Source organism: Paenibacillus germinis (assembly GCF_013141785.1).
GTDB lineage: Bacteria > Bacillota > Bacilli > Paenibacillales > NBRC-103111 > Paenibacillus_E > Paenibacillus_E phytorum.
The window spans coordinates 1-56893 of sequence record NZ_WHOC01000144.1 but is presented as its reverse complement, the minus strand read 5'-3'; the positions used below and the strand labels follow the sequence as shown (position 1 = coordinate 56893).

At 44.4% G+C, this 56893-nt stretch carries 60 protein-coding genes and 4 pseudogenes (1 of these 64 cut by a window edge); 39 read left to right on the top strand and 25 right to left on the bottom strand.

From position 1 onward, the window contains the following. The 3 genes from GC102_RS26885 to GC102_RS26875 all read left to right on the top strand — a co-directional run. Window positions 1–409 carry the 3' portion of an ABC transporter ATP-binding protein gene (locus GC102_RS26885; RefSeq protein WP_171692266.1) on the top strand. 1376 nt of this gene lie to the left of the window's left edge, so only the last 409 of its 1785 coding nucleotides appear in the window; its start codon lies off the left edge, out of view; it ends in the stop codon at window positions 407–409. A gap of 392 nt (window positions 410–801) precedes the next feature. Next, window positions 802–1101, top strand: coding sequence for an iron-sulfur cluster assembly accessory protein (locus GC102_RS26880; protein ID WP_171692265.1), 300 nt, complete (start codon window positions 802–804; stop codon window positions 1099–1101). A 140-nt stretch (window positions 1102–1241) separates the two neighbouring features. Next, complete coding sequence (locus GC102_RS26875; protein WP_171692264.1) at window positions 1242–1550, top strand: hypothetical protein; 309 nt, start codon at window positions 1242–1244, stop codon at window positions 1548–1550. Between the two features lie 79 nt (window positions 1551–1629). Here GC102_RS26875 and GC102_RS26870 read toward each other — a convergent pair whose 3' ends face one another. Next, the gene (locus tag GC102_RS26870) at window positions 1630–2079 is read right to left on the bottom strand and encodes a DUF2798 domain-containing protein (protein ID WP_171692263.1); all 450 of its coding nucleotides are present in this window, start codon (window positions 2077–2079) and stop codon (window positions 1630–1632) included. Between GC102_RS26870 and GC102_RS26865 the strand changes: the two genes are divergently transcribed. Then, a complete protein-coding gene (locus GC102_RS26865; protein WP_171692262.1) occupies window positions 2065–2373 on the top strand; it encodes a hypothetical protein in 309 nt (102 codons plus the stop codon). The two genes, GC102_RS26870 and GC102_RS26865, sit on opposite strands and share 15 nt — an antisense overlap. Window positions 2374–2480: 107 nt before the next feature. Here GC102_RS26865 and GC102_RS26860 read toward each other — a convergent pair whose 3' ends face one another. After that, complete coding sequence (locus GC102_RS26860; protein WP_171692261.1) at window positions 2481–3206, bottom strand: MBL fold metallo-hydrolase; 726 nt, start codon at window positions 3204–3206, stop codon at window positions 2481–2483. Window positions 3207–3349: 143 nt separating this feature from the next. Between GC102_RS26860 and GC102_RS26855 the strand changes: the two genes are divergently transcribed. The 4 genes from GC102_RS26855 (at window position 3350) to GC102_RS26840 (ending at window position 6579) form a co-directional block, all read left to right on the top strand. Next, complete coding sequence (locus GC102_RS26855; protein ID WP_171692260.1) at window positions 3350–3943, top strand: TetR/AcrR family transcriptional regulator; 594 nt, start codon at window positions 3350–3352, stop codon at window positions 3941–3943. 99 nt (window positions 3944–4042) lie between these two features. Further along, a complete protein-coding gene (gene csaA / locus GC102_RS26850) occupies window positions 4043–4372 on the top strand; it encodes a chaperone CsaA (protein WP_171692259.1) in 330 nt (109 codons plus the stop codon). 48 nt (window positions 4373–4420) lie between these two features. Beyond that, complete coding sequence (locus GC102_RS26845) at window positions 4421–5815, top strand: phospholipase D-like domain-containing protein (RefSeq protein WP_171692258.1); 1395 nt, start codon at window positions 4421–4423, stop codon at window positions 5813–5815. Window positions 5816–6069: 254 nt separating this feature from the next. After that, a complete protein-coding gene (locus GC102_RS26840) occupies window positions 6070–6579 on the top strand; it encodes a hypothetical protein (RefSeq protein ID WP_171692257.1) in 510 nt (169 codons plus the stop codon). 79 nt (window positions 6580–6658) lie between these two features. Here the strand turns inward: GC102_RS26840 and GC102_RS26835 are convergent, their stop codons facing one another. After that, window positions 6659–7438, bottom strand: coding sequence for a helix-turn-helix domain-containing protein (locus GC102_RS26835; RefSeq protein WP_171692256.1), 780 nt, complete (start codon window positions 7436–7438; stop codon window positions 6659–6661). A 197-nt stretch (window positions 7439–7635) separates the two neighbouring features. Here GC102_RS26835 and GC102_RS26830 point away from each other — a divergent pair, with 197 nt between their 5' ends. From GC102_RS26830 to GC102_RS26820, 3 genes are all read left to right on the top strand, one after another. Beyond that, on the top strand, window positions 7636–9117 hold the full coding sequence (locus tag GC102_RS26830; protein WP_171692255.1) for an alpha-N-arabinofuranosidase: 1482 nt from the start codon (window positions 7636–7638) through the stop codon (window positions 9115–9117). After that, a complete protein-coding gene (locus GC102_RS26825; RefSeq protein ID WP_171692254.1) occupies window positions 9114–9368 on the top strand; it encodes a DUF6171 family protein in 255 nt (84 codons plus the stop codon). The genes GC102_RS26830 and GC102_RS26825 overlap by 4 nt, the downstream gene beginning before the upstream one ends. Window positions 9369–9503: 135 nt before the next feature. Next, on the top strand, window positions 9504–9986 hold the full coding sequence (locus GC102_RS26820) for a CcdC protein domain-containing protein (protein ID WP_171692253.1): 483 nt from the start codon (window positions 9504–9506) through the stop codon (window positions 9984–9986). Window positions 9987–9991: 5 nt separating this feature from the next. Here GC102_RS26820 and GC102_RS26815 read toward each other — a convergent pair whose 3' ends face one another. Beyond that, window positions 9992–10504 carry a CBO0543 family protein gene (locus GC102_RS26815; protein WP_171692252.1) on the bottom strand — a complete coding sequence of 171 codons (513 nt, stop codon included), beginning with the start codon at window positions 10502–10504 and terminating at the stop codon, window positions 9992–9994. 138 nt (window positions 10505–10642) lie between these two features. Beyond that, window positions 10643–11215 (bottom strand): CcdC protein domain-containing protein, encoded by a 573-nt coding sequence (locus GC102_RS26810; protein ID WP_171692251.1) that lies wholly within the window; start codon window positions 11213–11215, stop codon window positions 10643–10645. A 160-nt stretch (window positions 11216–11375) separates the two neighbouring features. Here GC102_RS26810 and GC102_RS26805 point away from each other — a divergent pair, with 160 nt between their 5' ends. From GC102_RS26805 to GC102_RS26785, 5 genes are all read left to right on the top strand, one after another. Beyond that, the gene (locus GC102_RS26805; RefSeq protein ID WP_171692250.1) at window positions 11376–11672 is read left to right on the top strand and encodes a hypothetical protein; all 297 of its coding nucleotides are present in this window, start codon (window positions 11376–11378) and stop codon (window positions 11670–11672) included. Further along, window positions 11666–12301, top strand: a complete 636-nt coding sequence (locus GC102_RS26800) for an HAD hydrolase-like protein (RefSeq protein WP_171692249.1) — start codon at window positions 11666–11668, stop codon at window positions 12299–12301. The genes GC102_RS26805 and GC102_RS26800 overlap by 7 nt, the downstream gene beginning before the upstream one ends. A gap of 158 nt (window positions 12302–12459) precedes the next feature. After that, window positions 12460–12930 carry a signal peptidase II gene (gene lspA / locus GC102_RS26795; protein WP_171692248.1) on the top strand — a complete coding sequence of 157 codons (471 nt, stop codon included), beginning with the start codon at window positions 12460–12462 and terminating at the stop codon, window positions 12928–12930. Window positions 12931–13034: 104 nt separating this feature from the next. Then, entirely contained in the window at window positions 13035–13370 is a 336-nt protein-coding gene (locus GC102_RS26790; protein WP_171692247.1) for a hypothetical protein, read from the top strand. Window positions 13371–13496: 126 nt separating this feature from the next. Beyond that, complete coding sequence (locus GC102_RS26785) at window positions 13497–13889, top strand: DUF2512 family protein (protein ID WP_171692246.1); 393 nt, start codon at window positions 13497–13499, stop codon at window positions 13887–13889. Between the two features lie 95 nt (window positions 13890–13984). Here the strand turns inward: GC102_RS26785 and GC102_RS26780 are convergent, their stop codons facing one another. Next, window positions 13985–14179, bottom strand: a complete 195-nt coding sequence (locus tag GC102_RS26780; RefSeq protein ID WP_171692245.1) for a YgaP family membrane protein — start codon at window positions 14177–14179, stop codon at window positions 13985–13987. Between the two features lie 218 nt (window positions 14180–14397). Here GC102_RS26780 and GC102_RS26775 point away from each other — a divergent pair, with 218 nt between their 5' ends. Beyond that, a complete protein-coding gene (locus GC102_RS26775) occupies window positions 14398–14874 on the top strand; it encodes a ferritin-like domain-containing protein (protein ID WP_171692244.1) in 477 nt (158 codons plus the stop codon). Window positions 14875–15009: 135 nt separating this feature from the next. Here GC102_RS26775 and GC102_RS26770 read toward each other — a convergent pair whose 3' ends face one another. Both GC102_RS26770 and GC102_RS26765 read right to left on the bottom strand, forming a co-directional pair. Beyond that, entirely contained in the window at window positions 15010–15993 is a 984-nt protein-coding gene (locus GC102_RS26770) for a DUF3231 family protein (RefSeq protein WP_171692287.1), read from the bottom strand. A 200-nt stretch (window positions 15994–16193) separates the two neighbouring features. Next, a complete protein-coding gene (locus GC102_RS26765; RefSeq protein WP_171692243.1) occupies window positions 16194–18341 on the bottom strand; it encodes a DNA topoisomerase III in 2148 nt (715 codons plus the stop codon). 203 nt (window positions 18342–18544) lie between these two features. On the opposite strand from GC102_RS26765, the gene GC102_RS26760 reads away from it, so the two are divergent. The 7 genes from GC102_RS26760 to GC102_RS40395 all read left to right on the top strand — a co-directional run bounded on the left by GC102_RS26760 (window position 18545) and on the right by GC102_RS40395 (window position 25283). After that, window positions 18545–18895 carry a hypothetical protein gene (locus GC102_RS26760; RefSeq protein WP_171692242.1) on the top strand — a complete coding sequence of 117 codons (351 nt, stop codon included), beginning with the start codon at window positions 18545–18547 and terminating at the stop codon, window positions 18893–18895. 14 nt (window positions 18896–18909) lie between these two features. Then, window positions 18910–20025, top strand: a complete 1116-nt coding sequence (locus GC102_RS40400; protein ID WP_312883383.1) for a sensor domain-containing diguanylate cyclase — start codon at window positions 18910–18912, stop codon at window positions 20023–20025. Window positions 20026–20133: 108 nt separating this feature from the next. Next, complete coding sequence (locus tag GC102_RS26750; RefSeq protein ID WP_171692240.1) at window positions 20134–21189, top strand: DUF7847 domain-containing protein; 1056 nt, start codon at window positions 20134–20136, stop codon at window positions 21187–21189. Beyond that, window positions 21182–21835: a DUF4129 domain-containing protein gene (locus GC102_RS26745; protein WP_171692239.1), complete on the top strand. Its 654-nt coding sequence runs from the start codon at window positions 21182–21184 to the stop codon at window positions 21833–21835. The genes GC102_RS26750 and GC102_RS26745 overlap by 8 nt, the downstream gene beginning before the upstream one ends. After that, window positions 21819–23033, top strand: a complete 1215-nt coding sequence (locus tag GC102_RS26740) for a DUF4350 domain-containing protein (RefSeq protein WP_171692238.1) — start codon at window positions 21819–21821, stop codon at window positions 23031–23033. The genes GC102_RS26745 and GC102_RS26740 overlap by 17 nt, the downstream gene beginning before the upstream one ends. 5 nt (window positions 23034–23038) lie before the next feature. Then, window positions 23039–23959 (top strand): AAA family ATPase, encoded by a 921-nt coding sequence (locus GC102_RS26735; RefSeq protein WP_171692237.1) that lies wholly within the window; start codon window positions 23039–23041, stop codon window positions 23957–23959. Then, on the top strand, window positions 23910–25283 hold the full coding sequence (locus GC102_RS40395) for a DUF58 domain-containing protein (RefSeq protein ID WP_171692236.1): 1374 nt from the start codon (window positions 23910–23912) through the stop codon (window positions 25281–25283). Before GC102_RS26735 ends, GC102_RS40395 begins: the two co-directional genes overlap by 50 nt. Here the strand turns inward: GC102_RS40395 and GC102_RS26725 are convergent. Further along, window positions 25278–26249, bottom strand: coding sequence for a stage II sporulation protein M (locus GC102_RS26725; protein ID WP_171692235.1), 972 nt, complete (start codon window positions 26247–26249; stop codon window positions 25278–25280). The two genes, GC102_RS40395 and GC102_RS26725, sit on opposite strands and share 6 nt — an antisense overlap. Window positions 26250–26341: 92 nt before the next feature. Between GC102_RS26725 and GC102_RS26720 the strand changes: the two genes are divergently transcribed. The 3 genes from GC102_RS26720 (at window position 26342) to GC102_RS40390 (ending at window position 30457) form a co-directional block, all read left to right on the top strand. Beyond that, on the top strand, window positions 26342–27139 hold the full coding sequence (locus GC102_RS26720; protein ID WP_171692234.1) for an RDD family protein: 798 nt from the start codon (window positions 26342–26344) through the stop codon (window positions 27137–27139). 14 nt (window positions 27140–27153) lie between these two features. Then, complete coding sequence (locus tag GC102_RS26715) at window positions 27154–27834, top strand: NAD(P)H-binding protein (protein ID WP_171692233.1); 681 nt, start codon at window positions 27154–27156, stop codon at window positions 27832–27834. 286 nt (window positions 27835–28120) lie between these two features. After that, window positions 28121–30457: a helix-turn-helix domain-containing protein gene (locus GC102_RS40390; protein WP_171692232.1), complete on the top strand. Its 2337-nt coding sequence runs from the start codon at window positions 28121–28123 to the stop codon at window positions 30455–30457. Window positions 30458–30516: 59 nt separating this feature from the next. Here GC102_RS40390 and GC102_RS26705 read toward each other — a convergent pair whose 3' ends face one another. The 3 genes from GC102_RS26705 to GC102_RS26695 form a co-directional block, all read right to left on the bottom strand. Further along, on the bottom strand, window positions 30517–32070 hold the full coding sequence (locus GC102_RS26705) for an extracellular solute-binding protein (protein WP_246321139.1): 1554 nt from the start codon (window positions 32068–32070) through the stop codon (window positions 30517–30519). A 60-nt stretch (window positions 32071–32130) separates the two neighbouring features. Continuing rightward, complete coding sequence (locus GC102_RS26700) at window positions 32131–33006, bottom strand: carbohydrate ABC transporter permease (protein WP_171692231.1); 876 nt, start codon at window positions 33004–33006, stop codon at window positions 32131–32133. 84 nt (window positions 33007–33090) lie between these two features. Next, a complete protein-coding gene (locus GC102_RS26695) occupies window positions 33091–34062 on the bottom strand; it encodes an ABC transporter permease (protein ID WP_171692230.1) in 972 nt (323 codons plus the stop codon). 420 nt (window positions 34063–34482) lie between these two features. Between GC102_RS26695 and GC102_RS26690 the strand changes: the two genes are divergently transcribed. Further along, the gene (locus GC102_RS26690; RefSeq protein ID WP_216628174.1) at window positions 34483–35085 is read left to right on the top strand and encodes a DUF2167 domain-containing protein; all 603 of its coding nucleotides are present in this window, start codon (window positions 34483–34485) and stop codon (window positions 35083–35085) included. 479 nt (window positions 35086–35564) lie between these two features. Then, window positions 35565–35858, top strand: a complete 294-nt coding sequence (locus GC102_RS26685; RefSeq protein ID WP_171692229.1) for a Dabb family protein — start codon at window positions 35565–35567, stop codon at window positions 35856–35858. Between the two features lie 119 nt (window positions 35859–35977). On the opposite strand, the gene GC102_RS26680 is transcribed toward GC102_RS26685, so the two are convergent. Further along, window positions 35978–36832 (bottom strand): helix-turn-helix transcriptional regulator, encoded by an 855-nt coding sequence (locus GC102_RS26680; RefSeq protein ID WP_171692228.1) that lies wholly within the window; start codon window positions 36830–36832, stop codon window positions 35978–35980. Window positions 36833–36978: 146 nt separating this feature from the next. On the opposite strand from GC102_RS26680, the gene GC102_RS26675 reads away from it, so the two are divergent. Beyond that, window positions 36979–38277, top strand: coding sequence for an alpha-glucosidase/alpha-galactosidase (locus GC102_RS26675; RefSeq protein ID WP_171692227.1), 1299 nt, complete (start codon window positions 36979–36981; stop codon window positions 38275–38277). 60 nt (window positions 38278–38337) lie between these two features. Here GC102_RS26675 and GC102_RS26670 read toward each other — a convergent pair whose 3' ends face one another. From GC102_RS26670 to GC102_RS26645, 6 genes are all read right to left on the bottom strand, one after another. Continuing rightward, entirely contained in the window at window positions 38338–38655 is a 318-nt protein-coding gene (locus tag GC102_RS26670; protein WP_171692226.1) for a dehydrogenase, read from the bottom strand. 95 nt (window positions 38656–38750) lie between these two features. Further along, the gene (locus GC102_RS26665; protein WP_171692225.1) at window positions 38751–40976 is read right to left on the bottom strand and encodes an MMPL family transporter; all 2226 of its coding nucleotides are present in this window, start codon (window positions 40974–40976) and stop codon (window positions 38751–38753) included. Between the two features lie 71 nt (window positions 40977–41047). Beyond that, window positions 41048–42427, bottom strand: a complete 1380-nt coding sequence (locus GC102_RS26660) for a sensor histidine kinase (protein WP_171692224.1) — start codon at window positions 42425–42427, stop codon at window positions 41048–41050. Then, window positions 42424–43104, bottom strand: coding sequence for a response regulator transcription factor (locus GC102_RS26655; protein ID WP_171692223.1), 681 nt, complete (start codon window positions 43102–43104; stop codon window positions 42424–42426). Before GC102_RS26655 ends, GC102_RS26660 begins: the two co-directional genes overlap by 4 nt. A gap of 143 nt (window positions 43105–43247) precedes the next feature. Next, window positions 43248–43610, bottom strand: coding sequence for a cupredoxin domain-containing protein (locus GC102_RS26650; protein ID WP_376769411.1), 363 nt, complete (start codon window positions 43608–43610; stop codon window positions 43248–43250). Between the two features lie 194 nt (window positions 43611–43804). Next, window positions 43805–44281 (bottom strand): HPP family protein, encoded by a 477-nt coding sequence (locus GC102_RS26645; RefSeq protein WP_171692221.1) that lies wholly within the window; start codon window positions 44279–44281, stop codon window positions 43805–43807. A 119-nt stretch (window positions 44282–44400) separates the two neighbouring features. On the opposite strand from GC102_RS26645, the gene GC102_RS26640 reads away from it, so the two are divergent. The 5 genes from GC102_RS26640 to GC102_RS26620 all read left to right on the top strand — a co-directional run bounded on the left by GC102_RS26640 (window position 44401) and on the right by GC102_RS26620 (window position 47815). After that, entirely contained in the window at window positions 44401–45312 is a 912-nt protein-coding gene (locus tag GC102_RS26640) for a LysR family transcriptional regulator (protein ID WP_171692220.1), read from the top strand. A 71-nt stretch (window positions 45313–45383) separates the two neighbouring features. Then, complete coding sequence (gene uptA / locus GC102_RS26635; RefSeq protein ID WP_171692219.1) at window positions 45384–45983, top strand: undecaprenyl phosphate transporter UptA; 600 nt, start codon at window positions 45384–45386, stop codon at window positions 45981–45983. Between the two features lie 77 nt (window positions 45984–46060). Then, the gene (locus GC102_RS26630) at window positions 46061–46627 is read left to right on the top strand and encodes a thioredoxin family protein (protein ID WP_171692218.1); all 567 of its coding nucleotides are present in this window, start codon (window positions 46061–46063) and stop codon (window positions 46625–46627) included. A gap of 11 nt (window positions 46628–46638) precedes the next feature. Then, a complete protein-coding gene (locus GC102_RS26625) occupies window positions 46639–47262 on the top strand; it encodes an MBL fold metallo-hydrolase (protein WP_171692217.1) in 624 nt (207 codons plus the stop codon). A 250-nt stretch (window positions 47263–47512) separates the two neighbouring features. After that, window positions 47513–47815 carry a hypothetical protein gene (locus tag GC102_RS26620; RefSeq protein WP_171692216.1) on the top strand — a complete coding sequence of 101 codons (303 nt, stop codon included), beginning with the start codon at window positions 47513–47515 and terminating at the stop codon, window positions 47813–47815. Window positions 47816–47900: 85 nt separating this feature from the next. Here GC102_RS26620 and GC102_RS40385 read toward each other — a convergent pair whose 3' ends face one another. From GC102_RS40385 to GC102_RS39670, 3 genes and pseudogenes are all read right to left on the bottom strand, one after another. Next, complete coding sequence (locus GC102_RS40385; protein ID WP_376769410.1) at window positions 47901–48365, bottom strand: discoidin domain-containing protein; 465 nt, start codon at window positions 48363–48365, stop codon at window positions 47901–47903. Beyond that, a pseudogene (locus GC102_RS40735) lies at window positions 48351–48551 on the bottom strand (fibronectin type III domain-containing protein); the annotation flags it as partial. The pseudogene GC102_RS40735 and the gene GC102_RS40385, both read right to left, overlap by 15 nt. A gap of 18 nt (window positions 48552–48569) precedes the next feature. Continuing rightward, a pseudogene (locus tag GC102_RS39670) lies at window positions 48570–49745 on the bottom strand (family 8 glycosyl hydrolase); the annotation flags it as partial. 1496 nt (window positions 49746–51241) lie between these two features. Here GC102_RS39670 and GC102_RS26610 point away from each other — a divergent pair. Then, window positions 51242–51557 (top strand): annotated as a pseudogene (locus GC102_RS26610) (thioredoxin family protein). Window positions 51558–51943: 386 nt separating this feature from the next. Here the strand turns inward: GC102_RS26610 and GC102_RS26605 are convergent. After that, the gene (locus tag GC102_RS26605; RefSeq protein ID WP_171692215.1) at window positions 51944–52846 is read right to left on the bottom strand and encodes a LysR family transcriptional regulator; all 903 of its coding nucleotides are present in this window, start codon (window positions 52844–52846) and stop codon (window positions 51944–51946) included. 143 nt (window positions 52847–52989) lie between these two features. Between GC102_RS26605 and GC102_RS26600 the strand changes: the two genes are divergently transcribed. Together GC102_RS26600 and GC102_RS26595 are read left to right on the top strand one after the other, a co-directional pair. Beyond that, window positions 52990–53649, top strand: coding sequence for an HD-GYP domain-containing protein (locus GC102_RS26600; RefSeq protein WP_171692214.1), 660 nt, complete (start codon window positions 52990–52992; stop codon window positions 53647–53649). Further along, window positions 53646–54005: a TetR family transcriptional regulator C-terminal domain-containing protein gene (locus GC102_RS26595; RefSeq protein WP_171692283.1), complete on the top strand. Its 360-nt coding sequence runs from the start codon at window positions 53646–53648 to the stop codon at window positions 54003–54005. The genes GC102_RS26600 and GC102_RS26595 overlap by 4 nt, the downstream gene beginning before the upstream one ends. Window positions 54006–54139: 134 nt before the next feature. Here GC102_RS26595 and GC102_RS26590 read toward each other — a convergent pair whose 3' ends face one another. Together GC102_RS26590 and GC102_RS26585 are read right to left on the bottom strand one after the other, a co-directional pair. After that, complete coding sequence (locus GC102_RS26590; protein WP_171692213.1) at window positions 54140–54841, bottom strand: Crp/Fnr family transcriptional regulator; 702 nt, start codon at window positions 54839–54841, stop codon at window positions 54140–54142. 60 nt (window positions 54842–54901) lie between these two features. Next, window positions 54902–56428, bottom strand: coding sequence for a redoxin domain-containing protein (locus GC102_RS26585; RefSeq protein WP_171692212.1), 1527 nt, complete (start codon window positions 56426–56428; stop codon window positions 54902–54904). Window positions 56429–56701: 273 nt separating this feature from the next. Between GC102_RS26585 and GC102_RS26580 the strand changes: the two are divergent. Beyond that, a pseudogene (locus GC102_RS26580) lies at window positions 56702–56893 on the top strand (hypothetical protein); the annotation flags it as partial.

Here is a 56893-nt window from a genome sequence, read left to right as displayed (position 1 = left end):
GGCCGCGTGTCGGCAGGCCTACATCCACGACTTTATCGTGTCGCTTCCCGAAGGGTACGACACGATGGTGGGAGAGCGCGGCCACCGGCTCTCCGGCGGCGAGCGCCAGCGGATCGCGATTGCCCGCGCGATCCTGAAGCGCCCGCGCATCCTCATCCTCGATGAGGCGACGTCGCACTTGGACTCGGAGTCCGAGTCCTATGTGCAGGCGGCGCTCGAGGAGCTGATGCAAGGGCGCACGACGCTGGTGATCGCGCACCGGCTCTCCACGGTGCTGGCCGCCGATCACATTCTGGTGATCGAAGCGGGCAGCGTCGTGGAGCGGGGCACGCACAGCGAGCTGCTTGCACTGGATGGGCTGTACGCGCGGCTGTACAGCACGCAGTTCGCTCACGCTGCTGACGAGTAGCTGTACACGGCGGTTAAGATAATTCATGGTAAGGGGCTGTCCCAAGAGTAGATAAATACTTTAGAGGGACTAGCCTCTTCATGGATAGGTACTCGTTTTCCAAATTTCATCGAATAACGCTCTCACGTTCCGCAAATTCAAATTTTAGCGCATTTAATTCAATTTAGCGGATCGTCGTTCCTCTATTGATATTCTGTTACATGGGAAGAAACATCTCAAAGAATAACGGCTCGACGTCAGGGGAATAAGATTAACAAAGGTGTCACGGTTTATCGAAGTAAAAGGAGTCTCATTTGATGAACAGGAGAAAGGAAGCTATAGTTCGAATATCTTGACAAACTCTTCTGTAACTAATAGTATTACAGTATAAAAATGAATAGGGGTCGTAAAACATGAAATGTAAAATTAATCGAAATGCAGCCAAGGTCTTAAAAAATATGTTAAGTAGTGAAGAAGCCGAAGGGAAGATGATTCGTGTATTTATTACGCTGAATCATGGAGAGCACGCGCACTATGATGTGAAGCTTGACACACCTACTGAACATGATGAAATCGTAGAAACAGACAAAGATATTAAAATTTTACTAGATAAACGAGAAAACCTTTTAGATGGGGTTTGGGTTCAATATTTTCATGTACCTGAAGATGGTTTTTTCATAACGAACCCTTCAACAGGATTTCTTGAAAAATAAGTGCACACTCGCTTAAAAAATCTCCGATTGTTGAGAACCCCATGTTTTCTAAACGTGGGTTATTTTTATATTCATAGGGCAGCAAGCCGGCAGCTTCTGTTAAACTGAAGAAAAGTTGAAATGATCATGGGGGTATTTTAATGAGTCAACGCTATCGCATTACAAGAGCATTTCAGGAAAAGGACAATTCGGCGAAAACAATATCTTTGGAAGAGTGCAAACTGTATTTTACGTCCAAACCTGATTTTTCCTATACATCCGTGTTTACGGTGACAGGCTCTACCAGCATGTCTATTGAGGGAGATTTTTTCATGTGGAGCTACGGCGATACAAAAATCCCATTCCGGCATTATCAGGGAGATATTTACGTATCTGGTACCAATGAAGCCGTCATCCCCAAGATGATTGAGGTTGCGGGCGATTTGGGGGCGGATGTGCTGGAAGGGTAATTACAAAAAAAGCACAATGGAGTAGGAGAATAAAATTCCTGATCCATTGTGCTTTTTTGCTTGGCGCTGCTCCATTTCTTTAATGTAATGCTGGTTGTTGAACGATTAATTTACTGACAAGTTTGCCAACGAACTGTGGTAAAAAGAAGTTTAATACGAAAACAATGATAAAAGCTATGCGCCATGCGCCCGTCCAATAACTCACAAAATAGGGAACGATACCATTCATGGCAAAAGCAGTTAAAGCAAAGGAGAGGACGAATGTCATAATGAGCGATATTGCAAAAATATAGACAATTTGAGCTTTTTTAAATCGATTTGCAAATTTACGGATTTTAGCAGGTAAGAAAAGGTTTAGTCCGAAAGCGATCACAAAAGCGACTCCCCAATCTTTCATCCATGTACTAACAAAATACGGAATAAAGCCACCTTCAAGTACATATGTCATAATTCCCGACATGATAAAAGTCATAATCATTGACATAATGGATACAAAAGTCAGTTGACGATATTTATGATTGATTCTCATATTAAAACTCCTTTGATGTATAATTTATTTTTTCTTGATTATGAAATTAGTATAACCCCTTATAAAACAAATTTCAAGTATCGATTTATGATTTTTGTCATTCGTGTTGAAATGATACCCATCTCTATAATTGCTGATAAAGTAGTCTTGAAGGCTGATGAAGGTGGAGTTTGGGGAAATCCTTTTGAGAGCCTAACCATAGATAGGGGATCAGTCGTCGTTAGTGATTATGGAGGAAGTAAAAGAGGAAGAAAAGAACTGGTAAGAATAAATTTTAATTTAAATGATATGTAGTATGGTGCTTGAAGGATACTAAGAGTTGAATAAACATTAACGAGGCTGCCGAAGGATGATCCTATGGCAGCCTTTGCTCACCAAAGAGATAGCGTGACGTCGATATTTTATTTTTTTGGCAGCATCATGAGAGTCTGGGCGTGACGATGGATCTCGGAAGCCTTTAATGGACCGCCATGTCCCATGTAGAATTTTTCGACTCCCGAATCAAGCAGACGGGTCAATTCACGGGCTACTGTGTACGGGTCATCTTCGAATGGTGGACGTATGGCATGACTGGTTCTTACGATACCGCCTAACAAAATTCCTGAGGCGACAAGGTCACCGACCAAAGCTTCATTAGAAGCAAGTTCTATGGAGACAGAGCCAGCAGTGTGCCCAGGCGTGTGCTTAACCACCCCCGGAATTCCGTATCGCTCCAAGTTGATAACATCATGTTTTGTAAGTAAAACATCCGGTTCAAAACCGATATACGGCTCGAGCATAAGTGGTGTCTTGATAAATAAACGGCCAAACCAACCGGTTGGGCAAAAAGTCATTGGCGTCTCCCTGTTAAAATGTTTAGCATCCCCCTCGTGAGCCAATATCGGTGCTCCTGATAGTTCACGAATTATTGCTGCACTTCCGGCATGATCTACATGCGCATGGGTCACCACAATGAGTTTGATGTCTTTGAATGTAAGTCTTTCCTTAGCTAAGGCCTTTTTAATTTTATTCTCAGACCCGGGTAGTCCCGCATCGACAAGAATGCATCCGTCAGGGCCTACAAGTAAGTGGGAATTTACCATGTGCATGGGGAGGATTGGAATGCGGACGATTTTTACAGTGTTCATAATTTCATTGTCCTCTCTGGTGGCTAATCTAACGAACCGAACCGTCCGGTTCGTTTTTTATGGTACTCTAATACTTAGTTAATTGCAAGAGAAATGTTACAATGTATTTCAAATGCTATTTGGGATGTATGGGGGACTGAAAAATGCGTAAAGATGAAAAAACACGACAACACATCATTATAAAATCCGCTGAATTATTTAATCAAAAGGGATATGCCGGGTCATCGATACAAGACATTATAGAGGCTACAGGATTAACAAAAGGAGGGATTTATCGAAGATTCTCTAACAAAGATGAAATCGCGGTGGAAGCGTTTGAATATGCGGGGCGGGTGTTGATGGAACAATTATCGTCAGCCATTAATAATGCGGATACAGCGATAGACAAAATAATGGCTGTATGTAATGTGCATATTGATCCAGTGAACAATCCTCCAATAATAGGGGGGTGTCCTTTACTGAATACGGCAGTTGAAAGCGATGATACCTTTCCAAAACTGCGTGATAAAGCCTTAGCCGCGTATGAGGAAATGTTAAGCCTCGTCCAAGGTATTGTAAAACATGGGATATCTGTTGGAGAATTCCGATCAGATGTAGATGTTGATTCACTATCATCATTTATTGTTTCTTCACTCGAAGGCAGTGTGATGGCAAGCAGACTGAGCAGAGACAGTAAACATGTAGGGTTTGTTATGCAACAACTTCGGGTTCTACTGAACACATATATAAAGATTTAATTCAAGCCACGGAAAGGATTGTTTAATAAATTTATAACCTTTAATTATTAAAAGTAGTATCGTAAAATTACCGTAACTTTAATAATGGAGGAAACACTCGTGGTTACAATTGAGGATTTTATGAAATTAGATATCCGTGTCGGTACTGTAATTAAAGCAGAGCCTTTTCCGGAAGCGCGAAAACCTGCAATAAAATTAGAAATCGATTTTGGTGAGTTTGGTATTAAACGTTCCTCTGCTCAGATTACACAAAGATATGAATCCGAACAACTTATTGGACGTCAAGTAATCGCCGTAATGAATTTTCCTGTTAGACGCATCGCAGGTTTTAAATCTGAGGTGTTGGTCATTGGCGGTGTTCCAGCAGAAGGTGATGTGGTTCTCTTAAAACCAGATGAACCTATTAAAAACGGTACACCAGTTGCCTGAGCATTAGTGGATATAACAAGCTAGTTAAATAATTAGAAGGGGGCAACTATGAGCAAAATCGAAGTCTCGACCGTTGCCGGCTCCGAGTCACATATACCATTTCTCGAATCCGGTTCTTATCCCGTACGGCACGGGAATATTGTTCGTCCGCTTGTGGATAGTGCGCCCACCTTTCGACGCATTTGTGAGGCTATCGAAACAGCACAGATCAGTGTCTGGATCACGTTTACTTTTGTGGATCCGTATTTCCAGATGCCGGACGATCGTGGTACCCTGTTTGATGTGCTGGACCGTGCGGTTGCTCGTGGACTGGATGTACGCATCATTTTCTGGCGCCCAAATTCGGAGAGTAGTGGTTACGGCCAAGCCTTCCCAGGATCTTACGCTGACCGTGAAATGCTCGCTGCACGTGGTTCGCTTTTCCGTGCCCGCTGGGACCGTGCACATGGTTACTTTTGCCAACACCAAAAGTGTTGGCTGATAGATGCAGGACATTCGTCCGAGACGACATTTATCGGTGGAATTAATCCGACGTTCAAGGCCTTCGAACCAGGGCACACTGGCGAGGGACAGCGCCACGACGTATTTGTCGAAGTGACCGGACCGTCGGCGACCGACGTGCACCACAATTTCGTACAAAGATGGAACGAGGCCAGCGAGAGCATGGAGGAAGATGGAGTGTGGGGCCACAATGGCGATGACGAGTTGACTTTCCCTACACGCGTATCCGTTCCTCGAGGAGAAAGCCAGGTGCAGATTCAAAGGAACGTGTATGAGAGCCGGTACAGTAATAGTTATCCAACTCCCGGAGGTTCTTCCTTCGATATTGGTGCAGGCGAGCGATCCATTTTCGAGCAGTACAAACGAGCAATAGATGCCGCTCGTTGCACAATCTACATCGAAAATCAGGCTCTCCCGGTTCCAGAGATCTCTGCCAGATTGGAGGAAGCTCTGAAACGTGGCGTGGATGTTGTACTCCTCGTTCCAGCTGAGCCTGAGTCATACGTGCGCGCATTCCGTCAACATCCGGATAGCAAAAGCTTCTTCGATCATTTTGAAGCACTTGGCCGATACGAGAATTTCGCACTTGTCGGAATAGCTGGGCAGAATGAACAGAGAGAGCGCAGCAATATTTATGTACATGCTAAAATAATGCTGATTGACGACGCGTGGGCGACAATTGGTTCCTGCAACCTTCACTGGAATTCACTCTTTGGTCATACGGAGATGAACGCTGCGTTTTGGGACCCAAAAGTGGTGCAATCACTGCGCCGTCAACTATTTTCCGAACACCTGGGTCAAGACACCTTACAATTAAACGACCGCGAGGCGCTTCAACTTTACCGGAACATTGCTCATGAAAACCAAATTAGAGGAACGCAAGGCGATTTCGACTGGAAAAGTCTTGCATTCGCCCTGGACCCAACAACTTACGGCCAATAGCAGCATGAGTTATTAGCAAGCATTATTATATTTATTTTACAAAGAGACCCTCCGATAGGATGAATTGTGTTGCTCACCACTTCACAAGTTATCAAGAATGGGTTTCTTTTTTTGCTCATTTTATGAAAAGAGACTGCCCTCAAGGTTGCTTCCTACATTTACCAATGATTTTTTGTGAACAATCCGTCTTGTTCTGGAGTCAAATAAAATAAACACCTAAAATACGTATACATATAGAAATGAAGGAGAATTTGATGAAAAAAAGTTTGAGATCGCTAATTCATTGGCATTCGTTTATGGAGCAACTTGAGACTTATACGGCAGCTACGTTGTTGAAGTTGAAAAAATGTTTGAACCCAGTAACGAACAAAATCGGTTTTGGTATTTACTTTTACAAGGATATCACCATAAATTTAAACCGTTTGAACAAAGATATGCTGGCAATCGTCGCCGATTTTGTTACACTTTCGCATTTCGACAAGCGTACATTTCCTAGCTTTGTATCGGTTGCCGATGGGATATACGCGACGATGTTTACGAAAGTGCCTAACCATATTATTAAACGGATTACCACTTTGGTCACTGCGTTACCAGGCTATAAAGCGTTGCAAACCGCATCCCGATCGTATGGGTATAAATGTGAGCTTCACTACAATCAGGGAAGAGTATTTTTTGGCTCGTTACAAATTCATTTTAAGAAAATACAAAACGAGCTCTCCTCTCCTAGTTACAGAGCCCTCTCAATGATAGGCAGGACTGATTAAGAAACAACATGCATGGTTTTTTAACCGCAACCTCGACATGAAATTGATTTTCGTGTTGGGTTTAGCGGTTTTTTGTTATTCAGCGTCCGGACTTGAATTGACTAGGAGTAAGGCCCACGAATTTTTTAAACTGGCGCATAAAGTGGGTATCATTTTCATACCCGCACATTTTGGAAATGGCGGCGACGGATAACGAACTGTTAACCAAAAGATACTTGGCGTATTCCAGCCTGCTGTTGATGATGTCTATAACCACAGAACACCCGAATAGCTCCTTATAGATATGCTGGAAATAAGATTTACTTAAATTCATGTATGAGGCAAGATTTTCTACGGACCTATTCGTTTGAGGTGAACTGTAGAGCTCGTTGCGCAGCTCGGTAAATTGGCTGAAATATCGGCTTGTTTTGTCGGGCAAGGTGGGTCTGTCAAGCAGATTGCGAAGCTTCATAAAAAGAGTTCTTATATCCGAGTCAATGATTTTATCCCGCAGCGGGCCGCCTAAGCGGTTGATGCTATGCAATTCCATGATGCATCTTGTAATTAAAAGCGGATCTGCGGCTTTGACGGGCGTGTCAAGGGGGAAATCCAACTGCATAAGGAAATCCTGAATGTCATTGCCGTCACAATGGAACCAGTCGTTGATGAATGGTTTATCCAATTCCCTGTAAAGTTGGGGGGTTGTAGGGCGAAACAGGATATAAGAATTTTTTTCGGCTACGTATTGCTTGCCGTCGAGAATAACTTCTGAATTGCTTTTCAAAAAAACAAAGGCATAATTCCCTGCTCCTACTGGACGGTCAATAGTGATTCCATCCCAATGAATAAAATTATATCCGCAACTAATTAAATGAATCATCCTGCATCTCCTTAAAAAGCACGATAGGTCAGTTTTTGGCTACTATAATTTATTGTATCTGAATTAACATGTACGTACAATTTAATTAAACAGTATGGACAAAGTGGAGAAGAGTAGAGAGCATAATAGGCATGTTTACATGATCTTTGGGTTGATTGCCGCATACTGAAAATAGTGAATCAAAGGAGCATGAATACATGGCAAAACTTACTATCAATGCAGACATTCGCTTAAGCACAATCGACCGCAATATTTACGGGCACTTTTCTGAGCATTTGGGACGCTGCATTTATGAAGGCATCCATGTAGGAAAGGATTCGCCGATTGCAAACACGGAGGGGTTGCGAAATGACGTTCTAGAAGCGTTGAAGCAGCTTGAAATCCCCGTGCTCCGTTGGCCGGGTGGATGCTTTGCCGATGAATATCACTGGAAAGATGGCGTTGGTCCGAAAGAAAAACGGAAAAGGATGATTAATACGCATTGGGGCGGTGTCGTCGAGAACAATCATTTCGGCACTCACGAGTTTTTGCGTTTATGCGAGCTCATCGGTACTGAGCCCTATATTAGCGGTAATGTCGGAAGTGGAACGGTTGCTGAGATGTCCGAATGGGTTGAATACATGACGTTCGACGGAGAGTCGCCTATGGCCAACTGGCGGAGGGAGAACGGACGCGAGCAGCCGTGGAAGATAACCTATTTCGGGGTGGGCAATGAGAACTGGGGCTGCGGCGGCAACATGCGCCCTGAGTATTATGCGGATCTGTATCGGCAATATGCCTGTTATGTCCGGAATTACGGCGATAACCGAATTTTCAAAATCGCTTGCGGACCCAATGTCGACGACTATAACTGGACTGAGGTGCTAATGAGTCAGGCAGCACGTTTCATGGACGGTTTGAGTCTGCATTATTATACGGTCCCTACCGGTGTTTGGAGTGACAAAGGCTCGGCCACCGAATTTGACGAAAAATTGTGGTTTGAAACACTGAAGAAGACACTGTTCATGGAAGAGCTCATCGAGCGCCATGATACGATTATGACGCGTTACGATCCGGACAAAAGAGTTGCGCTCATCGTGGACGAATGGGGGACCTGGTACAACGTCGAGCCCGGCACCAACCCCGGCTTCTTGTATCAACAAAATACGATGCGCGATGCGCTTGTTGCCGGAATTAATCTGAACATTTTCCACAACCATTCCGACCGTGTACGCATGGCAAATATCGCTCAGGTTGTTAATGTACTGCAATCGGTCATTTTAACGGAAGGCGCCAGTATGATTCTGACCCCAACCTATCATGTATTCGATATGTATAAGGTTCATCAGGGTGCCAGCCTCGTTGCCGCAGATGTGGAAAGCCCGTCTTACGAAATGGATGGACAGAGCATAGATCAGCTTAGTGTGTCTGCTTCCGTGGATGTGAATAATCGCCTGCATATTTCTTTATGCAATCTGCATCACGCTGAAGCTTTGGAAGTGGCGTGTACAATCCGCGGTGGGAAGGTCAGTAATGTTGCGGGGCAGGTACTAACCTCCGATACGATTCAATCGCATAATAATTTTGGGGAACCGGAAAATGTGAAGACGTCCGTATTTAACAATTTCCGCATCGAAAATGATCAACTTATCATCAAGCTGCCTGCTAAGTCGGTAGTGACGCTTGGTGTCAACGTATGACGGATTGCAAGGGTTGCTCGGCAACGGTTCATGTTTCTTCAGAAGAAATTGCACAATTATTCGGGGAAACGCTTCGCATTCGCAATGTCAAACTCACGACTGAAGAGGAGTATGACCGGCGCATGTTGGTCTGCCAAAACTGCGAGGCCTATCAATTTGGCACAACTTGCCGCCACTGCGGCTGTCTGATGGCTGTAAAAGCTAAGCTGGCTGCAGCCCATTGTCCGGCACCGCAAGGGAGCAAATGGTAAGGAAAATGAAGGGAAGTTCATAGTTGTACGAATATGACAATTGTCACCTCGATCCGGTGACTTGACTCACTTTTGAAACACTCTCTTAAAGGTGATAATAAGACTATAAAATCCTTTAAAGGAGTGTTCATTACTATGAATTCAACTGTATCGTTGATGATTTCGGCTTTGATTTTCTTTTTCATCCTGCGTGGACAATTAAGTGGCATGCGTAAGCCGCTCAAAAAATCGGGAGTAACATTGCTACTGCCTATCCTATACATTTCTACATCGCTTATGCAATTGTTCGATCCAACGCTGCATATCCGCGAAGATCAAGTAATCATTGCTTTATTGATCGGTATGATTGTTTCGATTCCGCTTATCGTAACGACCAACTTTGAAGTTCGAGACGATGGCAACACGTTTATTAAGCGTAACAAAACGGTCTTTGTGCTGCTGATAGTGATCTTTGCACTGCGTTTCCTCGCGATTGCAACTATAAAATCAATCGATCCAGGCACACTTAGCTTTATGTGCAACCTGATAACCTTTGGCTACATCGCGACATGGCGGATCATTAGTTTTATTAAATTCAAAGCTGTAAGCTCTTCCAAGCAAGCTGTACTGAATACTTAACACGTTCATTTCATTTTATCAAAACCTACATTAAAAATAATCATCAATAATCCGGTATAGGGTACCGACATGAGCAAGCCGAATATTGGTTTGCGATAATGAATACGCAGCATGATAAACATGATCATATCGAACAATGATGACCAAAGTAGGTTCCATCCGTTATGATACGTGATTGATCCACATTTCACAGATACAAATTCAAGCAAAACAAAAATACCAGTGAAAAAGATGATGTAATAAGCCTGGGAAAGAAGTTTACGATTTCGCGGGTAGTTCGATAGGTATACCCAAGTCGATACAGGCATGCCAATCAGAATAAGCAATAGGATCGGAATCGTTGCAACAGGAAGACCATTCGGCTCCATTTGCCAAAGTTGATATTGATAACAGATCAACTCATAGAGCCCATTACATAACGCAGCAAAGAGGAGTGTTGGATAGTACTTCTCCCAATTTCGGTCCGCAAACCGAAGAGCTGCTAGTAACCATAAAACCGAGTATAAAATCGCAACCAAGGGATTTCGAACTCCTTTGTTTATGTTAAGTCCTTATTATTCCAATTAATCCATCGTTCATACAAATTTTATTTGTACTGGTATCATTAAAGGAGGCCCGCTCTCATAAGAGAACGGGCCTCCTTTTGAAATTAGGGATTACTTAATCACATTAACGTTTGCCTGTGGATTCGAAAGATCACTTGAATCATCAGAGACTAAAGGTGCTGGATCCAATTTGGCTTCTTCGCGAAGCAGATAACCGAAAAATAAAATGTAATAAGACACGATGATGAAGAAGACACCTGCGGTTAGTGGGTCTTTAGTAAATTGAGTTGGATCTACTGGGTTCATATTTGCTGAGTTGGATGAAAGACTGATAAAGGCCAAACGATAGACAATCCGGCTAAGAAATAGCACCAGTACCGTAACTTCGATCCATAAGTGGGTGCGATAGTACCATCCGTCTGTACGATGTTCGAAAAGGGTGTGGCGAATCGCGGTGAGTCCGAGTGCGACACCTGCCGCTAGGCCGATTATATAACCAATGAAATGGATGGGATGGACAAAGCCTAGCAGGAAGATGACGGCTCCGAGGATACTAAAGAGAGTGAGTCGGAATTTAAGTCTACCTCGGGATAACTTTTGAAAACCAATGGTTCGCTTCGTTCTGCGATAGATAAAAAAGCCAATGAATAGGAAAGGAATGGCATAGTGCATCCAGTTTTGCATTTGATTTCCTCCAGAGAAACGTAGTTTTTCCTTATTGTAACAAATTTAGGCAGGTTGTCAGAGAAAAAAATATTTCATTTACAAAAAACTGTCATACACTTAATGATAGGACGATAAACTTACTATTACACACAAAAAGCGCCGCAAGGAGTTGACAGTCATGGCTCTAATCACCCATGTTAATGTATGTAATACAGAGAATGAAATTTACTGCTGTCTTCGTAATAAAATTGTGAAGCTTGACGACCAACAGAAAGAGCAATTTTGCAAAGGATGTAAAATGTTTGCCGGTGATGCCGATGAACATGGAATTGGTGTAGCCTGTGTATGGGAAGATGTACGCGTCGTTAGTAATCCGCATATCGCAGTGAACCCGCTTGAGGAGTTTATTCATAATCAAATCCGCCAAGTGCCGCCCGAGGGTCCGGCCTTATTTCTATATACAACAGAATGGTAAAACACATCCTCTTTGATTTTGATGGGACACTGGTCGATTCTAGAGCATTGCTTGTTAAGCTTTATAATGAAATGGCCGTGCAGTATCAATTTCGCAGGATTCGAGATCAGGACCTTGCGCTTCTGAGATCACTTTCGATCTCTGAGCGGGTGGATCGCTTAGGTGTTCCTGTACTCCAAATTCCAAAGCTAGTAACGGCTGGAAGACAGCTCTATCAAGAAAATATTCGTACACTTCACATTGTTCCTGGGATGAAAGAGGTTATAGCCAGAGTATCCTCACAAGGGATGAAAAGCTCCATACTCTCTTCCAATTCCGAGGTAAATATTCGTCAGATACTTAAAAATAACAAGCTGGATGGCGCGTTTAAGGAAATCATTTCAGCTAAGCATATTTTTGGTAAGCATCATTCGATCCGCAAAGTAATGAAACAATGGGGGACTTCCCCCTCGCGGATGATCTATGTTGGAGATGAATTAAGGGATATTGAGGCTTGCAGGAAACTAGGCGTTCCCATAGTTGCCGTTACATGGGGCTATGATTCTCAGCATTTATTGCTCAGTGGAAAGCCCGATTACTTAGTAAACTCTCCCGGAGAGCTGCTAAAAACACTTCTGTCCTTAACCTGATAGGAAGGTGAAAGAGGGAGCAAATAGCTATCACAGACAGAGTCTGAGGTAGTTATTTGTGTTTGCTTTTTGTAAGAGCTATTGGCAACATTCGCAGTCGAGTGGTGTCATCATGTAAAATAGAATCTATGAGGTGATATTACGGGAGGAGGCGTCTAATGTTATTTTATCTCATCATATTTGTAGTGACAGCCGTGGATCAAATTTCGAAGGTGTGGATTCGGTCTATCTTAAAAGTAGGCGAATCTATGCCGTTTTATAAAGATATTATTTCGTTTTCGCATTATCAAAATAGTGGAGCAGCAGGCAGTTCGCTGCAGGGCTCAGCGCGTTATTTAGGAATTCTTGCTGTTGTGATTATTGCTGTTATTTTGTATTACAGAAAAAAAGGAAGCTTTCAAGGATTCTTCAAAGAGGCTGGTGCCGCATTTTTCGTGGGCGGGGCTATTGGTAATGGCATCGAACGATTATTATTCGGTAAAGTGACCGACTTCATCGTTTTTCGATCTGGCCATGGTGTGATGAATTTGGCTGACTTAGCTATTAATTTGGGTGTAGTGTTTTTTGTACTGGATATGTTTCTCTCTTATCGCCATAAGCTGTTACCAAAAGAGAAGAATTTTCAATAAACGTAGGTATATTAAACTATATAGGTAGATCAAAAGTACTATTTGTGATATCCTTCAAGTAGACGGGTTTTGAGCGAGAAGACGTTAAACTGGAGGATGGTCACATGAGGCCGGATAAACAGATATTGATCGATGAATTTTTTGCAATGATTCGAAAATTGACGCGTACGGGTGCAGACATAATGTTAGTGAGGGATTTTTTCTGGAAAGCTTCCGAAATCCGTTCATTTATCCCTCCAACGGTAGAATTCATGACGGTTCTTAAAACGTACAACGCTGTCTTATTTCATGAATTCCGAAAATCGCTTGTACCCAATACGAGTATGCATATGCTAGCGAATGTCCACATGGAAGCGGGAGAAGCGCTCATTAGTTTGGGAATTACAAGTTTGGAGCAGCTTCAACTAGCGGTAAAAGGAACAGTAGCTGTGAATAGTTAAGAAAGTTAAACCAAGCGATGACGCCAGTCTCGCTTGGTTTTTTTGTTTGGAGAGGGACACATAATCCATTGGGGGGAGTATTTCGGCCGCGAAGAAGCCATATTAAGATACAGAAGTACATTCTGTGTGAAAGAAGGAAAGAAAATGCTGCGAATGCTTGGGAAACTGTTTTTGAAGCTACTGTTAAATGGAGTTTTTTTAATCCCTCTATTGATGTATTTAACGCAAGCCACACTCATCGAGGCGTTCTTTGCAACTTATACTTTTTCTCTTATGTCTTATGTTGCAATTGATCAATTGTTTTTAAGAGTTACCAACAATGGAGTTGCTACCTTAGCAGATGTAGGACTAGCCTTTGTTTTCTTTTGGTTGGTCGAGAAATTCTTTTTTCATTGGTCCATAAACTTTACAACTGTGGTGATAGTTGCATTGGTTTTTGGCATCATAGAGTTCTTTATGCATAGCTATTTTCAGAAAGACAGGGGCAGGCTTGATCGACATAGTTTTAGTGATAATTAAACTTAAATTTGTATCTTGGTCCTGTAAAATTAGAAACAGAAGGAAAACTCAGATTCTGAGCTTTCCTTCTGTTTTTTAACAATTTGTTTTAAATTTCATGACTTACTATTAGCTATGCAATTCGATATTCCCAAAACCGCGTTCATTGGACAGTAACGAGTTGTTCCTGTAACAATTGGCGCTAATCCAATTAATCCCCACCAACTTTTGTAATAGACCCCAGCGAGAACAATAACGGATCCAATTGTAATTCTTATAACTTGCTCCGTTTTTCCAACGTTACACTGCATAATAAAACCTCCGAAGGATAGTTGATAAAAAAACAGCCATAGACAAAAAAAACGAATGCTGTTGTATTCACAGCACACATTGAATATGTTTTCCTGTTCTAAGTCAAACAATCAATCAAATGAGTTTGTAATTTCAGGGATATATTATTTTTGAACGAAATGGTGGTGGGTGAATATTCTAATGTGTAGATTACGCCATAAAGGAGAAGTGTTACAACATGTATTACACCTTACAAGCGCCCACTTACGTCCCGTATCAAGATTACCTGGGGCATTTCGCACGTAGTGAAGATATGGTGCTGAACTTAATTCTTCAATCCATTGCTGGAGAAAGAAATGATGAGCTCTTCTATCAAGAGTTGATAAGGCTTGCCCCTACGGAGAAAGAAAAGGAAGTTATTACAGGCATTAGAGATGACGAGAGAAAACATAATCAAATGTTTCGAAATATTTATACGCAACTTACGGGTACATCACCTACCGAAATAGAAGCGATGGAGCCGGTTGAACATGTTAGTGATTATTTAAGCGGTATTGAGAACGCATTATTCGGTGAATTAAAGGCGTTTGAAAAGTACCGTACCCTATATTTGAACATTCGACCAGTATACCGCAATATGATCTTTGAAATCATGACCGATGAGATTAAGCATGCTAGTTACTATAACTGGCTATACACGAAAAACAATAGATAAAAAGATAGTTGCCTTCGGTGCCGCTCATTGCAATATAAATACCCCAGGAGCTTTAATAAGGCGCACTGGGGTATTTTATGTGTCCTGCAATAAAGAGTCGGTTATTGGAGGAATAAATACATGCTATAGAAAAAATCAAAGATCCATTTCCGGTGGTTCCTCTAACCATCCTTTGGACATCATAAGTTTGGCGCCTTCCATTGTATATTCAAATACATCTTTAGCGAATACCCCTGTTTTCGCTATCATATCATTACGTAAAACAAAAGCAGCATTAAAGCCCTGAGCTCCAAGACTAAACCCACCCAAAAGGTATGTACAATACATCATCAACTTTTCGGAAAAAGGCGCATTTGTCGAATTTGTAACTGTACCTCCCGGTGTGGAAGGTGGTTGAATATTATTCTGAAGAAGGATTTCAGTGGTTTCTTTTAAAATTTCTTTTGAAAGTTCTTGCCCTTTTGTAAAATACTTTTTCACTTCTTCATCTTTGGCACATTGGGCAAAACCTCTCAATAATTGCATACCAGAAATATTTGCTTCAATGGAATGATACAGCAACCCGAACTCTACAGTATTTATTGATCTCTTATGTCCAAAAAGATTAGTTCCTTTCATGTATGCTTGATCTGTTATATAACTAACTGTTTTCGGCATGTTCGTATAATTCGGGCGAGGAAGAAGATCTTTTTCGAGAAGGTATTGTGTAAATTGATTATAATAGGACTGCGTTATATCAGTTAGTTGCTTATAAAGCATTACGATGTCTTCGCGATACGATATTGTCATGTGGAGTACATACATACCCATACTTATTTCTTTTAGTATCCGACAGAACATAATATCAAAGCCGTTCTCATACAATTTTGGCGCATCCAGAGTAACATCTTCCTTACTAAACCCGATTGGGGGCGCTGCCCCATCATTTTCTAACATCGTTGTTATTTCGATGACCTTTGGATGAAGTTTTTCCCACAATCCAGACATTAAATCCTTGGCTTCTTGATCTTCTGATTTCGATATAAAATATTCCAATATGCGAAGAATCATTGTTTTTTTTTGGTAAGTTGTCCATAATGCACCGAGTTCCGGTGCACTCATTTTAGATTTTTCTAGCATCAAAGGATATCCTCCGTATTTATGTTTTTCGCTTCACATTTTCGTAATGAAGATAATATGTGTTCATTTATATGATTTATTCATATTGTCGTTCCGTAAAGAAAAACTCTGAATAAAAAAGGACCTCCCCCTATTGGCGGAAGTCCTCATGGATACGTGTAACTATCTTCAAGGTAGATACCTCACTAGTTGCACGTACACTATTCGTCTTTCTTTTGCTGCAGCGCAGCCATTAATTTGTCAGCGAGCGAGCTGCCCAGCTGGGTTTGATCGGAAAACTTCTCGATCAGCTGACGGTTCACTTTGGCAGAGGCGCGACGGCCGCCGCCGGTGGATTCATTGTCTATTTTCTCCACGACGTTGCATGGACGGCATTGAAAATACTTGCCGGATTTGCCGGTGTGGATCTCCATTTTCTTGTGACACTGCGGGCAGCGGTGGTTGGTCAGTTGTCCGTCAGCTTCGCGCTTATAGGAGCATTCGCGGCTGGAACAAACGAGATAACGGCCTCGTTTCCCCTTCACCTCTTGAAGGAACTCCCCGCAATCTGGGCATTTGCTGCCCGTTAAATTATGCGGTTTATAGGCCGCAGAGCTTTTCTTGACCTCATCGACCAGCTCGGCTGCTTTTTTGCGAATGCCGCTTAGGAATTGCTCCATGCTTCCTTTGCCTTTGGAAATGCGTTCAAGCTCAAGCTCCCAGCGTGCTGTAAGCTCAGGAGAACGCAGTTCCTCCGAAGCGAGCTCTATGAGCTGAGTCCCTTTGCCAGTCGGAATGAGCGAGGAGCCTTGACGTTCAATGGTGTCGGAAGACACAAGCTTCTCAATAATGTCAGCGCGTGTAGCGGGCGTGCCGAGGCCCCATTTTTCCATTTGAGAAAGCAAGGAAGCTTCGTTGTACCTGGCAGGCGGTTTCGTTTGGCGGCTTAATTGACGGGCGTTACGGACGGTTACGGCGTCTTTTTCGGCAGCTTGGGGCAGCAATTGAGCAGAGTCGTCATCAGACTCAGTTTCTTCCCGATCTGGATCGGTGAAATCAGTGGCTCCATATACGTCTTTCCACCCGGCTTGTTTAACCACTTTACCGGATGCATACAGCTTCTCTCCGGCTATTTCAACAGTCAGCTTGGTTTCATCATAGCGGCAGGGACCGCAGAACAGGGCTAGGAATCTACGCAAAATGAGATCATAAAGTCGGCGTTCGTCAGCGCTTAAGGTGGCGAGCGAAATGGCTTCACCGGTTGGAATAATCGCATGGTGGTCGCTTACCTTGGAATCGTCGACAATGCGTTTCGTAATCGTTAACGGTTTGCGTATAAAAGGAGCCGCTAGCGCTGCGTAGGGGCCAATGGCTGCGCCCTTGAGCCTGCCGAGCAGGGTCGGCACCATGTCCGAGGTCAAGTAACGTGAATCGGTACGCGGATAGGTGACCAACTTGTACTGCTCATACAATCTTTGCAGCACATTCGACGTCTGCTTGGCTGAGAAACCAAATTTGCGGTTAGCATCGCGCTGCAATTCGGTTAGGTCATAAGCAAGCGGATGCGGAATCTGCTTTTCTGTTTTTTGCACGTGCAGGATTTTGCCGATCTGGCCCTGCAGCTTCGCTTTTAAGGCATCTGCGCGCTCGCGGTCAAAAATGCGCGTATCGCCTGTTTTGGGGTCTCGCCACACCGCGCGGAAAGAGCCCAGATCGGCTTCGATCAACCAATAGTCGACGGACCGGAAATCCCGGATTTCCGCCTCGCGGTTGATCATCATAGCCAGCGTTGGCGTCTGCACACGCCCAGCAGATAAGGACGCGCCGAACTTGCTGGTCAGCGCGCGGGTCACATTCAGGCCGATCAGCCAATCGGCCTCGGAACGGCAGACGGCTGCTTGATACAGCCGGTTGTAGTCCGTGCCAGGCTTCAGCTGCGCGAAGCCTTCGCGAATCGCCTGATCCGTTTGCGACGAGATCCAAAGCCGTTTGAACGGCTTCTTCCAGCGGATCAGCTCCATAATCCAGCGCGCGACGAGCTCGCCTTCGCGCCCCGCATCCGTCGCAATGACCAGCTCTGCAAGGTCACCCCGACGGCTGAGCTGTTCGATCGCACGGTACTGCTGCGATGTTTCCTTCATCACCTTAAGCTTCATGCGCTCAGGAATGATAGGGAGATCTTCCAAGTTCCAGGTTTTGTACTTGGGATCGTAATCATCGGGCTCGGCAAGGGTAACAAGATGGCCAAGTGCCCAAGTGACGACATATTTGGCACCTTCATAATGGTGTTTTTGCTTTTGGTTGCATCCAAGGACACGGGCAATTTCTTTGGCGACGCTTGGTTTTTCGGTGAGTACAAGAATTTTCATAGGGAAAATGACCTCATTTCTGCTTACAAATTAGCATAAGCGAAAAAAGCACGCTTTTCAATGCGCTGCAGCTCGAAACTGAGGCTCAAATTTATTCAGATGAGAGCTTTTTTATGTTGAAAAAAAAGAAGAAAAATGTCTGTTCTTGTCCTAATATAAGGGTATAATGAGGAAATAAGGGATGAAGAGGAGCCAATATCTTAATGAGACCCATGTTTTCTTATTTTACTAATCAAACGATAAAAATGAGGTTTCAATTATGGATCGTTGTTGTCATTGTGACATTAGCCTTTTCAATAATTGTCCCGTTTTATTATATAGAAAAGAGAGATCGTTTAGATGAAGCAGAAAATCAGTTAAAGCAAGTAATCACCTTGCAAAGTCTGTATATTGAAAGATGGAATCAGGAAAAACTGGATACAATTAAACGCTTCGCCTTATCCGACCATGCAAAATTCCATCAAATAGGCGATTTGAAAAGAGAATTTCAAGATTATTCACGAGTGAACTCTGAATTCTTGTCGTATCCAAAGATTCAGGAGAACCCATCATAACGTTCTCTGCCCCCGTGCTTGGCGACCATAATGATTTCAAAGGTGCTGTGCTTGGAGTAGTAACACTGGAAATGTTGAATAGTTTAATGAAGCAGCTAAGTTTTGGTGAAACTGGGGAAGTCTATGTGTTGGATTCGGAAGGGTATATTGTTACAGCTTCGAGTAATACAAGCAAAAGCGAAGAATTCGTCAATGTCCCGATGAAAACTGAAATTATTCAAAGAGCAAAGACAGGCAGCACTTCGAATGATTCATACATCGGATTTCGCGGTGAAAGGGTATATGGTCAGTATAAATGGTCTAAGGGAAAAAACTGGGTTGTCGTAGGTGAGATCACGCAGAGAGAAGTATTTCAGAAATTAAATCAATTAAGTGCAGCGATTATTATCATTTCACTTATTGCACTTATTCTCAGTATCGGTGCTGCCGTTACGATTGCATCTAGAATTGAGAGACCGATTCGATACTTGCTTCGCGGTACCAAAATTATCCAGAACGGGAATTATGATTATCAGATTGATGCAGATAAAATTAGAATGGCTCCGATTGAATTGCGGCAGTTGGTCAATACATTCAACATAATGTCTGATAAGCTCAAGAAGAATATTTCTCTATTGGAGCATTCCGCATTGGTGGATCAACTGACTGAGATTCATAATCGCCGTTATATGATGCAAGAAGGAAATAAACAGCTTCAAGCCTGTATTGCTGCTGGGCAAATGAGCTCCGTTATGATGTTCGATATTGACCATTTTAAGAAAATCAATGATACCTATGGGCATTTGGTGGGTGATCGTGTCCTTCATCACGTTGCTTCTATACTACAACGGCATTCGGGAACAGATACGATTGTTGCACGCTATGGAGGCGAAGAGTTTATCCTACTTGCCCTGCGTAAAAATGCCCAAGAAAGTGTAAGCTTAGCAGAAGATCTGAGACGACGTATCATGGAAGAACCATACTCGGATGAGCAAGTTACTGTACGACTAACAGCGAGCATAGGTATAGCAGAATATTCTCCTACACTGGAGTTTGGCACGATGGTGCTTGAAGATATGGTTTCTAGAGCAGACCATGCCCTCTATCGCGCAAAATCCGGTGGACGAAACAGAGTAGAACTAGATCGATGATGGGTATTGATCTAGTTTTTTTGTGTAGAATTTGATGGTCAGAAATTGGAGGGTATGGTGTATAATAGTCAGAGAGTATTTGAATTACCAACATTTAGGGGGTTTACCATGCAAAACGCATCATTAAGACCAATGGGAATTGGAAGAATATTAGATCGCAGTTTCCAGTTGTACCGTAAGCATTTTGTGACATTAACAATTATCATGCTGATCTTGTATGGTCCATTTTACTTGCTGCAGCATTTGCTTACCTATCAAGAGACGGCAAGTACGTCATCATCCATTCTTGAACAGATCCGCAGTGGAGCATCCATGCAGGATTTGTTTGGATCTGGTTCTTTCATGCAAAATAATCCGACCCCGAAAGACATAGGGAAGACACTCATATTCGTGTTGGTATTATTACCAATCATGATTCTTGGCCTTATGCCAGCTTCGATAGCTTCTGTCTTACATCTGGTTAAAGCAAGCCTCTTTGGCGAAGAAACACCGGGAGTCGGGGAGCTATTGCGCAAATCGTTCCGTCGATTTTGGCCGTTAGCTGGAAGCACGTTCTTGGATGCTCTTATCATGTTCGGAATATACATAGGTCTCGCTATTATTATTGTCATTTTTGCTTTCGTCTTTGCGATAGGTGGAAACTTATCCAGTTCGGTAGGTGGATTTGGTGGAGGTGCGGTGGCACTAACCATTATCTTCTTCATCATCCTTGGTCTTGGAGCCATCTTCACCTTTTTCTATTTTTTCATTCGCTGGTGCTATTATTTGCCTTTTGTTGCAATGGGTGAAGAGTCTGTTGGACTAGGCCGCAGTTGGAAATTGACCCGCAAAAGCTTCTGGCGTTTATTTTTGATGTACTTCGTACTTACGCTCATTTTGTATCTTTTCCTATTCGTCATTCAATTGATTATTGCTGCAGTCTTGGGTTTAGGACTAGGGGCTCAGTTATTACAAAGTTTAATTTCAATATTGGTCATGTCCCTATGGTTTCTGCCTTATGCGGTTAGCTACTTCGATCTCAAGGTTCGTAATGAGGGTCTGGGACTTGAATCGTTAATTGAAAGCACCATACAAACATTTCCAACTGAACCAGCGGAAGAACTGGAGCCGTTTGATACTTTTGACGATCTTCGTCCGATAGACTTGGATAAAAAGAATGATTAATGCAGCTTTAGCGATTTCTTTGCAAGAGGATAAAGAGCAATTAAAACTAATCTTAAATCAAAGCGAATACACGGCTTATGAGGTCAAAGAGAACAGCTCGTTCTGGGCTTGGTTGAAGCCGCTTTTTCGTAAAATACGGAGCTTGCTGCCAGATTTTCAAGTTTCTGAGTCGGTAACGGACTGGCTGACGATTGGTGTTGTCGTTATACTACTCGGTCTTGCTGCATTCGCGATTTATTGGTTTTTGAAACAAATGATTTGGCAAAAGAGGATCCGCTCTGACGCTTACTTGCCCGTAGGAGAAATAAGCCGTTCTTATCGCTTCTATTGGCAGCAAGCAGCGGAGCTGAGGGGAACTGGGTACTTACGAGAGGGTTTACGCGCTGTCTTTCTGTCGCTTCTGTTCTTTATGGAAGCTAAACGTATGATCCGTGTGGAAAAATGGAAGACGAACTGGGAGTATGCGGAGGAGCTGGAAAGTTCAGCTTCTTCCCTAATCCCTTTGTTCCATGATAGCTCGCTTTTATTTGAGCGTATATGGTATGGCAAGGAAGTTGTAACAGAGGAGCAGTTCACTTCCATGTACGAACAGGTTGCCCGTGTTATCGGCAGGGAGGAGGGCATTGCACATGAGAGGGCTGAATAAGCTGCATGTGGGACTAGCACTCAGCATCCTGTTATTTCTCGCATTAGGCTACTGGCTAGTGAAGCCAAAGCTCCCAGACCACCCCCCCTATTTGTCTTTCTCGGCGGATATAGACGGCACGAAAGCTTGGAAAGAGCTGCTGAGTACGAAGCAGAAGGCTGTAAAGGAATGGCGTCTGAACTGGAAAAACCTACCTAATGGTGAAGCAATGCTGTTGGTTGCCTTACAGCCTTCTGGCGTGACCAAGGCCGATCGCGATGAGCTTCTGGACTGGGTTAGGAAGGGTAACGATGTTGTTCTGTTTGATCGGAATCCCGAGGGGTGGAAGCCTTGGGGGACTGAGTTGGCGGGGGGAAGTACGAAGGAAAGTACGAAAGAGAGTACGAAAGAGAGTACGAAAGAGAGTACAAAAGAAAGTGCATCTGTTTCGACGATTAGGGTCTCGTCGAACTATACATCAGCTGAGGGTTTGCTGACGGGGCGGGTGGATACACCGTACCGGATTAAGCCCGGTGGAAACGGGCGGGTGCTGTTCGAAGATGAATACGGCGTGCTCGCCAGCCGTATAGAAGAAGGTTCGGGCAGCATCACCGTGGTGCTGACCCCGAACTGGATGCAGAATGGGACGATTGATCAGGAGTCCCATTTCGAATTGATCTGGCCGCTGTTCGCGAAGTCCTGGGACGCCGTGTGGGTCGATGAGACCCATCACGGCTACGGGACGAAGCCCGGACTGCTTGCCGTTTACCCCGCGTGGCTCGTGCTCGCGAGCGTGCAGCTTGGTCTCGCGCTGCTGCTGTGGCTCTGGCTGCGCGGCAAGCGCTTTGGCCCCGTCTACACGCCGCGGGCGTGGACGGTTCGCCGCGGCGACGAAGGCGTGCACGCCGTCGCCGCTTGGTACGAGCGCCTCGGCTACCAGCACGAGGCGCTTGCGCACCAGCAGCTGTTCCTGCGGCAGCTGCTGCATCGGCGCTGGGGGCTTAGCCCCAGCGCAAGTGCTTTGCAGGCCGCGGAAGCTGCGCGCGGCCGCATGTCTGAGGCGCAGGCGGCGCAGCTCGCGCGCCTGCTGGAGGAGCCGCCTGCTAGCGGCGGCTCGGAAGGGCCCCGTGCTGCGAAGCAGCGGGGCGTGAGCACCCAAGCGTTCGTGCAGCGAACGCGGGAGATGGGCGAGATGATCGCCTACTTGGAGAAGGAGTGAGCGCAATGAATGAATTAATCCAATCGATGGAGCAGCGCTTGTTCGGCCAAAAGCTGAACATAAGGCTGCTCGTCACCGCCCTATTGGCTGGCGGTCATGTACTGCTGGAAGGTGTGCCGGGTCTCGGAAAGACCAAGATGGCGCGCACCCTTGCGGAATTATCAGGCGGTGATTACCGCCGTATTCAATTTACGCCAGACTTGATGCCCGGTGATATTACGGGCAGCGTCATATATCATATGCAGGATCATTCATTTACTACGATTCAAGGTCCTATTTTCACGAATGTTCTATTGGCTGATGAAATTAACCGTTCCGGACCGAAGACACAAGCGGCTCTGCTAGAAGCAATGGAAGAGCGCCAAGTAACGATTCAGGGAAACACGTACAAGCTGCCTAATCCGTTCTTTGTCGTAGCCACCCAAAATCCTGTCGAGTACGAAGGTACCTATCCGCTTCCGGAAGCACAGCTCGATCGCTTCTTGTTCAAGCTGGTGCTTGATTATCCTGGCGAAGAAGCAGAAGTAGAAATTCTTCGTCGTCATGTATCGTTCGGGCAGCATCAAGAGGAGTCACTCGAGGCCATACTGACCCCAGAACGTATAACAGAGCTGCAGCGCCGGCTTTCTGATGTTGTCGTGGAGGAATCCTTATACAACTATATTGCAACAATTATTCGCAAAACCCGCGATTCCAAACGCGTACAGCTGGGAGCCAGTCCCCGAGCAGGAATTGCCGTACTGATGGCAAGTAAAGCTTGGGCATTACTGGATGGAAGAACGTATGTGACGCCTGATGATATTAAGCTTGTAGCGCGACCTGCACTGCGGCACAGACTGCTGTTAACACCGCAAGCGGAATTGGAGGGCGGAACAAGTGACCACATCATCCAAGAGACGCTCGGCTCTATTCCGGTTCCTCGATAAATTCCTGCTACAGGATTTTATCCTGCCAACGAACCGATTCATTGGACTCGTAATCGTAGGTGCTGTAGTCACCTTAATAGCCTCTATATTTGATGCCGCCCTACCTGTATTCTTGAGCTGGAATGCGGTGCTCTGCGTGCTGAGTGGCGTTGATCTTTTGCTGCTTCCTAAACGCAGCAGTTGGGGAATTCGGCGCAAACTTCCGGAGCAGATGGATGTCAGATGCAGCTTTGAGGTGGGTCTTGAGCTTGAATCCGAGGAACAGCCGTCTGTTCACGTTGAATTAATGGATCATTTGCCCCAAACATTCAGTATGGTCCGCAACCATTTGAGCGGTGCGTTCCGAGGAACCTCAGCCTCTTTCTTTTATACAACGATGGCTCTCGAAAGAGGGGAATACGTCTTCGAACACGTATACTTGCGCTACTCCGGAGGCATGGGGCTTTGGAAGAAGCAAGTGCGATTGAAACAGGTTGATAAGATTGATATATATCCTGATTTATCTCAGGTACGAGGTGTATTAGGCGCTGTACAGGATGCATTAATTTTAGAAGGCCAGCGACTATTCAAAAAGCAGCGCAGCGGCTCGGAGTTTCATTATATCCGTGATTATGTGCAAGGCGACGATATGAGGCATATCAATTGGAAAGCGTCTGCTCGAACGACGAAGCTGATGACGAATCTTTTTCAACCGGAAAAAGGGAAGATTGTGACCCTAGTGCTGGACTGTGGTCGGCAAATGGCAATCGAGCTTGAGGGACAAGTGAAGCTTGATCGGACACTGGAAGCTGCATTAACACTTGCTGCCGTAGCTCTTAAACAAGGGGATCAAGTAGCGTTAATTGCTTACGCAAGCCAAGTGAAAGTGTACGTGCCAGCTGGAAAAGGGCTTTCCCATCTTCAGGAGTTAACGAGGGCAGTTTATGATCTGCGAACGGACTTCGTGGAGTCGAACACACAGATAGCCTTCTCTCATGTGCTGCGTTTTCTGAAAAAACGCTCACTTGTCGTGCTATTTTCCGATATGGAAAGCTATCTGTATGATCAAGAAATGCTGCCTTATGTGCAGCGATTGCGTAGAAGTCACCATGTGCTGCTCTTGTCCTTGCAGGATCCGCTTCTTCATCAATGGGTGCGTATTCGCGCTGAGGATAGCCGCCAGGCTTATCGGCAAAGTATTGCCCATCAATTTACGACAGACCGTTACGCCTATGTAACTAAAATGGCTGGCCGAGGCATCCCTGTGATGGATGTCCCTGCCGACCAACTGACGCTTAGCGCTGTTAATGCATATTTGGATTTGAAATCGCGAGATCGTTTATAGCGTTAATTGTTTTTGTTTAGATCGTCTGCTAATGCCGTATCCGTAATAGAGTGCAAGTAACAATAAAGTCACTCCGGCTATGAGATATTTAACCTCAAGCGACATCGTTGACGGTGTAATGTAACCTTCAATAATCCCTGCGATGATGAATAAAGGAATTGTGCCGATCAAGAGCTGGGCGGATTCCTTGGCCGACTCCAGAAAGCGCAGCTTGCGCGGATAGGGTCCTGGAACGAAGAATCGATACCCCATATATAAGCCGGCGCCGCCTGCAATGAAAATAGCGGTAAGCTCAATAATGCCATGCGGCAATATGTAGGCCCAGAATACATAGCTTTTCCCAGATTGCATGAAGACCGCAGCTAAAGCTCCTACTATAAGGCCGTTGCTTATCATTAAATAGATGGTCCCGATCCCAAGCGTTACACCGCTTATGAAGGCGAGAACGGCGACCCGAATGTTGTTCGTCATGATGGCTGTGGATACGAGTGGGGAATGCAGGTCCCCGCGTGGATCGGCAGTTTTGGAAGGGTCAATACTATCGGCCATGGCCCCAGGCATGATCATGGATAGATTCAACGGATCGTTCCATACGGACAGGAAGCCGAGCATTCCACCAAGCAAAAATAAGAAAAGAGCAAAGCCCACAAAAAGACTTCTCACGCGTATTAGCGATGGGAAATAGTGGAGGAAAAACTCCTTCATTTGTTTACTACTTTTGTTATTTTCTTTATACATCGCATTATGGGCTTGAGATACGAGATGATTCAAATATAGGGTTGTTTCATCCGTAGGCATGTGAGTTTGTAAGGTAGCAAGATGAGCGGATGCGACTTTGTAAAGTTCAGTGAATCGATTCACATGGCTGGCCTGTAAACTGCTCTTCCGTTTACTAAGCTGAATGAGCAGCTGCTCAAGCTCTGTCCATTGCGATTTATGTTCTCGAATAAAGCGCGAGATATTCATGGGGGGACCTCCTAAATCTCTGAGTTTTGCTTGTTCATTTTAGCATATCAATGACATTCGTTACCATAATTTTGAAATCATAAGGAGATGCTATGAACGAGTCTCTGGATAAAGAACTAACCATCATTACACCTGAGCAGGTGCAATTGCAATTTCAAACCGCAGGGATTGGCAGCAGGGCGATAGCGCATCTACTTGATTGTTTGATTTTGCTTGTGATGAATGGCCTTTTATTCTTATTCGCTATTTTGATAAGCAGGTTATATTCGGGTGACTGGCTGCCTGCTCTTGCTGATTATTTGATCGCGATTGCCATCATTCTTTGGATTGTAGTGAACTTAGGCTATTTCGTTTGCACAGAAGCCTTCATGGGAGGGCAAACGCCAGGGAAAAGAATCCTAGGACTTCGCGTGCTCCAAAATAACGGACAATCTGCAACCTTATTATCGATCTTGATTCGTAACTTGTTTCGTTTGCTGGATATAATGCCAACTTTCTACTTCATTGGTGCAGTCAGTATCATCTTTAGTTCAAAAGATAAGCGCATCGGTGATATGGTAGCCGGAACCATTGTTGTGATTGAAGCTCGTTTTGAGCGAATGAAGCGTCGTAAACATATCGATAAGGCAATCGCCAAAAAGAATTTCCCCATCCTTACTGTGGAGATAGAGGAAGCCAAAAGACAAGAGATTACTGCGGTAGACTGGCAGCTTTTACAAGCCTGGGTCGAGCGAATACCGACAATGCATCATGTAAGACTACAGGAGTTAGCCGTACCGATTGCTCAACATTTTGCTAAGAAGTTAGAACATGACCTAGGGTTTACACGGAATTCTGCTGCATACTTAGCCCGGCTTTATGAGAAGCTGAGAGACGATTGGGAAGTTTAATTAGGAGGGCTCATATGGGAATGACGGCCATTGTAGCAGGCGGTACCGGATTAGTTGGCCGTGAGCTGATCAAGCTGCTTTTAGAAGATCAGGCATACACAAAAGTGATTGCACTGGTTCGTAAAAATATGCAAATTAGTCATCTCCGCGGAAATGAGAAATTGGTTCAAATCGTAACCGATTTTAACAATTTAGAGATAGTTATTGAACAGTCTGACATGGAACATGCTCATGTATTTTGCACGCTAGGTACCACGATTAAGAAGGCAGGATCCCAAGAGCAGTTTCGGAAAGTAGATTTGGATTACCCTATGAGATTGGGTCAGATGGCTAGTACAGGTAAGGCAGATGCATTTGCCATTGTGACTGCGATGGGAGCGAACCGAAAATCCTCGATTTTCTACAATCGGGTAAAGGGAGAAGTGGAGGAAGGCCTTAGAGAGCTTAAGCTGCGTGCGCTTTACATGCTTCGACCTTCACTCATTCTAGGTGATCGAGATGAGACACGATTGGGTGAGAAATTGGGAAGCGTGGTGTCGCGAGCCATTTCCCCGCTAATGATTGGTAGACTTCGTACGTATCGGCCGATCCATGCGAAAACGATCGCTATGGGATTAATTCAATCCGCAAAGTCAGGCCAGATCGGCTCACATGTGCTGCTGTCAGCTCAGATTGCTGAGCTTGCTTCGAAGTAAAGGGCACCATATCGACGTGTGAACGCCTTCCTGATATGAGTAGAGACGACGAACATATTTTCTTACTTTTATGATTTTAGGACTTGCGTCTAAAGTAAAGTGAGCCCCCATCGGGCAGCATAGTGATCGTACATGGAGCCACCTGCGAAGGTGGTTATTTTCTTTGCCAAGATCATAGAATAGCTAATCGAATTTCAGTATAATTAAGGAAATGTTAATCATACTTGTATAATATCAATAGAGATGGTAGCTTCGCCAGATAGACTTAAAAAGGAAGTGAACGTCCGTGAGTTTCAAAAAGTTTGAAGCGAGAAAAGGTGCCTTTTACCGCAAAAACTTGATTCTTGTCCTGCTCATCAACTGCCTGCTGGTCAGTTTTATTGGGATTAGTTTGTATTACGCCGGAGGAGGACGTATTGTTGCGGAAGTCAATAAATCGCATCAGGTGCAGCTGAATCAGTCTATTCAGCGAATTCACGATTATTTTTCCCAACTGGAGCAGTATTCTGCGCAGGTAGCCTTTAATCCGGGATTTAACGCTTCTATTTCAACGCTAGATTTTAATTATCAGTTTGAGCGAACGAAGGAACTTTTGGAATCTCTCAGCATGATGAGACAAGCGAATCCGCTGATCAGCTCCGTTTTCCTGTACCTCAAAGATCAAAATAGTCTAATTGGCGACTATGCGGGCGTCAGGCGAATAACGAGTGAGGATGATAGGCGCATATTTCTCTCTCTGTTAGAGCCTCAACCAGGCATCTATTTGCGAGATAAGATTAAGCGCATAGACGATCCGGATTCAGAGAACAAAGCAGTAGTCATTAAGCTGCCCGGTTGGGCTTCCCAAGAGCAAACATACGGAGCTTTTATTATTTATATTAATCAAGTTAAATTGAATGAGCTCGTGGAGAAATTGACATCCCAAGGTGGAGCAGCGTTCTTGGTCGATCAGAATGGCGAATATATAACAACGCCTGCTGCTGTTCATGCAAAAACCGGAACAGGTCTCGTGGAAGCATTACGGGAGCGGGTTCTGAAAGAGGGATTGGACAAAAATACATCCGTTATGAAATGGAACGGCCAAAGCTATTCCGTCTCGTATGGAAAAATGTCGTTTATCGGTTCCAACTTGACTTATATTTCTGCTACGCCGCTATCTTCGATTACGGCTCCGGTCAACGCGATGTCGAAACTAATCGTCATCATAAGCTTCCTGGGGCTTATTGCTTCACTTCTACTCTCATGGTTTGCATCAAAGCGCATTTACAATCCAATTGGAAGGCTCATGCGTCTGATCGAAGGTGATAAAGAGGCGGAAGAGAAGGAAAAGAAGGATGAATTCGTTTATCTGGAAAATCAGTGGAAACAAAATCTGCTGCAAAATGTTACATTGTCGACGCGACTCAAGGAACTGCTGCCGCGATTAAGGGAAGGCTTTTTGATCCAGTTTTTGCAGGGACATCATTATTACTATTCCGAATCGGAAATTATTGAGAAAATGCGCCAGTTTGACTGGGATATTCTTGATCAACGTTTTGCCTTTATTATGGTGCAAATGCATGGCATTTCCAGTTCGGATGGGAAGTTTTCCGAGAAGGATGAGCAGCTTGTTTCATTTGCCGCTTCCAAAATCATGCAGGACTTGGCTTCGTCGCACTATGCGCTAAACCATGTTATTGATTTTCAGGATCTCTCGGTTGCGATGTTCGTCGTTCTGGACGATGAGCAGGCTGACGAGGAAGCTCTAATGAAGGAGCTTAGAGCGTTATCCGAGCAAATTTTGCAGGCGGTCAAAGATATGCTGGGTATGCGGGCGACCATTCTCATCAGCTCGATCACTGATGCGATCCTGCAAACGCCGGACATGCTGGAACAAACGCGGAAGGAACTATTGTTTCGCGACATTCCGAGCACGAATCAAGTGCTGGTCATGAGCGACTTCAAGACGGAGGAGAGCTATACCGCCCAATATCCGTTTGAACTGGAACGCGAGATCACAGGGGCAGTACGGATGGGGCTGGAAGATGAAGCCATGCGCCTGATTAGCGAATTTGTGCGTCAACTCCAGCAAAACTCAAGGAAAAAGCTCGTCCTGCATCAAGCGATGTTGAAGCTGCTAGGCAGTATTCTCGACGCTATCATGCGAAACGACACCAATCCATTTACGCTTTACAAGGATGTTCATCTGTATGAACAACTTATGCAAATCCGCGAAACGCATAAGATGCTCGAATGGTTCCGGACAACGCTCATTCATCCTTATGTGAGCACTCTGTCGCTAACGAACGATCCAGAGCTGAAGCAGTCCATTGATAAGATGGTGATCCGGTTGCAGCAGGAGTTCATGGATGAGATTTCGTTAGAAGCGTACGCGGACGAGATGCAATTGAGTCCGTACAAGCTGAGCAAATCATTCAAGCAGCTGATGGGGACAAATTTTATAGATTATGTTACAAAGCTGCGCTTAGATAAATGCAAGGAACTGCTGCTCACTTCGAATTTAAAGATTAACGATATAGCTGATATGCTCAACTATCAATCATCGTATCTGATCCGTATATTCAAAAAAAGCGAAGGCATGACCCCGGGACAGTACAGGGACAAACATTCGCAAGCAGGTTGATCTCAAACGCACGCTTAAAAACGGTCCAACGCGTAATTGCGATGGACCGTTTTTATGTTTTATTTTTTCATCTGTGACTGGTAAACTTCGTTCATTTCTTTCGTCATCAACTGCAGGTTGGCATCTGCACTTAGCTTGGTGATGAAATCATCGTATTCCTGAATTGTTGCTTTCCCCAGGATGACTTTCACACGCATATCAGCCGCTTTTTTCTTGATTTCGCTGTAATATTTATTGTAGGCATCAGAGACAAGTGTTTCATCCGGTCGAGGCACCTTCACTTTTTTGCGTTCGTCCACAATTTGTTTCTGACGTGCGAAGAACTCATCCGTCATACCTGAAGCAGACACAGCAGAGTACTCGTCAATCTCGTGGAATACGGAATCCATCAGATTGGTCGTAACCAAATCTTTCTTGGCTTGTTCGGTTGGAACAATTTTGCCGTTTACTTCATTGTAATGAATGCCTGATATGCCGAAACGAGCGAGTTTGTTTCCTTCTTTGCCATAGCCGTAATCCATAAAGGCCAAAATTTTCTTCAATTTATCTTCCGACACTTTTTTCGGGATCAAATAGTGACCATAGAAAGGAGCACCGGAAGGCGTATATTTATTTCCGCTAGGTCCCGCTAGGGCTGTAACAGGAATGAGTTCAGCCTTTGGATCGACCTTTTTAATAGGCTCAAGTCGGCCCCAAGCATTATTCATGGCATAACCTGCGCCGCCTGCTTTACCGCTTTGGAATACATCGTTAATTTGAGAGAAGTTTAAGATGGCAAAGTCGGCAGGGAAGAGGCCTTCATCATATGCTTTTTTGATCCAGAGCATAGCATCCTTGGTAGCGGGTTCGGTTATGATCGGATACAATTTACCATCGTCGCGAAGCTTCCAATTACCTTGACTGTTGTTAAAAATATTAATGACATACCCGATGTAATCCGGGTTTGCTGAGTATGGGATCGTGTCGGCTTTGCCGTTTCCGTCAGGATCTTTTTCTTTGAAAGCTTTCAAAGTCGTGTAGAACTCATCCATTGTTTCAGGCACTTTCAAACCTAATTTATCCAGCCAGTCTTTACGGAGAATCGGGAATACGCCGCCTCCATAGCTTGGGTAATATCTGGGGATCGTATAGTTTTTGCCGTCAATTTTCGCATTATCAAAGGACGCTTTCATTTCTGGTGCGCTTAGATTCGGATAATCTTTCAAAAATGGGGTTAGGTCCCAGAATGCGCCTTGTTTGATCATATTGCGAATTTGCGGCCCTACGGGCGCTGCTGTGATATCTTCTACAAACGTTAGATCCGGGAGGTTGCCTGATGCGAGCAGCACGTTAATTTTATCTTCGAACGTATTGGCGGAAATCCAATCGATTTTCAGCTTCGTATTGGTCCGCTTCTCAAACTCTTTCCACAAGCTGTTCGTATCATCAATAAATTGATCAGCATAGCTGATGACTTCCAGACTGATTTCTGTTGGCGCCGCTGGTTTACCTCCGCTTTTATTGTCCGAAGAGGCAGGAGTTGCTGTGTTGCTTATACTGCATGCAGACAGCACTAGGGATGCAGTGAGCATGACGGATGAGGAGAAAGTGAGCCATTTCTTTGTTTTTTTCATGAATGAACCTCCCATTTTCTAGTTTTAACAATTGATTAAACTGCCTTGCGTTTATTGTGATCATTCCTTTACAGAGCCAATCATTGCCCCTTTGGCAAAATGTTTCTGAAGGAACGGGTACACCAGCATGATCGGTACGGTCGCAATAACGACAGCAGCCATTTTTAACGTTTCAGTAGGCATTTGCTTGTTGGAGCGGAAATCCAGATTTCCTGTCGCCGAAGAAGGATCTGTGAGCATATTTTGCAGAAGAACTTGGAGTGGCCATAGTTTAAAATCGTTAACATACATTAATGCGCTGAAATACGTATTCCAATAGCCTACAGCAAAAAACAAGCCAAAAGCTACAAGCGAAGGTAAGGATAACGGTAATATGATACGTATCCATATGCCGATTTCGTTCGCTCCATCAATCCTAGCAGCTTCTTCAAGGCTATCAGGGATACTGTCAAAAAAGCCTTTCATCAAAAGCACAAACCATCCGCTAGACAATACAGGTAAAATTAACGCCCAGACACTGTCAATCAGGCCAAGCTGTCGAACGACCAAATAGGAAGGGATGAGGCCTGGCTGAAATAAAATTGTGAACAATAGCAGGAACATGATGAATCTGCGAAAGCGTAGGCGTTTTCGGGATACGGCATACGCGAGCCCTGAGGTCACAATTAAGCTCAAGGCGGTGCCCACAGTAGCTAGAAATAAACTTATGCTGATAGCCCGTGGGAACTGGGGGGTGGAGAGCAGCGTTTTGTACGCTTCTAGCGACCACATGGTTGGAAATAAGATCAACGGTTTCTGGTAATATTCGATCGGATCGGTAAAAGACAATACCACTGTGTAATAAATAGGAAACAGGGTAACGGCTCCAATGAGAAGTAGAAAGGCGATGTTGCATGTATCAAATATTCGGCCTGACAAGCTTTTCCGTATGATCATGAATTCGTAAACCTCCTTCGAAACTTTAAATGTGAGTTTAAAAAGTCTGCTTTCAGAATCGAGAAAGCCCTTTTGTAAACCTCATTAATAAACGCCTTCTTCGCCGAAACGCTTTGCTGCTTTATTGGCCATCACTACGAGCGTGACCCCAATTAACGATTTGAACAAACCAATCGCTGTACTGTAGCTGAATTGCCCTTGTTGAATACCCGCTCGGAAGACATAAGTATCGAAGACGTCTGCCACTTCGGTGACGGTACTGTTGTTCTTCATCATTAAATAAATTTGCTCGAAACCGGTATCCATAATGGAGCCGAGTTGCAAAATAAATAAAATGAAAATCACGTTGCGGATTGCAGGTAATGTAATGTGCCAAGCTTGGCGTAAACGACTTGCCCCGTCCATAACGGCCGCTTCGTAAAGCTGCGGATTAGCTCCGGCTATAGCCGCGAGGAAGATGATAGTACCCCATCCAGCTTCTTTCCACATAGACTGAGCGGTGACTAGTGCCCAGAAGTAGTTAGGCTCTGTCAGAAAGCCGACTTTTTCCGTGCCTATTGCTGTTAGTATTTTATTTACCAAGCCCTCTGACTCTGAAAGCATTAGGAAGGTAAGGCCAGAAATGATGACCCAAGATAAGAAGTGGGGAATGTAGATAACGGTTTGCACGACGCGTTTGAGCAGCAAATTGCGAAGCTCATTCAGTAAAAGTGATAATAAGATCGGAAAAGGAAAGAATAACACTAGATTTAATAAGCTAATCATTAGCGTGTTTCGTAACAGTATAAGGAAATCTTCATTTGAGAAAAAGCGTTGAAAGTGTTCGAACCCAACCCACTCGCTCTTTGCGATACCAAGATAGGGGGAGTACTCCTGGAAAGCAATAACTAAACCGCCAACAGGTATATATTTAAAAATAAGGAAATACAGCAAACCTGGGAACGCTATTAGATATAAATATTTGTCGCGTTTTAGATCGGCCCAAACCCGCTTCGTGGCAGTAAGCTCTTTTGATAATTTGGAATTAACCGGAACTTCGGAAATGTGCAGATTCATTGAATCCCTTCTTTCTACAAGGTAGGTAATCGTCGCTGTCAGCGAGCTACCGAACATGATCCGTTTACGAGTGGATCCAGTCCGAAGCTCGGTTCATATTTTTACTTTATGGCTATCTGTCATTTCGCTCAATGATAAGTTTTTGCCCCTTCATTTTTGCGGATAATAGGTTTTTGCAAGGAAATCCTTAGCCATTTTACGGAATAATACTTTTTTGCACCTTGTCTATGCGGCTATTTCCCACCATTCGCCGATGAAAGAGGAGTCTTTATTGTTTTAATTATCATCTTGGTACGAGCGCCTACATGATGTAAGTCAACAGGAGTTAGCCGTTCCGATTGCTGAATACTAAAAGGAGAAGCATGAAGAATTATCCCCAAGCCCAGCGCAGAAAATAATATAAAAAAAACCTCCTCATGCTTGAGGAGACACAATGTCACGGGGGATGAGATTGGCAGCATTTTTCCGAAGAGTCCGGATCAGACATGGACAGTCATTTTGGAATATGAGAAATCTGGTCATATCAAAGATGATGAAAAAACAAAGATAGATGCTAAAGAACTGCGTAACAGCTATATAAAAGGAACAGAAGCGGCAAATAAAAAGCGTCAGGATGGAGAAAAGATTTATGTGAAGGGGTGGGATATTGAACCTTTCTATGATGAAAAGACACATGGGCTTACTTGGTCCTTATTGGCTGAGGATGACAAGAAAGTGACGTTTCTTAATTACAATACGCGCATTTTGACGCGAGAGAGTAATATATCTGTTATTTTGGTCTCTGATCCAACTCATAGAGAAGCTGATAAAAAGGTGATTGCTGAGAAATTGTTGCCCAAGCTGAACATGAAAACGGGAGAAAAATATGAAGACTTCAACCCAGCTAAGGATAAGATGTCAGAGTATGGACTAAGCGCGCTCATTCTAGGCGGGGCAGGGTTAGCAGTCGCTAAGAAAGTAGGGATATTGGCAGTCATTATTCTTTTTCTAAAAAAGTTTGCAGTACTTATCGTTATTGCTTAATTAGGACTCCTCATCGACGTTGGCTCGCCTTCCTGATATGATTAAAGACGTTAATCTCAGTTTCCAAGCTTATTTGTTCGGGGACGAACGATTAAGCGTGTTTTTCGAGCTTAATCAGCACGGACGCGCCGGGACATCCTGCTGAGAAGCTGTTTTTCGGCTTCTCAGACTCTACCGACAAGCTTCGGCTCGCCAAGCTCTCGCTGTAAGCGCGTTTTTCGCGCCTATTTGTTCGGTGGCGAACGATTAAGCGCGTTTTCCGTGCTTAATTAACACGGACGCGCGGTACAAGTCTGCTGAGAAGTTGTTTTCCGGCTTCTCAGACTCTACCGGCGAGCTTCGGCCCGCCAAGCTCTCGCTGAAAGCGCGTTTTCCGCGCCTATTTGTTCGGGGGCTCCCGAATAAGCACGGTTTCCGAGCTTATTCGAACGTTAATCAAAAACACACTAAGACATGTTGGGGAAAGTAGGTTTTATTTCATGATCGATCATATTGTACTTGTAAAATTCGGTGAAACAACGACGCAGGAGCAGCTCCAAGAAGTCGTTGATAGATTTAAAGCGTTAAAAGAGCATCTAACGGGCATCGTAGATATTCAAGCGGGCATTAACTTTTCAGAGAAGAACAAAGGTTATCAGATTGTTTTATCAGTGCGTTTTGAAGATAGAGCAGCGCTTGAGGCTTACGGTCCAAATCCGGAGCACCAAGCGGTTGCTGCATATATTAGAGAAGTAGGTAGAGAAGATAGTTTGATTGTTGATATTGAAATTTAATATACGAAAAACTGCTGATAGGGATTCGTCCTTGTCAGCAGTTTTTTTATGCGGATAATTTCAATAAATGATTATTTTGTCCAATCTATTAATCTATCCTCTTCATACAAGAAGACCAACTAGACTTTCTGTTCTTTGCGATAAACCGAAGGAGCTGATCCACTCCATTTGCGAAATTGTTTGGAAAAATAGAGGGCATCATTGAATCCGACAGAAGCAGCCACTTGGTCAATAGTCATGGATGTCTCTAGCAGCTGTTTGGCCCGTTCCATGCGAACTTTTAATAGATACTGCATTGGGGCTAAGCCCGTCGATTGTTTGAACATTTTACATAAGTACGTACGGTGATAGCCTAGATTGTGTGCGAGTTCCTCGATAGATACCGGCTGTGTGTATTGTAGTTCTAAATATCGGATGGCCTGTCCGACCTGACGCTCGATATCGGTTTCGGTTGTTGGCGTAAAGGTAATCTGGTGGCTATTCATGCGCCCGAGCTCTCGGATCAAGAGGCGAAGCCAAGCAGCGGATTCCATATCCTCAAGTACAGGAGTGTCAGATTGTTGGAAACTAGAGCGAATATGGCGGTAATAATGACGAATGGAGCGAGGGTTACTCCCTGAAATCACGGCCTGATTGGGTGAAACGCCGATTTGCGAAAGCAAGGTTCCTGCTGCGCGACCTGAAAAGGCAACCCACGTATAGTGCCAGGGATGCTGGCTGTCTGCAATATAACTGAATAACTCTCCGGGATAAATAACGAAGGTGTCTCCTGCGGAGCATCGGTAAGAGCGGTTATGCATCTCGAAGGTGCCTTCTCCCGCATGTACGGTATGGATAAGGTAATAATCATGCACAGCCGGCCCCATTTTATGTAAAGGAATAGGCTTGCCTTCTCCACTAAAAAGTACAGATAATTCATTGGTGCTATGGAGCGGATTGATATGAACGGAGAAATAGGAATGATCCTGATTCATAAAAGCCTCTTTTTGTTTTTGTTTCTAGGGTACATGAATAAACTACAAATGTCCATATAGGAGTTCATTCAATCCATGTATTTGGGAGTTGTCCTGCGCTATAGTGAAGATAAGAAACAAGAACACACATTGGAGGAGATTCACACATGTCCAAGATTACTTTTCTAGGTGCCGGAAGTACGGTTTTTGCAAAAAATGTACTTGGTGATTGTTTGCTCACACCTGCGCTGCAAGGCTTTGAAATCGCTCTCTTTGATATTGATCACGAACGTCTGCAGGATTCAGCTAACATGCTGAATAACATCAAAAAAACTAGCGGAAGTACATCAGTTATAAAAGTATATACGGACCGTAAAGAAGCTCTGAGCGGGGCTAAATATGTGGTGAACGCTATCCAAGTAGGTGGCTATGATCCATGTACAATAACGGATTTTGAAATCCCTAAAAAGTACGGCTTGCGTCAAACGATTGCGGACACAGTCGGTATCGGAGGTATTTTCCGAAATCTGCGAACGATCCCTGTGATGCTGGATTTCGCTGCGGATATTCGCGAGGTATGTCCGGATGCCCTGTTCCTCAACTATACGAATCCGATGGCGGTATTAACTAATGTCATGAACACGTATGGCGGTGTTCGTACAGTTGGCTTATGTCACAGTGTACAAGCGTGTATTCCAGAGCTTTTCAAAAGTCTTGGCTTGGAAAAGGAAGGCGTTAAAGCCAAAATCGCCGGTATCAACCATATGGCGTGGCTGCTGGAAGTAACCAAGGATGGCGTTGACCTCTATCCAGAGATTAAGAAGCGGGCTGCGGAAAAGCAAAAAGAGAAGCATTGGGACATGGTTCGTTATGAAATGATGCTGAAATTCGGCCATTATATTACGGAGTCGTCCGAGCATAACGCAGAGTACCATCCGTATTTCATCAAACGTAATTATCCAGAGCTGGTTGACCGCTTTAATATTCCGCTCGACGAGTATCCACGCCGCTGTATCGAGCAAATTAGCAAGTGGAAAAAAATGCGCGAGGATTTGGTGAATGATGCGAATTTGACGCATGTGCGTTCACACGAGTATGCTTCGTACATTTTCGAAGCGATTGAGACCGATGTTCCGTTCAAAATCGGCGGTAACGTGATGAATACGGGTTTAATTACGAACTTGCCACGCGAAGCATGCGTTGAAGTTCCTTGTTTAGTGGACCGTAACGGAGTTACGCCTACCTACGTGGGAGATCTGCCTCCACAGCTAGCGGCGCTTAACCGTACGAATATCAATACGCAGCTGCTGACGATTGAAGCCGCAATCACTCGTAAACGCGAGCATATTTATCACGCAGCTATGCTGGATCCACATACATCAGCAGAGCTGTCGATGGACGATATCGTTGCGATGTGTGATGAGTTAATTGAAGCACACGGCAAATGGCTGCCTGAATATCACTAAATGTTCATATGAAAAAGAAGGTCGTGGCGTATGTCTAACATACCCATGGCCTTCTTTGTTTTAACCACCGAATGCGTCACGAAACGCATGGTTTAATACTTCAAGCTCCACATTCCAAAGCGGGGCAATTTCTGGCCCTACGTTTTCGTCGAACCAGTCGGAAAGCGCTTTGCGGTTGCTGCCGTTCTCCGTGATGAATGGAAGATTCAGCATCACCTTTTTCACATAGAGCTCCTCTGCGGCCTTAATTTGCTCGGGGGAAATCCATACTTTCAAGCGCTTAACGGTTCGGTATAATTCCTTGCTGCAAGCTCTTCGAATCCCGCGTGCACTGGGGAACTGCTGCTTATGTTTTTCACTCGGCTTGTTATTGATCATGACAGTATCCACACTCCCTCTATGCTATTTGTATGCATAGAGAGGGCGCAGAGCCACTGGGGACAGGAACCTAAGCCGCCCATTTGGGTAGTGGATTAATGTTTTAGAGCCGTATTTTGTTGGAGCTTGGTGTCTGGCCCTTTTGGTCCTAGGTAAGTCATCAGTGCTGGAAGCAGCATGCCGCGAACGAGGAAGGTGTCGATTAAAATCCCGGCCGCCATGGCGAACCCGAACAGCATCAATTCTTGAAGCGGCTGTGTCATCAGCACACTGAAGGTAGCTGCAAGGACAATACCAGCAGAAGAGATGACCCCGCCTGTCAAAGCCACGCCGCGCCCGACAGCTTCCTTCCACGCATAGTTCTGAGCTTCCTCTTTAATCCGCGAGACCAACACAATGTTGTAATCGACTCCTAACGCGATGAGAAAGACGAACGTGTAGACAGGCAGTCGATAGCTAAAAGCATCATAGCCAAATCCGTAATGGAAGACACCCCATACTAGCCCCATAGTTGCTGCATAGGATAACAGCATGGTTGCGATCATGGTGAGAGCCAATCGGATGGATCGGGCCTGCCAAATAAGCATGAGGGTAATAAATAGAGTAATTAGCGAAAATAGGACGAGAGTATCGCGTTTATTCATGGATCGGACATCTAGTTGATCAGCCGTTTGGCCTGCATAATGCAAGGAAAACTGCGCAGGATCGAATCCGCTGTTTCGGAGTAATTGTTCACTATCTACACGCATTTGGTTAATCAAATCCAGTGCTTCCTGGTCGTATGGGTTTTGCTTTAGCGTCATCTGGAGTCTGATGGTATGCTTTTGCTGGGAGAGCATCGCTTGGGCAGTTGGGCTACCCGAAGTCAGAAAATCCTTATTGATTTCAGGTGTGATGCCGCTAATCCCGTTTCTTTCTTTCATGGCATTAACTAATAAACTAGCCTTATTGATAAATGCAGCATCCAAAACGATCTCTTTCTCTGACTTCAAAAGGATTGTAACCGGGGCTAACTGCCCTTGTGGGAAGCGCTGCTGTAGAAGCTCGAAGCCTTGTCGCGACGAAATATCGCTAGGAAAGGACTTCATTAAGTTAAATGAATACTTCATGCTTAACGTAGAAAGAGAAGGAATAATTAATACTATTAATAAAAGGATGGCTGTGAAAGCAGGCTTTTTTGTTATAAAAGCACTAACTTTTGCCCAGAACCCCTTCTGTTTCACTTCGGATAGTGTCATCTCCCTCTTTGGAATCAGGGGCCAGAAGGCTTTGCGTCCAACGAGTGCAAATAGCGCAGGGATTAAGGTCAATCCACCTAGCAGGATGATGATCATGGCAACCGAAAACACAGGTGCAAAGTGATGGTAAGGCTTGAAAATGGCGGCGAACAAAGTGATCATGGCGATAAAGACCGTGCCGCCGCTGAATAGGATAGGTTCAGCTACTTTCGAGAAAGCAGTAGACATCGCGTCGTATTTGGAGTCTGTCTTCCTTAGTTCAGACCGGTAACGAGCAACGATAAATAAGCAATAATCGGTTAGCACTGCGAAAAGCAGAATCATCATGATGGAAAGGGATTGCTTCTCGACAAAGAACCAGCCCATTTTACCCGCCAAGCCGAGGATTCGGTCCACGACCTGATACACCATGCCCGCAATAACTAAGGGCAGCAGAGCGAGCAGGGGGGAACGATAGATGATGATCAAAATGACTAAAATCAAAACAACCGTTGCTAGCATTAAGACGAAGTCAGCTTTCTTGAAAAGCATGATCGTATCGGAAGAGATGCCGGCAGGCCCTGTGATTTCAAGTTTGACAGCCCCCATGCCAATCTGATCCGCAGTATGTCGAATTTGCTCAAGGGTGTCGTAGACTTGCCCGGATTCCAAATCCTTTTGTAATGAGACGGTCAGCAGGAGTGTGGTTTGATCTTCGGAAACAAAGGTATCCTGTTGAGCTTTGGGTAATTGATGGAAAGGTACGGCACGCGTGACCAAGGGCGGCTTCTGATCGGAGCTAAGCCATTCACTAATTTTTTGGATATTTCCGCGTTCAGCATCTGTTATTGCGTTCTGTCCATGGAAGACAAGTAGGGCTGTTAAGCCATCTTGAGATGGATAGTCTTCTTTCAGAATTTGCTGAGCTGCCGAGGATAGCGTATCTTCATGGATGCTGCCTTCTCCGCCGCTTTTTGCAACTTCCTTCGAGGATGGCGCCATAGCGCTTAATAAAATAATGGCTGCTAGCCAACTGATTAGAACGACTTTGGCTCCTTTGGAGCTGCTTACTAAACGAGCTAACTTCGGGAAAAAACGGTTCATTGTTCATGTCCCCTCTCCTTATTCTCATTAGAATTGTAGGAAAGGAATATGAACAGACGATGAATGTTCAATTACAATCTTGGCAGGTGCACGGTAAACGTAGTGCCTTTATCGACTTCGCTCTGCACATCAATGCTTCCATGGTGGAGCTGGGTAATTTTCTGTGCAATCGATAATCCTAAGCCGCTGCCGGAGCGAGCACGGTTTCTTGCCTTATCTGCTTTATAGAAGCGATCAAAGATATGAGGTAGCTCAGATGACGGTATCCCAATACCTGTATCGCTGATCAGAATGAGGATTTCCGTATCCAACTTCTGAATCTCGATCCGCAAGGTATCTCCAGGCCGCGAAAACTTGATGCTGTTCGTGATGAAGTTCAGCCAAACTTGATGGAGCAGTTGGGCGTCCGCATAGATGTCTGCTTCCGGCAGTTCAAGTTCGATCTCTAGCTTTTTCTCGGTCCATTGCCACTCGGTAACAATCAGAATCTGGCGAATTTGCTCATCTAGTCGATAAACGCTGCGCTTAATGACATGGCTTTCTTTGTCCAAAGAGGCTAGCGTTAACAGCTGCTTACTGAGTGAGGATAACCGCTTGCTTTCTTCTAAAATGATATGAAGATACCGTTCTTTCTCTTCCTCGGAGGTTTCTTTGTCCAGAATCGACTGAGCGAAGCCTTGGATGGATGTTAACGGAGACTGAATTTCATGAGAAACGTTGCCCACGAACTCCTGCCGCATGTTATCCAGCTGTTTGAGGGATTGGGCCATGTAGGTGAAGTCTCTGGCCAACTCTCCTATCTCATCTTGCCGTGAAACGTCCATGGCACTCTCAAAGTTTCCTTTGACGATCCGTTTCGTAGCTTCGGTTAGCTTTTTGACAGGCTTAACAATATATTGTGAGAAAATAATGATTAAGATAATGCTAAAAAGAAACGTAAGCCCTAACAGAAAGGCCATGAGGATACGTACGCCGCCAATTTGCTGCTCCAAATTAGGCCTCACAAATAGCGCATAAGGTTTTCCCTTTACTTGAATAGGGACCCCGATGCTATTTCGAAGGCTATCTTCAAAAAAACCGGTCACCATAAGAAAATGACGCTCTTGCAAGACGCCCCGATACGTCTCTCCGGATAAGACAAGCCGAATCTGCTCAGGATCGATCTGGGTATGTTTAAACGGAGTCCCGTAATAGGTCCCTTCCATCCGATCGTTAACGGCATAAAGTTGAAATCCCAAGTTGGCGATATGTGTAAAGTAGGTAGCTGGCTCGAGATCATGCACTTGCTCATACAACGTACGAATTTCATTCGTGATCTTCCAAATTTGTTCTTCGTTTTTGTCTTTTAAATTGGCCAAGTAATAGCTATTGGAGAGGAGCAGGGCGAGCGTACTGCTGACCATCGCAATGACAATAAAAGTAACAACGATACGAGTATATAGTGTCTTCACCGTTCGGTCACCTCAAGCTTATACCCAAGTCCTCGTACAGTTGTAATGACGAAATCATCGGTCATCTCATAGAACCGTTCCCGCAAACGTTTGATATGGACATCAATGGTTCGGCTATCGCCTTCATAATCTGTTCCCCAGAGCATCTGAATCAGCTGCTCCCGCGTGAATATGCGTCCTGGATGACTGGCTAATTGGGCCAACAGTTGAAATTCTTTGAGGGGAAGCAGAAGAGTTTGGCCCTTGGCGATCACTTCATAGCTTTTGCGATTGATGATGGTTTGGTTCAAGGTAATCACCTCGGAGGAGACAAGCTGGTAACGCCGCAGCAAAGCTCTCGCTCGGAACAACAATTCCTTGGGCTCAAAGGGCTTAACCATATAGTCATCGGTCCCAGACAGAAAGCCTTTCTCTTTATCTTCGATTTCTCCTTTGGCTGTTAAAAGAAGGACAGGTATATCATAATGCTCGCGGATTTCCGAACATAGCTCCAGACCATCCCGCAGTGGCATCATGACATCGACGACCGCCAAATGAATTTGCTCGGTTTCCATCACCTTGGACGCTTGTTCACCATCACTTGCTTCAAACACCGCATAGCCTTCCTTTGAAAATAAGAAACGGAGCAATTCCCGAATGTGAGCATCGTCATCGACAACTAGAATATGAGTTTTCAAGACTGGGCACCTTCTTCTTTAAATTCATTGAACTTTGCAACAGTGTAAACGAAAAAAAACCTTATTGCCACTCCTGATATCAGAACGCCGCGCGGGGAGTTAAGAGATCAAAGAGAAGATAAGGTTTTCGCCAGAAAAGGAGGCTAATCCACTACGATATAGCCGATCATCGGACCGCTATGGGCAATATCCGTGTGCGTCAAGCAAATGAGGCGGTAAGTCCCTTCCTGATCGGCAGTAAAATGTACAACGGTTTCTTTCCCTTTCTTGACTTCACCGCTAATATTTAGCCCTTCGATGAGAAAAGGGTGGCTCTGACCGTTCACACCATAGATGCTAAGCTTGATTCTCTCGCCCTTTTGGACAACGACGGTGCCCGGATCCCATCGATAGGCTTCGATTGTTTTACCGTCTGCCGTGGTTGATTTAAACTCTCCGACAACCATGTGAATCATTCTTTCCGCAGTCGGCTCGGCTGCCGTTGGAACGATGCTCCCACGGTTCATATACAACAAGCCGGAGAGGAGCAGCAGCAGAGCAGCGGCTGCCAGAAAGAGATGCTTACGTTTAATAATCCATACTCGGGACATCGTTGGTCCGCCTCCTGTACAAGGTACTTGTACATCTTATGCGGAGGCTTGTCAGCGCATGATTATGATCTGATGAACAGTTCAAGCTGCTGTTCAAGTTAGGGTTCCCATTACCACCATGCGGTGGGGTAATGGGTTCGGGTTGCCCGGTGATAAACGAGGGCAACCAGCACGAGCACCGCGGCGCCGAGCAGCACCGGCGAGAGCAGGAAGCTCCAGCCCGCGCCCGTGAGCATCACGAGCAGCGGGTCGGCGCCGGCCGGCGGATGCAGCGTGCGCGTCAGCTGCATGAGCGTGATGGCGGCGCCAACGCCGAGGGCGAGGCTCCACGCGTGGACGCCGAAGGCGGAGAGCGCGCAGAGCCCGACGAGCGTGCTCAGCACGTGGCCGCCGACAAGGCTGCGGGGCTGCGCGAGCGGGCTCTGCGGGAGCGCGAAGGCGATGACGCAGGAAGCGCCGAAGGGTGCCATAATCAGCGCTACTCGGGTGAAATCGCCGAGTAAGCTGCATATCAGAATAGCGAGAAATCCGCCGATTCCGGGGATGAGCAGAGCGAATGCTTTGGGGAATGATGCAGGGCTATTCATTGCTTGTGGGCACCTCTTTCTCTTTATTAATTCACATGGTATCATGAGTGGAGTTATTTGAATAACGAATGATCGTGATAATAGATATTCGATAATTCGATGGGTAGGAGTGGTGTACAATGCTGGAACATATGGACGGGCGCAGTATGAAAACCTTCATCACGGTGATGGAGGAAAAAAGCTTCAGCAAGGCAGCCCTCAAGCTCGGATACGTGCAATCAACGGTTACGATGCATATTCATCAGCTTGAGCAAACACTGGGTAAAGCTCTGTTTAAGCGTTTGCCCCGAGGTGTAGAATTAACTGACGCGGGTAGAGAAGTTGCCCCCTATGCGTATCGATACCTACAGCTTAGCGAATCCCTCCAAGATAAATTAACCGGTCTGCATGAACCCAAAGGCGTGGTACGGCTCCGAGCGCTTGAATCCTTCTGTGTGCCGCATCTCCCGCAGCTGCTGCCTACTATTTTTGAACAGTATCCTCAGATTCAATTACAGCTGGAAACCGGCTTTCAACGCGATATTATCCAAGAAGTGTCTGCGTACCGCGTTGACCTTGGTATTGTTCCACGCGACCCGAAGGCTAACAATCTTACTTTTATACCTCTTATTCAAGATGAATTGGTATGGGTAGGGGCTCCTGCATTGGTAAGTCGTATGGAGAACGATGGTTGGGAAGCGATAGCGGATACCAAAGTAATCGGTTTTGGTAGCCGCTGTATTTACCAAACGATGGCCTCTCAGGTCTTAGCAGACAAAGGGTTAGCCACCTTTACAGCGATGGAGTTCGACAGCACGGAAATGATTAAACAGACCATGATGTTTGGAATGGGACTGTCCTTAATGCCGTTAACATCCGTTCAGGAAGAGCTTCAATCTGGTAAACTGTTGAGACTGCAACAAGAGAAAACAATTCTGCTAGAACATGGGCTCATTCATCGCTCAGGCAAAGACTTAAGTGCACCCGTTCAAGCCTGCAAGGAGCACATTATATCCTACTTTTTAGCGCAAAAAGAGCGTGGAACTGGTTGATAGGAGCCCGTCTGTGATAGAATGTTTTATAGACTAGAAACGGATATTCTAAGTGGAGAGAGGTTTCATGGATGAGTGAGTTGATTCACAATGTACTGCTTTATTTGGAAGGCCTTGGGTATTGGGGGATTTTCCTCGGATTAATGTTGGAAGTTATCCCTAACGAATTGCTTTTGGCTTACGCAGGCTATTTGGTGTCAAAAGGTGAAATTAATTTTGTTGGTGCTGTTATTTGCGCAGTAATCGGAGGTACCTTAGCACAAGTGGTTCTCTATTGGATCGGCCGCTACGGAGGCAGACCCTTCCTTGAAAAGTACGGCAAATATTTGCTTATCAGCAAGCATCATATTGATGTAGCCGAGTCTTGGTTTAACCGCTATGGGACAGGCATGATCTTCACAGCTAGATTCATTCCCATTGTCCGTCATGCGATATCCCTTCCCGGCGGTATGGCCAAAATGCCACTAGGTAAGTTTACACTCTACACAGGTCTAGCTTTAATTCCATATTCCATTCTCTATGTCTACTTGGGCATGAAGCTCAAAGATAACTGGGAAACGATTGACGAAATCGCAGGACCTTACATTAAGCCATTAATTATCGCAGCGATTGTGCTAACAATCTTGTATGTGGGTTATCAATTATATTTGAAAAGAAAAGCGAAGATATAAGCCACAAAGATTTGGAGCTTTCGCTTGCATTTGCTACAATAAAAGAAACGAACGACGATTAGAGAGGATGAATAGCGATGAGCACGAATCTAGCAAGCAAACTGCGCACTGGCTTAAAGCCGCAACAGTTCATTGACAGCATGGAGAAAAATCAAGAGCAATTTTTAGCTTATTACAATGGATTTGAATGGGATAATGAAGACGATAAGGAGTATTTTGATTCTCTAAACAACCGGGATGATCTGCGCTGTCTGATCGTTGCTGCGGATTGGTGCGGCGACGTTGTTCGTAACGTACCTGTCGTATTCAAGGCGCTGGAAAACAGCGGTATTCCTACGGAAGTACTTATCATTGAACAAAATTACGACGTTATTGACCAGTTCCTGACGGGTGGCGGTCGTGCGATTCCAATTGTTATATTTACAGATACAGGCGGTTTTGTTTTGGGACAATGGGGTCCGCGTCCGAAACACGTGCAAGCTGTCATGAATCAATTCAAAAAAGAAAATCCAGATCGTGAAGCGGCAGATTATAACGAAAAAATTCAAGTAGCCAGAGCCGAAATGGGCCGTCAATATGGTGAAGGTAACGGATATCATGCTGTTATTGTGAAGGAACTTCGTGAATTAATCGAGTCGTTCTAAGGTGAATACATATGATTAAAATAGAATCATTTGTGCTAGGCCCGGTAAGTACAAACGCGTATTTGTTATCTGATCCAGAAACGAAAAAAGGCATTATCATAGATCCTGGCATGAATCCTAAATCACTTATCAAAAAGATTGCTGATTTGGATATTGTAGCGATTCTCCTCACGCATGCTCATTTTGACCATATCGGTGGTGTCGATGAGATTCGTAAGCTCAAACGTTGTCCTGTGTATATCCACGATCTAGAAGCCGATTGGCTGACGAATCCGAAGAAAAACGGCTCAGCTCGCTGGCCTGATCTAGGTGCTCCGATTGAAACGGACCCGGCTGAATATGCGCTAGACGAAGGGCAGACGCTCGAGTTTCTTGGTATTAAGCTTAAGGTATTCCATACCCCTGGTCATTCACCGGGAAGTGTGAGCTTCTTATACGAGAAGCACCTGTTCAGTGGAGATGTACTTTTCAAACTGTCGGTAGGTCGAACGGACCTTCTTGGTGGGGATAACAACGTGCTGTTGGATTCCATTCAAGATAAGCTGTTTCTACTCGATGATGACGTCATTGTGTATCCCGGACATGGCGCCAAAACAACGATTGGTTTCGAACGAGATAACAATCCATATGTGTAATAAAGAAGGACTGTCCATGATGTATGGGACAGTCCTTTTGCCGTTTCATTGGCAGCATGAATGCTCGTTCGCCCATGACACCTAACCATTTTATTTGGATCTGGGTGTTTACCGTGTTCAAGGTAGGTGCTCCCCCATAGACTGATGTTGTAAGCTATTCACCCAACCTAAACGAAAACAAGTAGTTTAAGACCATTTAATTTTATAATGAAAGTTTTCCTTAAGGAAAACTTTGAGGAGGTGCTCTTTCATGGAATATGTAAAAGCTCCAACGTACCCGATGGCCCCAATGCCGATGCCAACTCCAATCCCAGCTCCAATGCCAATGCCGATGCCGATGCCGATGCCGGTACAGCAAGCTCCAATAATGCAAAGCCCGATCCACAATGATATCCATTTACACGCATCCTACCAACAAACATCGTATGTTTTCCCAAAACCAGCTGTGCATCATCACCCTGTAGCTAAAGTCAGCTCTTATAACTCAGTAGGTAGTATTCTCGTTCTGTTCATTTTGCTTGTTATTATTACACGTGGGATTTGTAAATATTAATTCGCTGATCGTCAATAAAAAAGTAATCCACCTCGGGGACTTTCGACCGGAGTGGATTACTTTTTGTTTCATATTCAAAGTGAACTTAGGAGCCGTAAACCTCGAAATCAAATAACGAATATCCATATGTTGTTCCTCTGGCTGTACAAAGCACTCTCACATATCTTCCGTTTTTAGCGTTAAACGTATTATCGTCAATCCCGCCATTGCCGGTTGTTGTTACAAAGGCATCCGTCCAGGTCGTTTTGTCGGTTGAAACCTGAATCTTATAGCCTTTGCCGTATGCAGCCTCCCAATTCAATTTGACCCGGTTGATGCTTGCAGCTGCGCCCAGATCGACGTAAATCCATTCATTATTGCTTCCTTCTACGCTCGCCCAACGGGTTGTTGAGCTGCCGTCAGTAGCTTTTGAAGCTTCAAATCCCGCACCTTCGATAGAGCTGGCTACCGTTGTCTTGCCTAGAGCAAGGTTAGTACTGACAGGAGGAGCTGAACTTGTAGTTGCAGTTGCGGTATTGCTGTTAGCCGAAAGATTGCTCGCGGCGTCGATTGCTTTGACCGTATAGCTGTAAGCCGTTAAAGCAGTAAGTCCGGTGTCACTGTACGATGTGCCTGTCGGTGTGCCGACTTGAACGCCACCACGAAATACTTGGTAACCAATTACGCCGATATTATCGGTCGAAGCTGTCCAGCTTAAATTGATCTGGCTGCTCGAAGCTGCTGTTGCTGTCAGGTTGGTTGGAGCCGAAGGAGCTTGTGTGTCCGCTGCTCCAAATGTAGGCTTCCACCAGTTCCCCGAGATGAACAGAAGGTTCAGCATGTTAAAGGAGTCGCTATAATAAGATTCTTTCTTATTCTTCATCCAATCCCAACCGGCATTGACCCATGCCTGATGCGTGCTGGATGTGGTCGCTGCGGAAATGAATGGCGCTACGAAGACAGCTGTCGCATATGTACCGCGATCCGCGCCGTTCAGTTGGTATCCGTCTTTCACATTGTTCGGATTGCTGCCTGTTTTCCCTTTAATCCAGACCGCCATTTTATTAGCGATATCCTTGCCGCGAGTATCTCCGTACAAAGCGTAGTCCATTACAATTCGCAGCGGCACGCGGCTTGCATTGTAATTGTATTCATTGGTTTCCGGAAATTCGTCCAAATAGTTCTGCGGAGCCGGCTTAGGTGGATTGGCTACCACGAAGTCGGAAATCAGACCCGTGCTAGCGGAGTAAGCCGCTGTGAATTGACTATATACGTTATATAGATTATTGATCACATTCAGCCAGGTTGAATCGCCCGTTACCTCATAGAAAGCTCTCAAATGACTGAGCATCCAGTCGGAGGGACGCGTATTCAGGGCGTCTTTCGTATCCCAGTCACCAAGGTTCAGCCTGTTGTTCGTTGTTACATTGCTAACCTTAATGCCGTTAGTGATCATCTTTTTGGCTTCGGCCAAATAATTGATTGTACCGCTCGAGCCCCATTGGCGATCCGCCAAAATGAGTGAGTAGGCGATATCCAGATCTCCGTCGGTGGCTGAATCAAAATGTCCTTGGGCGCCCGTGCTATCCGCCACTACCCATCCCATTAGATTAGCATTGTTAGGGCTTTTGAACGCTCTAGCCGTTTTGAACAGTCCGTCGTAGATCGTCTTCGCGTTCGCATCATAACCGGCCATAAGCACGGAAATGACCATGCCATATCCATGTCCTTCCGAGGTGCCGAGCGGCACGAAGCCGTCAGCATCGCCGGTAATTTCGCCTTTTACATAATAACCGCCTGGAAGTGAGGACAAGTTATTTTTAAGATAAGTAGCTTTCCAATAGTCATAATAAGTGGATACTGCGGTATTCATTGTGGATTGGCTGACGTGATTAGGTTTAATAATACCAGGATAGCTAACTTGCTGAGGAAACGGTTTCAATTCTCCAGCTCCATAGGCTTTCGGCTGAAGTTGAGCAGGGACGGCTAACGTTGCAAAAAGCATGACCGCAGAGAGAATCACAAGAAACATCACTTTCATCGTGCTTGAGGTTGATTTCAATGTGTACAAAATAATTCCTCCTTTGTGATAGTTGATGCAAGCAAACTCCGCGAACCCTCCTTCCCGTTAGACTATCTCCAAAAGTTAAACACTTTACGAAGAGGTCTCACGATGCCATTAAAGTTTAAGCGTTTTAACTTTTGGGGTAAAAGTGACATTTTATTTATATGTCAGAGAGATTTGATGATGCGAGCCAAATAGGGATTCGTCACATTATCAATGCCACTTAATACCTAAAAATTACCAATATTTATTTACAAATGTATCATAACTATTTTCGTCATGTCTAGCTATTTTTTAAGGGATTGTGAAAAGTGTTTCTTGAGAAAGTGAAATCGCTTAAATTTTAATTGGGACTAAGGAGATCCGCAAACTTCCACTGAGCAGTAGAAGCCTAAGCAACTCCGTGCAGCAGAGAAGGCGTATGAATGCCGGGATGAGGGATATAAGCATGGATATCAAATGGGGAAGGACAGAAATGCGTGTTCTATGTATAGAAATGCCAAGAAGGTGGCATCATAGATGTTATATGATGTATTGAACGGTGGGTGTTAATGGACATGGGAATAGGAATAGTAAATACGGCAATATGCTCTTACTGCGATCAACCAGCGACATTTCGAATCGGAAATGTTGACTATGAACTACATGCTTGTGACAAACATGAGGATGCCGCGTATATCAAATTTGATAGAGTGACTGGTGAAGATTCGTGGAGGATGATTTCAATGGCCTCACATGGCTTTCCTGAATCTGGTGCATAATATCAATATTATTCTTCGAAAAACAACATAAATCGAACTCCCTTCGTGAAATGGGGAGTTTTTTTATTTATATCAAAGCCAGCAGAATTATTTTGCTGGCTCATTTGTGTTTTTGTTAAACGCCTCTAAAACAGCATCGATAAATTTCGAGGAATTTTCATGTCGTTAGACTGCAGAAGTCTAACGACATGAAAGTACCTACATCGAAACCTTGTTAAATCAAGGTTTTTTGCTTTTGTAGGGATATTCTTGTCGTTTATCTTGCGACATGAAAATACCTACAAAACATGCCAACGACAAGAATATCCCTACAAAATGAGTTGTTTTAGTATATTTGGATAAATTGTCAGCCTAATACTAAGTTATTTTGAATTATACTCGTAACTGATTTCTATTCAACGAAGCTTGTAAATAATCTTCTGTATTAACTTACAGAGAAATAATATTTGAGAACTATTATTTTGAGAGCATTCTTTAAAAATGGTTTTTTTAAAATATGTACCCAACCTGAATGGTAAGAGGAAGATAGATGAAGATATAATTGTTTTAAGTAAAGGAGTAAATATATGGAATGTCGAAAAACAACTAGATGGCAGAGTAAGTAACTAATGACAGCTAAGTATAGTTGAATCGGCAGAACGTTTTCGCGATTTGGTTAATCGGGATCAATATACGGTAGTTAAGTTCGACGCAACCTTGTGCCCCGATTGCAAAAACATGGACCGGTTTATTGGTGATATTATAGCGGAAAATAGAGATAAGGATTTCTATGCAACCGATGTGGAACAATTTCAGACGGTTGCGGAAGAAAACGAGGTTATGGGAATTCCAAGTTTATTCGTTTATAAAAAACGGAGTAAAATTGGGACATTTGCACAGTAAGTATGCAAAGACACCTGTTCAGGTGAGGGGATATCTGGAATCTGTAACCGTGTAATAAAGGCGTCATAATTGAGTATGAGCAGCGGAAACGATTTTGTATGGGAATATAATTTCAACGCGATCGGCAGACGAGTTTGGGAGAATATAAACAATCGTTACGTTACAATTCCCGATCGTGAGTTTCTATTCAGCCAAACTCGTGATTTTTTATGATAGCTTCGTAACACAGATGCAACTGACGAATCAATATTCAGTGAAAATATCCATATTCGACTCCCATTATCACCTAAAAGCTTATGGCCTGATTCTCTTGGCCTAAGCTTTATTTTTTGTGACGGATAAGGGAAGCTATCTGTAATAAGAAGAATACTTCATGAATTCATGTCTTATCTTTTTAGGTACCAGAAAGCAGATATTGGGTTCCGCATTCTGGTATTAAAGTCATTGAAGATTCAACTCAGAGCCTGAGCGACTTTCGAATAATTGAAGCGCCGTTCTAATAAACAGCTGCACAGCGATCGAAGAATCCTTTAATGAGGATACGGCAAGATGAATTTCACGATGCCACTTCGGATCCAACTTACGTAAGATTACGTTAGTAGGTAGATTCATTGTAGACAGTTCAGACATGATTCCAATACCTAATCCCTCCTGGACCATATTTAATGTTGTCATGTAATTATTGAGTACATATTTTATTTGAGGTTGTATTCCGGATTGCTCAAACCAATCCATTACGGGTGGCTTACAGCCGGATTTGCAAATAATCAAGGGTTGACCCATGAGATCGCCCGCCTGAATAACGGACTTCGCGGCAAGAGGATGATTCTCCTTACATACCATGTATATTTCTTCACGGTACAAAGGGAATGTTATGAGTTCATCGTGATGGCCGGAAGGAACGATAAGTCCAACATCAACCTCTCTGGATTCAAGCCTTTCCTTTATTTCAGCAATGGTTCCCTCATGAAGTGTGAATTCAATTTTCGGATACTTCTCAGCTATACTGCTTATGATTTTGGGAATGAAGTAGGAGGAGGCTAAGGGAAAAACGCCGATCCTCACAATGCCCGTATCAAGTCCTTTTTCGCGAGCAATCTCTTGATCAATTCTCTCAAAGTAGGTCAAAATCTCTTTGAAAAATCCCAAAATACGTTCCCCGATATCCGTGAAATGAACGCCATAACGACGATCGCGGGCAATAAGCTTTACCCCCAACTCAGCTTCAAGTGCTGCCACCGCACGGCTGACCGCAGGCTGCGTCATATAGAGTTCTTTTCCTGCTTTTGTGAAGTTTCTCGTATCGGAAATCTTAACAATTAATTGCATTAGCCCTCTATTCATATCAAAGTTGGTATGCTCCTAATAATTTATAATCATTTTATATTCGGTTTGATATATCGTATCATTGTCACGGGATCAAACGAATCAGTAGGAAATTTCCTATGTAGCAGAATATTTTTTGTATTTTTGATAGGAGGCGCCACATGGACGATGTTTTGCTGGACTCTCAATCTTTGTTTATTCAGTTGTTTAGTATGTACAAAGGAGATCAGGAGTGGGAGAAAGGCAGGGCACTATTCGTTTCCATGAATTGCCGTGATCCAGCAACCGCGAATCATTCTCTGGTTGTTGCATTTATTGCCTACCACTTAACCATAAACATTCGTCTCACATCCTGTAATGCAGAACGGATGTTTCTCGCCGGTTTGCTACATGACATAGGAAAATTGTCAATGCCGGATGGCATTTTGAAATCATCACATCGTCTGAACATTGAAGAAAGAACGTTGGTTGTTGAACATGTTAAGATTGGGCATGACGCGTTAAAACAACTTGACTTTGGTTCGGATATCCTTCAATTTTGCTACTCACACCATGAAAGACTTGATGGCAGCGGCTATCCTCATGGCACCACGAATCAAAGTGAAATTGGGTGTATTGCGGCCATCTCCGATATCTATTCAGCATTAAGGTTGCCGCGTAGCTACCGCTCAAATTGTCTAAGCGACAAAGAGATTATTGAATTTTTGCTTCAATACGATGATCAATTCAATAGAAATTACACATACATTCTCAAGTCCTTTCTCAATAAGCGCTCAGAAATCCCGAAAGAATGTAAGGCTCTTATCGGTAATTCCAAATAGGAGGCCCGCTTTCCAGTGAACTGGCGGATACGGACTCAGCGGCTCGCACTCAGCTCGCAGATGGTTTTATGCAATGGGAATTTGCCTTTTGTATAGGGCTCCGCGCAATGTATGAACGCGTTGAACTGAGAACCGACGCTAATCCGGACAATCTCACACTAACACTGTTGACTGCACTTCAAGGAGGCCTTCTTCTTACTCAATGCCGAAAGGAGACGAGTCCGCTTGAAGCTGTATTGGACGCCATGCTCGCGTATATCCAGTCGTTCGTCATCAGAAGTGCCGCCAGATTGATGCTGCGGATATACCACAATCCGCATGATGTTCCAAATTTGTTGAATAATGATAGGAAGTAGGATTTTCGTTTTTTCTTTATTTTTATCGGTCTGTTCATTAAATAATACATGTTCAAGTAGATAATGAAATCAGTAGCTTAAACTTGGATTATCAGGTCAACCACATTTTTCTGGGTTGACCTTTTTTTAGCATATCAATGTGTAGAGTTTCGAGGAATACTTTCTTCAAGTATTGTAACCGCAAGTTGAACAGACAGGCGTGATATCTTAACGAGACCCTCCTTGGCAAGCTCACTCATCACGCTACTGACTGCTTCGCGGCTAGCACCGAGCATATTGGCAATCTCTTGATGTGAAAGAGGCAGATCAATCAGGGCATATCCGTCTTGAATAACGCCGAATTTAGCGCTCAGTGTGGAAAGGAGATGGAGCACGCGTTCTCTAAGACCATGAAGCGCAAGCTGTTCCAATTGATCCTCCCGCTCCTTTAACCGGTCACTGAGCGCTTTAAGAAATTTGAGCGCGAGCTGAGGCCGATTGATCATCAGCCGTTCGAACTGAGGCTCGGACATGGTGCAAAGAAGCGACGATTCCATCGTTTCAATATAAACCCCCCTGGTTCCGAACGAGAATGAATTTAACTCTCCGAATATATTTCCTCTTGTGAGAATGCCAAGCGTGAACTGTTTTCCGTTGTCGTTCAGTTTATAGAGTCTAAGCTTGCCCTCCTTGACGAAATAGAGTCCCTCGCGCGTGGACTCCGGGGTTTGGACAAATGTGTTTTTTGTGATCCAATTGAAATGATGGATGGTATCTAACTGATCGATCTCTCTAATTTCTTCTCGTGACATTTCTTCAAAAATGCTGATTTGCGATAAATACCAGAGCTTGTTCATCGGATATATCGGTCCTCCAAAATAATGTTGGCAAAGTCATTGGCATTCGTTGCAATAACATTATTGCAACGAACGGACTTTTTTTAAGGCTTCGGACGGTTCCATCCGCGTTCTATGGTTTAAATCTGAAGCACCGGCTATGACGGTTCCTTTTTTATCGATAATGTATGTGGCTGTGACAGGAAGCTCAAATGTAGGGTTACCGTTATATTGATGTAGCTCAATACCAGATCTTTTCTGAATGTCTTGCATAAAGTCAGGCAGCTTGTATTTAAGATTATAGTTTTCCGCTGTTTTGTTGTTCGCATCGCTAAGGACGAAGAAGCTCAGTTCATGTTTTTCTTTCATGGAAAGCGAATGATCCGGTGTTTGCGGGCTAATGGCAATCAATTGAGCACCGGCAGCTTTAATCTCATTCATGATGCGCTCATAGGCCTTCAATTGCAAATTGCAGTACGGACACCATTCACCCCGATAGAAAACGATAATGACGGGGCCCTTGGCTAGTTCTTCAGATAATGTGATGGGTTTCCCCGTAGCATCTTCCAGGCTAAAATCGGGAGCCTTATCTCCGATATTCAGTCCTTTGCCTGCACCTTGATCTCGAAGGTCCTGAAGCAATCTGGCAAATGTCGCCGCGGCATCTGGCAACATATTACGGTTTTGAGCCTGAAGTGCATCAAATTCATCTTTTAAGCTTCTTTCCCATTTAGAAACACTGTCCTGGACCATAAGCGAAATCGATTTTTGAATTGGCGGAAATTCAAATCCTAAAGATACTGCTCTGGCATTCAATATCTTCCAAGTATAAGGAAACATGGCGTAGGGGGATAAAGTTTGTTCTTCATGTCGGCCTACATGAAACAGCGGGGTCGTATTCAAGCAGTCCCCTATCTCATAACAGAGTTCTTGGATGCTTAAGTAACCGCTATTCGCTGCATTGATTGGTCCGACAAAATCGGATTTGGCTCCGATAAAATTAAGAAATTCGGCCGCATCCCACGCTGTCACATAAGTAATAGGGTGCTCAGCTTCCAACACGCCGATAGATTTATGTTCAGCAACATGCCTCACATAGTAATCAAAACGGCCTGTATAATCGTCGGTTCCCGATACGACCATGGCTACGCGAACCGCAACGACGGGAAATGCCGCATTCCGGAAAAAGTAGGATTCAGCTTGGCGTTTTCCTTCGGCATAGTCATATTTCTGAGCGTCTAAATCATAGCTGTATTGTTCCGGCATGAAATCGTCTTCGGTGATTTCGGTATCTTTACTGTTATAAACCGCCATACTTGAGGTTATTACATACCGCTTAATGCGGTTTCCAAACGCTTCCAGGGCAATTTTGGCATCTTGAGGATTAAAGCAGATTTGATCGTAAACGACATCATAATAACAATTGCCGAACGCTTCTCTCATGGCATCCTGATTCGTCCGGTCCACCTTTATTCGGGTCACGGCGTCGCCAAAATCATCCAGTGTCTGACCTCTTGTTGCAATGGTTACATCGTGGCCATCCCCGAGTAATAAACGGACTAAACGACGACCGAAAAACGCTGTTCCTCCTAAAACGAGTATCTTCATCCATATTCTCCTTTCACGTTTGCATTCTTATTTTATTAATTGAGCGAATTTTCTCCTGCCATCCAGGACAAAATACTTGGCGGCTTAGTTTACAGACTAACATGCGAACCGAATCGACATCTGTCATCTACATTACATTCATTACATTACATTACATTAGTTCTGCCGTTTTAAACAATTTCAAAAAAATGGAGAACTGTAAACTACATTACAGAACTCCGATTTTTTTAGAATTATAATCAAGCTACATTCGATATTGGAGGTTTCAGAACGATGAGCAACCAAAATTTAACCAAACAACTGGAAGTTGCCACACAGCAGTTTAAGGCCAATGCACCGATTGAAGCGCAGATTAAGATCGGTCAAATGATTGAGGAACTTCAGAAATCGGGGATCGCTTCCGGGAAGCAACCAGGCGAAAAGGCGGTGGACTTTAAATTAACAAACGCACTAGGCCGGGATGTA

Coding starts and splice junctions, on each gene's coding strand:
- GC102_RS26720 (WP_171692234.1), top strand. CDS start 26,342: ATGAACGAGTCTCTGGATAAAGAACTAACCATCATTACACCTGAGCAG.
- GC102_RS26705 (WP_246321139.1), bottom strand. CDS start 32,070: ATGAAAAAAACAAAGAAATGGCTCACTTTCTCCTCATCCGTCATGCTC.
- GC102_RS26835 (WP_171692256.1), bottom strand. CDS start 7,438: ATGATTCATTTAATTAGTTGCGGATATAATTTTATTCATTGGGATGGA.
- uptA (WP_171692219.1), top strand. CDS start 45,384: ATGAGTGAGTTGATTCACAATGTACTGCTTTATTTGGAAGGCCTTGGG.
- GC102_RS26845 (WP_171692258.1), top strand. CDS start 4,421: ATGAGCAAAATCGAAGTCTCGACCGTTGCCGGCTCCGAGTCACATATA.
- GC102_RS26600 (WP_171692214.1), top strand. CDS start 52,990: ATGGACGATGTTTTGCTGGACTCTCAATCTTTGTTTATTCAGTTGTTT.
- GC102_RS26685 (WP_171692229.1), top strand. CDS start 35,565: ATGATCGATCATATTGTACTTGTAAAATTCGGTGAAACAACGACGCAG.
- GC102_RS26735 (WP_171692237.1), top strand. CDS start 23,039: ATGAATGAATTAATCCAATCGATGGAGCAGCGCTTGTTCGGCCAAAAG.
- GC102_RS26840 (WP_171692257.1), top strand. CDS start 6,070: ATGAAAAAAAGTTTGAGATCGCTAATTCATTGGCATTCGTTTATGGAG.
- GC102_RS26820 (WP_171692253.1), top strand. CDS start 9,504: ATGAATTCAACTGTATCGTTGATGATTTCGGCTTTGATTTTCTTTTTC.
- GC102_RS26670 (WP_171692226.1), bottom strand. CDS start 38,655: ATGATCAATAACAAGCCGAGTGAAAAACATAAGCAGCAGTTCCCCAGT.
- GC102_RS26810 (WP_171692251.1), bottom strand. CDS start 11,215: ATGCAAAACTGGATGCACTATGCCATTCCTTTCCTATTCATTGGCTTT.
- GC102_RS26855 (WP_171692260.1), top strand. CDS start 3,350: ATGCGTAAAGATGAAAAAACACGACAACACATCATTATAAAATCCGCT.
- GC102_RS26620 (WP_171692216.1), top strand. CDS start 47,513: ATGGAATATGTAAAAGCTCCAACGTACCCGATGGCCCCAATGCCGATG.
- GC102_RS26830 (WP_171692255.1), top strand. CDS start 7,636: ATGGCAAAACTTACTATCAATGCAGACATTCGCTTAAGCACAATCGAC.
- GC102_RS26625 (WP_171692217.1), top strand. CDS start 46,639: ATGATTAAAATAGAATCATTTGTGCTAGGCCCGGTAAGTACAAACGCG.
- GC102_RS26750 (WP_171692240.1), top strand. CDS start 20,134: ATGCAAAACGCATCATTAAGACCAATGGGAATTGGAAGAATATTAGAT.
- GC102_RS26715 (WP_171692233.1), top strand. CDS start 27,154: ATGGGAATGACGGCCATTGTAGCAGGCGGTACCGGATTAGTTGGCCGT.
- GC102_RS26880 (WP_171692265.1), top strand. CDS start 802: ATGAAATGTAAAATTAATCGAAATGCAGCCAAGGTCTTAAAAAATATG.
- GC102_RS26665 (WP_171692225.1), bottom strand. CDS start 40,976: ATGAACCGTTTTTTCCCGAAGTTAGCTCGTTTAGTAAGCAGCTCCAAA.
- GC102_RS26775 (WP_171692244.1), top strand. CDS start 14,398: ATGTATTACACCTTACAAGCGCCCACTTACGTCCCGTATCAAGATTAC.
- GC102_RS26695 (WP_171692230.1), bottom strand. CDS start 34,062: ATGAATCTGCACATTTCCGAAGTTCCGGTTAATTCCAAATTATCAAAA.
- lspA (WP_171692248.1), top strand. CDS start 12,460: ATGTTATTTTATCTCATCATATTTGTAGTGACAGCCGTGGATCAAATT.
- GC102_RS26765 (WP_171692243.1), bottom strand. CDS start 18,341: ATGAAAATTCTTGTACTCACCGAAAAACCAAGCGTCGCCAAAGAAATT.
- GC102_RS26700 (WP_171692231.1), bottom strand. CDS start 33,006: ATGATCATACGGAAAAGCTTGTCAGGCCGAATATTTGATACATGCAAC.
- GC102_RS26790 (WP_171692247.1), top strand. CDS start 13,035: ATGAGGCCGGATAAACAGATATTGATCGATGAATTTTTTGCAATGATT.
- GC102_RS26650 (WP_376769411.1), bottom strand. CDS start 43,610: ATGAACCGTGGGAGCATCGTTCCAACGGCAGCCGAGCCGACTGCGGAA.
- GC102_RS26605 (WP_171692215.1), bottom strand. CDS start 52,846: ATGAATAGAGGGCTAATGCAATTAATTGTTAAGATTTCCGATACGAGA.
- GC102_RS26805 (WP_171692250.1), top strand. CDS start 11,376: ATGGCTCTAATCACCCATGTTAATGTATGTAATACAGAGAATGAAATT.
- GC102_RS26725 (WP_171692235.1), bottom strand. CDS start 26,249: ATGAATATCTCGCGCTTTATTCGAGAACATAAATCGCAATGGACAGAG.
- GC102_RS26630 (WP_171692218.1), top strand. CDS start 46,061: ATGAGCACGAATCTAGCAAGCAAACTGCGCACTGGCTTAAAGCCGCAA.
- GC102_RS26760 (WP_171692242.1), top strand. CDS start 18,545: ATGAGACCCATGTTTTCTTATTTTACTAATCAAACGATAAAAATGAGG.
- GC102_RS26875 (WP_171692264.1), top strand. CDS start 1,242: ATGAGTCAACGCTATCGCATTACAAGAGCATTTCAGGAAAAGGACAAT.
- GC102_RS26590 (WP_171692213.1), bottom strand. CDS start 54,841: ATGAACAAGCTCTGGTATTTATCGCAAATCAGCATTTTTGAAGAAATG.
- GC102_RS26740 (WP_171692238.1), top strand. CDS start 21,819: ATGAGAGGGCTGAATAAGCTGCATGTGGGACTAGCACTCAGCATCCTG.
- GC102_RS26825 (WP_171692254.1), top strand. CDS start 9,114: ATGACGGATTGCAAGGGTTGCTCGGCAACGGTTCATGTTTCTTCAGAA.
- GC102_RS26860 (WP_171692261.1), bottom strand. CDS start 3,206: ATGAACACTGTAAAAATCGTCCGCATTCCAATCCTCCCCATGCACATG.
- GC102_RS26870 (WP_171692263.1), bottom strand. CDS start 2,079: ATGAGAATCAATCATAAATATCGTCAACTGACTTTTGTATCCATTATG.
- GC102_RS26745 (WP_171692239.1), top strand. CDS start 21,182: ATGATTAATGCAGCTTTAGCGATTTCTTTGCAAGAGGATAAAGAGCAA.
- GC102_RS26865 (WP_171692262.1), top strand. CDS start 2,065: ATGATTGATTCTCATATTAAAACTCCTTTGATGTATAATTTATTTTTT.
- GC102_RS26780 (WP_171692245.1), bottom strand. CDS start 14,179: ATGCAGTGTAACGTTGGAAAAACGGAGCAAGTTATAAGAATTACAATT.
- GC102_RS26640 (WP_171692220.1), top strand. CDS start 44,401: ATGCTGGAACATATGGACGGGCGCAGTATGAAAACCTTCATCACGGTG.
- GC102_RS26800 (WP_171692249.1), top strand. CDS start 11,666: ATGGTAAAACACATCCTCTTTGATTTTGATGGGACACTGGTCGATTCT.
- GC102_RS26680 (WP_171692228.1), bottom strand. CDS start 36,832: ATGAATCAGGATCATTCCTATTTCTCCGTTCATATCAATCCGCTCCAT.
- GC102_RS26585 (WP_171692212.1), bottom strand. CDS start 56,428: ATGAAGATACTCGTTTTAGGAGGAACAGCGTTTTTCGGTCGTCGTTTA.
- GC102_RS26645 (WP_171692221.1), bottom strand. CDS start 44,281: ATGAATAGCCCTGCATCATTCCCCAAAGCATTCGCTCTGCTCATCCCC.
- GC102_RS26675 (WP_171692227.1), top strand. CDS start 36,979: ATGTCCAAGATTACTTTTCTAGGTGCCGGAAGTACGGTTTTTGCAAAA.
- GC102_RS26770 (WP_171692287.1), bottom strand. CDS start 15,993: ATGCTAGAAAAATCTAAAATGAGTGCACCGGAACTCGGTGCATTATGG.